Origin of the sequence: Aliidongia dinghuensis, from assembly GCF_014643535.1 — a bacterium.
In the GTDB taxonomy this organism is placed as follows: domain Bacteria; phylum Pseudomonadota; class Alphaproteobacteria; order ATCC43930; family CGMCC-115725; genus Aliidongia; species Aliidongia dinghuensis.
Map to the genome: position 1 here is coordinate 555,176 of NZ_BMJQ01000001.1, position 53,931 is coordinate 609,106.

General features: G+C 67.7%; 62 protein-coding genes (2 of these 62 only partly in view). 28 read left to right on the forward strand and 34 right to left on the reverse strand.

What is annotated here, in order from left to right; all coding sequences use genetic code 11:
• The 4 genes from pal to IEY58_RS02740 all read left to right on the forward strand — a co-directional run.
• A protein-coding gene (pal, locus tag IEY58_RS02725) for a peptidoglycan-associated lipoprotein Pal (RefSeq protein ID WP_229743437.1) crosses the window boundary here: on the forward strand, positions 1–166 show its 3' portion. It extends 332 nt beyond the left edge of the window; 166 of the gene's 498 nt are visible here — the last part of the coding sequence; its start codon lies beyond the left edge, outside the window; its stop codon occupies positions 164–166.
• Between the two features lie 60 nt (positions 167–226).
• Positions 227–1,090, forward strand: coding sequence for a tryptophan 2,3-dioxygenase (gene kynA, locus IEY58_RS02730; RefSeq protein WP_229743438.1), 864 nt, complete (start codon positions 227–229; stop codon positions 1,088–1,090).
• A 194-nt stretch (positions 1,091–1,284) separates the two neighbouring features.
• Positions 1,285–1,782 (forward strand): hypothetical protein, encoded by a 498-nt coding sequence (locus IEY58_RS02735; protein ID WP_189042167.1) that lies wholly within the window; start codon positions 1,285–1,287, stop codon positions 1,780–1,782.
• An 86-nt stretch (positions 1,783–1,868) separates the two neighbouring features.
• Positions 1,869–2,711, forward strand: a complete 843-nt coding sequence (locus IEY58_RS02740) for a DUF3592 domain-containing protein (protein WP_189042169.1) — start codon at positions 1,869–1,871, stop codon at positions 2,709–2,711.
• A gap of 4 nt (positions 2,712–2,715) precedes the next feature.
• On the opposite strand, the gene kynU is transcribed toward IEY58_RS02740, so the two are convergent.
• Genes kynU through IEY58_RS02755 form a run of 3 tightly spaced genes read right to left on the reverse strand, consistent with a single transcriptional unit; the run spans position 2,716 to position 5,843 of the window.
• Positions 2,716–3,969 (reverse strand): kynureninase, encoded by a 1,254-nt coding sequence (gene kynU, locus IEY58_RS02745; protein ID WP_229743439.1) that lies wholly within the window; start codon positions 3,967–3,969, stop codon positions 2,716–2,718.
• Positions 3,966–4,604, reverse strand: coding sequence for an arylformamidase (kynB, locus tag IEY58_RS02750; RefSeq protein ID WP_189042171.1), 639 nt, complete (start codon positions 4,602–4,604; stop codon positions 3,966–3,968). Before kynB ends, kynU begins: the two co-directional genes overlap by 4 nt.
• 30 nt (positions 4,605–4,634) lie before the next feature.
• Complete coding sequence (locus IEY58_RS02755) at positions 4,635–5,843, reverse strand: argininosuccinate synthase (RefSeq protein ID WP_189042173.1); 1,209 nt, start codon at positions 5,841–5,843, stop codon at positions 4,635–4,637.
• A 244-nt stretch (positions 5,844–6,087) separates the two neighbouring features.
• Between IEY58_RS02755 and IEY58_RS02760 the strand changes: the two genes are divergently transcribed.
• The 3 genes from IEY58_RS02760 (at position 6,088) to IEY58_RS02770 (ending at position 8,130) form a co-directional block, all read left to right on the forward strand.
• Positions 6,088–6,948: an FTR1 family iron permease gene (locus IEY58_RS02760; protein ID WP_189042175.1), complete on the forward strand. Its 861-nt coding sequence runs from the start codon at positions 6,088–6,090 to the stop codon at positions 6,946–6,948.
• Positions 6,949–6,954: 6 nt separating this feature from the next.
• Positions 6,955–7,299, forward strand: coding sequence for a cupredoxin domain-containing protein (locus IEY58_RS02765; RefSeq protein ID WP_189042177.1), 345 nt, complete (start codon positions 6,955–6,957; stop codon positions 7,297–7,299).
• 63 nt (positions 7,300–7,362) lie between these two features.
• Positions 7,363–8,130: a hypothetical protein gene (locus tag IEY58_RS02770; RefSeq protein WP_189042179.1), complete on the forward strand. Its 768-nt coding sequence runs from the start codon at positions 7,363–7,365 to the stop codon at positions 8,128–8,130.
• A gap of 4 nt (positions 8,131–8,134) precedes the next feature.
• Here IEY58_RS02770 and IEY58_RS02775 read toward each other — a convergent pair whose 3' ends face one another.
• From IEY58_RS02775 to cuyB, 5 genes are all read right to left on the reverse strand, one after another.
• Entirely contained in the window at positions 8,135–8,482 is a 348-nt protein-coding gene (locus IEY58_RS02775; RefSeq protein ID WP_189042181.1) for an acyl carrier protein, read from the reverse strand.
• 173 nt (positions 8,483–8,655) lie between these two features.
• On the reverse strand, positions 8,656–9,831 hold the full coding sequence (gene rlmN, locus IEY58_RS02780) for a 23S rRNA (adenine(2503)-C(2))-methyltransferase RlmN (protein WP_407648377.1): 1,176 nt from the start codon (positions 9,829–9,831) through the stop codon (positions 8,656–8,658).
• A 230-nt stretch (positions 9,832–10,061) separates the two neighbouring features.
• Complete coding sequence (locus IEY58_RS02785; RefSeq protein WP_189042184.1) at positions 10,062–10,604, reverse strand: invasion associated locus B family protein; 543 nt, start codon at positions 10,602–10,604, stop codon at positions 10,062–10,064.
• A gap of 260 nt (positions 10,605–10,864) precedes the next feature.
• On the reverse strand, positions 10,865–11,776 hold the full coding sequence (locus tag IEY58_RS02790; RefSeq protein WP_189042186.1) for a LysR substrate-binding domain-containing protein: 912 nt from the start codon (positions 11,774–11,776) through the stop codon (positions 10,865–10,867).
• Positions 11,777–11,789: 13 nt separating this feature from the next.
• The gene (gene cuyB / locus IEY58_RS02795; RefSeq protein WP_229743440.1) at positions 11,790–12,518 is read right to left on the reverse strand and encodes a cysteate racemase; all 729 of its coding nucleotides are present in this window, start codon (positions 12,516–12,518) and stop codon (positions 11,790–11,792) included.
• Between the two features lie 228 nt (positions 12,519–12,746).
• Between cuyB and IEY58_RS02800 the strand changes: the two genes are divergently transcribed.
• The 5 genes from IEY58_RS02800 to IEY58_RS02820 all read left to right on the forward strand — a co-directional run bounded on the left by IEY58_RS02800 (position 12,747) and on the right by IEY58_RS02820 (position 17,981).
• Complete coding sequence (locus IEY58_RS02800; protein WP_308422380.1) at positions 12,747–13,781, forward strand: amino acid ABC transporter substrate-binding protein; 1,035 nt, start codon at positions 12,747–12,749, stop codon at positions 13,779–13,781.
• Positions 13,782–13,966: 185 nt separating this feature from the next.
• Positions 13,967–15,001, forward strand: a complete 1,035-nt coding sequence (locus IEY58_RS02805; protein WP_229743441.1) for an asparaginase — start codon at positions 13,967–13,969, stop codon at positions 14,999–15,001.
• A gap of 17 nt (positions 15,002–15,018) precedes the next feature.
• Positions 15,019–15,999 (forward strand): NADPH:quinone oxidoreductase family protein, encoded by a 981-nt coding sequence (locus IEY58_RS02810; protein ID WP_189042190.1) that lies wholly within the window; start codon positions 15,019–15,021, stop codon positions 15,997–15,999.
• 447 nt (positions 16,000–16,446) lie between these two features.
• Positions 16,447–17,211, forward strand: a complete 765-nt coding sequence (locus tag IEY58_RS02815; RefSeq protein WP_189042192.1) for a PhoH family protein — start codon at positions 16,447–16,449, stop codon at positions 17,209–17,211.
• Positions 17,212–17,351: 140 nt separating this feature from the next.
• Positions 17,352–17,981: a LysE family translocator gene (locus tag IEY58_RS02820; protein ID WP_189042194.1), complete on the forward strand. Its 630-nt coding sequence runs from the start codon at positions 17,352–17,354 to the stop codon at positions 17,979–17,981.
• Here the strand turns inward: IEY58_RS02820 and IEY58_RS02825 are convergent.
• From IEY58_RS02825 to IEY58_RS02850, 7 genes are all read right to left on the reverse strand, one after another.
• A complete protein-coding gene (locus IEY58_RS02825; protein WP_189042196.1) occupies positions 17,953–18,288 on the reverse strand; it encodes a hypothetical protein in 336 nt (111 codons plus the stop codon). The genes IEY58_RS02820 and IEY58_RS02825 overlap by 29 nt on opposite strands.
• Positions 18,289–18,313: 25 nt before the next feature.
• Entirely contained in the window at positions 18,314–18,718 is a 405-nt protein-coding gene (locus IEY58_RS02830) for a septal ring lytic transglycosylase RlpA family protein (RefSeq protein WP_229743442.1), read from the reverse strand.
• Positions 18,715–18,870: a hypothetical protein gene (locus tag IEY58_RS34280; protein ID WP_229743443.1), complete on the reverse strand. Its 156-nt coding sequence runs from the start codon at positions 18,868–18,870 to the stop codon at positions 18,715–18,717. The genes IEY58_RS02830 and IEY58_RS34280 overlap by 4 nt, the downstream gene beginning before the upstream one ends.
• Before the next feature lie 52 nt (positions 18,871–18,922).
• Positions 18,923–19,867 (reverse strand): protein translocase subunit SecF, encoded by a 945-nt coding sequence (gene secF / locus IEY58_RS02835; RefSeq protein ID WP_189042198.1) that lies wholly within the window; start codon positions 19,865–19,867, stop codon positions 18,923–18,925.
• Positions 19,868–19,990: 123 nt separating this feature from the next.
• A complete protein-coding gene (locus tag IEY58_RS02840; RefSeq protein WP_189042200.1) occupies positions 19,991–20,563 on the reverse strand; it encodes a DUF2939 domain-containing protein in 573 nt (190 codons plus the stop codon).
• A complete protein-coding gene (mtgA, locus tag IEY58_RS02845) occupies positions 20,560–21,249 on the reverse strand; it encodes a monofunctional biosynthetic peptidoglycan transglycosylase (protein ID WP_189042202.1) in 690 nt (229 codons plus the stop codon). The genes IEY58_RS02840 and mtgA overlap by 4 nt, the downstream gene beginning before the upstream one ends.
• 31 nt (positions 21,250–21,280) lie before the next feature.
• The gene (locus tag IEY58_RS02850) at positions 21,281–21,742 is read right to left on the reverse strand and encodes a GNAT family N-acetyltransferase (RefSeq protein WP_229743444.1); all 462 of its coding nucleotides are present in this window, start codon (positions 21,740–21,742) and stop codon (positions 21,281–21,283) included.
• Positions 21,743–21,908: 166 nt separating this feature from the next.
• On the opposite strand from IEY58_RS02850, the gene proS reads away from it, so the two are divergent.
• Complete coding sequence (gene proS, locus IEY58_RS02855) at positions 21,909–23,396, forward strand: proline--tRNA ligase (RefSeq protein WP_189042204.1); 1,488 nt, start codon at positions 21,909–21,911, stop codon at positions 23,394–23,396.
• Positions 23,397–23,417: 21 nt separating this feature from the next.
• On the opposite strand, the gene IEY58_RS02860 is transcribed toward proS, so the two are convergent.
• The 4 genes from IEY58_RS02860 to IEY58_RS02875 form a co-directional block, all read right to left on the reverse strand.
• Positions 23,418–24,569 carry an FUSC family protein gene (locus IEY58_RS02860; RefSeq protein ID WP_189042206.1) on the reverse strand — a complete coding sequence of 384 codons (1,152 nt, stop codon included), beginning with the start codon at positions 24,567–24,569 and terminating at the stop codon, positions 23,418–23,420.
• A 259-nt stretch (positions 24,570–24,828) separates the two neighbouring features.
• Positions 24,829–25,413 (reverse strand): SRPBCC family protein, encoded by a 585-nt coding sequence (locus tag IEY58_RS02865; protein WP_189042208.1) that lies wholly within the window; start codon positions 25,411–25,413, stop codon positions 24,829–24,831.
• A 1-nt stretch (position 25,414) separates the two neighbouring features.
• Positions 25,415–25,717 (reverse strand): ArsR/SmtB family transcription factor, encoded by a 303-nt coding sequence (locus IEY58_RS02870; protein WP_189042209.1) that lies wholly within the window; start codon positions 25,715–25,717, stop codon positions 25,415–25,417.
• Positions 25,718–25,769: 52 nt separating this feature from the next.
• A complete protein-coding gene (locus IEY58_RS02875) occupies positions 25,770–26,729 on the reverse strand; it encodes a threonine/serine dehydratase (RefSeq protein WP_189042211.1) in 960 nt (319 codons plus the stop codon).
• Positions 26,730–26,782: 53 nt separating this feature from the next.
• On the opposite strand from IEY58_RS02875, the gene IEY58_RS02880 reads away from it, so the two are divergent.
• Entirely contained in the window at positions 26,783–27,085 is a 303-nt protein-coding gene (locus IEY58_RS02880) for an ArsR/SmtB family transcription factor (protein ID WP_189042213.1), read from the forward strand.
• Positions 27,086–27,091: 6 nt separating this feature from the next.
• On the opposite strand, the gene IEY58_RS02885 is transcribed toward IEY58_RS02880, so the two are convergent.
• Positions 27,092–27,829, reverse strand: a complete 738-nt coding sequence (locus IEY58_RS02885) for a class I SAM-dependent methyltransferase (protein ID WP_229743445.1) — start codon at positions 27,827–27,829, stop codon at positions 27,092–27,094.
• Here IEY58_RS02885 and IEY58_RS02890 point away from each other — a divergent pair.
• Positions 27,828–28,250: a GNAT family N-acetyltransferase gene (locus IEY58_RS02890; RefSeq protein ID WP_189042215.1), complete on the forward strand. Its 423-nt coding sequence runs from the start codon at positions 27,828–27,830 to the stop codon at positions 28,248–28,250. The two genes, IEY58_RS02885 and IEY58_RS02890, sit on opposite strands and share 2 nt — an antisense overlap.
• On the opposite strand, the gene IEY58_RS02895 is transcribed toward IEY58_RS02890, so the two are convergent.
• Both IEY58_RS02895 and IEY58_RS02900 read right to left on the reverse strand, forming a co-directional pair.
• Positions 28,247–28,540: a DUF1330 domain-containing protein gene (locus tag IEY58_RS02895; RefSeq protein WP_189042217.1), complete on the reverse strand. Its 294-nt coding sequence runs from the start codon at positions 28,538–28,540 to the stop codon at positions 28,247–28,249. The genes IEY58_RS02890 and IEY58_RS02895 overlap by 4 nt on opposite strands.
• A 473-nt stretch (positions 28,541–29,013) precedes the next feature.
• A complete protein-coding gene (locus IEY58_RS02900) occupies positions 29,014–29,955 on the reverse strand; it encodes a LysR substrate-binding domain-containing protein (protein ID WP_308422381.1) in 942 nt (313 codons plus the stop codon).
• A 14-nt stretch (positions 29,956–29,969) separates the two neighbouring features.
• Here IEY58_RS02900 and IEY58_RS02905 point away from each other — a divergent pair, with 14 nt between their 5' ends.
• On the forward strand, positions 29,970–30,791 hold the full coding sequence (locus IEY58_RS02905; protein WP_229743446.1) for an SDR family NAD(P)-dependent oxidoreductase: 822 nt from the start codon (positions 29,970–29,972) through the stop codon (positions 30,789–30,791).
• Between the two features lie 184 nt (positions 30,792–30,975).
• Positions 30,976–32,238: an MFS transporter gene (locus IEY58_RS02910; protein WP_189042219.1), complete on the forward strand. Its 1,263-nt coding sequence runs from the start codon at positions 30,976–30,978 to the stop codon at positions 32,236–32,238.
• Here the strand turns inward: IEY58_RS02910 and IEY58_RS02915 are convergent.
• Positions 32,235–33,095, reverse strand: a complete 861-nt coding sequence (locus IEY58_RS02915) for a LysR substrate-binding domain-containing protein (protein ID WP_189042221.1) — start codon at positions 33,093–33,095, stop codon at positions 32,235–32,237. The genes IEY58_RS02910 and IEY58_RS02915 overlap by 4 nt on opposite strands.
• Before the next feature lie 98 nt (positions 33,096–33,193).
• On the opposite strand from IEY58_RS02915, the gene IEY58_RS02920 reads away from it, so the two are divergent.
• The gene (locus IEY58_RS02920; RefSeq protein WP_189042223.1) at positions 33,194–34,093 is read left to right on the forward strand and encodes a DMT family transporter; all 900 of its coding nucleotides are present in this window, start codon (positions 33,194–33,196) and stop codon (positions 34,091–34,093) included.
• Positions 34,094–34,105: 12 nt separating this feature from the next.
• On the opposite strand, the gene IEY58_RS02925 is transcribed toward IEY58_RS02920, so the two are convergent.
• Positions 34,106–34,366 (reverse strand): helix-turn-helix domain-containing protein, encoded by a 261-nt coding sequence (locus tag IEY58_RS02925; protein ID WP_189042225.1) that lies wholly within the window; start codon positions 34,364–34,366, stop codon positions 34,106–34,108.
• A 173-nt stretch (positions 34,367–34,539) separates the two neighbouring features.
• On the opposite strand from IEY58_RS02925, the gene IEY58_RS02930 reads away from it, so the two are divergent.
• A complete protein-coding gene (locus IEY58_RS02930; RefSeq protein WP_189042227.1) occupies positions 34,540–35,382 on the forward strand; it encodes an SPFH domain-containing protein in 843 nt (280 codons plus the stop codon).
• 3 nt (positions 35,383–35,385) lie between these two features.
• On the forward strand, positions 35,386–35,937 hold the full coding sequence (locus IEY58_RS02935) for a hypothetical protein (RefSeq protein ID WP_189042229.1): 552 nt from the start codon (positions 35,386–35,388) through the stop codon (positions 35,935–35,937).
• 42 nt (positions 35,938–35,979) lie between these two features.
• Here the strand turns inward: IEY58_RS02935 and IEY58_RS02940 are convergent, their stop codons facing one another.
• From IEY58_RS02940 to IEY58_RS02970, 7 genes are all read right to left on the reverse strand, one after another.
• Positions 35,980–36,606, reverse strand: a complete 627-nt coding sequence (locus IEY58_RS02940) for a glutathione S-transferase family protein (protein ID WP_189042231.1) — start codon at positions 36,604–36,606, stop codon at positions 35,980–35,982.
• 29 nt (positions 36,607–36,635) lie between these two features.
• Complete coding sequence (locus IEY58_RS02945) at positions 36,636–37,103, reverse strand: SRPBCC domain-containing protein (protein ID WP_189042233.1); 468 nt, start codon at positions 37,101–37,103, stop codon at positions 36,636–36,638.
• Between the two features lie 2 nt (positions 37,104–37,105).
• A complete protein-coding gene (locus IEY58_RS02950) occupies positions 37,106–37,411 on the reverse strand; it encodes an ArsR/SmtB family transcription factor (RefSeq protein ID WP_189042236.1) in 306 nt (101 codons plus the stop codon).
• A 117-nt stretch (positions 37,412–37,528) separates the two neighbouring features.
• Complete coding sequence (locus IEY58_RS02955) at positions 37,529–38,047, reverse strand: arsenate reductase ArsC (RefSeq protein WP_229743447.1); 519 nt, start codon at positions 38,045–38,047, stop codon at positions 37,529–37,531.
• A gap of 222 nt (positions 38,048–38,269) precedes the next feature.
• Complete coding sequence (locus tag IEY58_RS02960; protein WP_189042239.1) at positions 38,270–39,391, reverse strand: cysteine desulfurase family protein; 1,122 nt, start codon at positions 39,389–39,391, stop codon at positions 38,270–38,272.
• Positions 39,392–39,406: 15 nt separating this feature from the next.
• A complete protein-coding gene (locus IEY58_RS02965; RefSeq protein ID WP_189042241.1) occupies positions 39,407–40,654 on the reverse strand; it encodes an MFS transporter in 1,248 nt (415 codons plus the stop codon).
• Positions 40,655–40,656: 2 nt separating this feature from the next.
• Entirely contained in the window at positions 40,657–41,403 is a 747-nt protein-coding gene (locus IEY58_RS02970; RefSeq protein ID WP_229743448.1) for an MBL fold metallo-hydrolase, read from the reverse strand.
• A 52-nt stretch (positions 41,404–41,455) separates the two neighbouring features.
• Here IEY58_RS02970 and IEY58_RS02975 point away from each other — a divergent pair, with 52 nt between their 5' ends.
• The 5 genes from IEY58_RS02975 to IEY58_RS02995 all read left to right on the forward strand — a co-directional run bounded on the left by IEY58_RS02975 (position 41,456) and on the right by IEY58_RS02995 (position 46,841).
• Positions 41,456–42,115, forward strand: a complete 660-nt coding sequence (locus IEY58_RS02975; protein WP_189042243.1) for an ArsR/SmtB family transcription factor — start codon at positions 41,456–41,458, stop codon at positions 42,113–42,115.
• A gap of 378 nt (positions 42,116–42,493) precedes the next feature.
• A complete protein-coding gene (locus IEY58_RS02980) occupies positions 42,494–43,249 on the forward strand; it encodes an alpha/beta hydrolase (RefSeq protein WP_189042245.1) in 756 nt (251 codons plus the stop codon).
• Between the two features lie 101 nt (positions 43,250–43,350).
• Positions 43,351–45,117, forward strand: a complete 1,767-nt coding sequence (gene ggt / locus IEY58_RS02985; protein ID WP_189042247.1) for a gamma-glutamyltransferase — start codon at positions 43,351–43,353, stop codon at positions 45,115–45,117.
• A gap of 13 nt (positions 45,118–45,130) precedes the next feature.
• Entirely contained in the window at positions 45,131–45,793 is a 663-nt protein-coding gene (locus IEY58_RS02990) for a flavin reductase family protein (RefSeq protein ID WP_189042250.1), read from the forward strand.
• A 25-nt stretch (positions 45,794–45,818) separates the two neighbouring features.
• On the forward strand, positions 45,819–46,841 hold the full coding sequence (locus IEY58_RS02995; protein WP_189042252.1) for a hypothetical protein: 1,023 nt from the start codon (positions 45,819–45,821) through the stop codon (positions 46,839–46,841).
• A gap of 55 nt (positions 46,842–46,896) precedes the next feature.
• Here the strand turns inward: IEY58_RS02995 and IEY58_RS03000 are convergent, their stop codons facing one another.
• The 3 genes from IEY58_RS03000 to IEY58_RS03010 all read right to left on the reverse strand — a co-directional run bounded on the left by IEY58_RS03000 (position 46,897) and on the right by IEY58_RS03010 (position 49,777).
• A complete protein-coding gene (locus tag IEY58_RS03000) occupies positions 46,897–47,538 on the reverse strand; it encodes an ATP-dependent Clp protease proteolytic subunit (protein ID WP_189042254.1) in 642 nt (213 codons plus the stop codon).
• Between the two features lie 85 nt (positions 47,539–47,623).
• Positions 47,624–49,018 carry an amidase gene (locus IEY58_RS03005; RefSeq protein ID WP_189042256.1) on the reverse strand — a complete coding sequence of 465 codons (1,395 nt, stop codon included), beginning with the start codon at positions 49,016–49,018 and terminating at the stop codon, positions 47,624–47,626.
• An 81-nt stretch (positions 49,019–49,099) separates the two neighbouring features.
• Positions 49,100–49,777 (reverse strand): TetR/AcrR family transcriptional regulator, encoded by a 678-nt coding sequence (locus IEY58_RS03010; protein WP_189042258.1) that lies wholly within the window; start codon positions 49,775–49,777, stop codon positions 49,100–49,102.
• Positions 49,778–49,979: 202 nt separating this feature from the next.
• On the opposite strand from IEY58_RS03010, the gene IEY58_RS03015 reads away from it, so the two are divergent.
• The 3 genes in view from IEY58_RS03015 to IEY58_RS03025 are tightly spaced (each overlapping or abutting the next) and all read left to right on the forward strand, a layout consistent with a single transcriptional unit that may run on beyond the window.
• On the forward strand, positions 49,980–51,074 hold the full coding sequence (locus IEY58_RS03015) for an HlyD family secretion protein (protein WP_189042260.1): 1,095 nt from the start codon (positions 49,980–49,982) through the stop codon (positions 51,072–51,074).
• Positions 51,071–52,675, forward strand: coding sequence for a DHA2 family efflux MFS transporter permease subunit (locus IEY58_RS03020; protein ID WP_189042262.1), 1,605 nt, complete (start codon positions 51,071–51,073; stop codon positions 52,673–52,675). The genes IEY58_RS03015 and IEY58_RS03020 overlap by 4 nt, the downstream gene beginning before the upstream one ends.
• Positions 52,675–53,931 carry the 5' portion of an efflux transporter outer membrane subunit gene (locus IEY58_RS03025; protein WP_189042264.1) on the forward strand. It continues 219 nt past the right edge of the window, so 1,257 of the gene's 1,476 nt are visible here — the first part of the coding sequence; its start codon is at positions 52,675–52,677; the stop codon falls past the right edge of the window. Before IEY58_RS03020 ends, IEY58_RS03025 begins: the two co-directional genes overlap by 1 nt.

The following is a 53,931-nucleotide window of genomic DNA, read 5'->3' on the forward strand; positions in this document are numbered from 1 at the left end:
CGGCCAGCGCCGGGCCATCGCTTACCGGTCGGCGCTTATCGCCGCCGGTGTGTCTGCCGACCGCATCATCGATACGGTTTCCTACGGCAAGGAACGGCCGGTCGCGACTGGGCACGACGAAGCGGCGTGGGCGCAGAACCGGCGTGCGCTCGCCGTAGTGCAATAGCCTGGAAAATCTCCCTCGTCCCGGTGTATCGCTCCGCGCTTGAGGGCGAGGGAGGCAACGGTGAGCGACGAGACCAGGAAGGGCGCGACCAAGAAGGACGCGCGGGAGCTCGCGGCCGAGGCGCATACGGATTTCGCGCGCGCCATGAGCTACGGCGACTATCTGCAGCTCGACACGCTGCTCGCGGCGCAGAAGCCGCTGAGCGACCAGCCCGACGAGCTCCTGTTCATCATCATCCATCAGGCGACGGAGCTGTGGATGAAGCTCGTGCTGCATGAGCTGACCCAGGCGCGGGCCCTCGTCGTCGCCGACGATCTGCAGCCGGCGTTCAAGGCCATGGCGCGGGTCAGCCGCATCCAGGCGCAGCTCATCCAGTCGTGGGACGTGCTCTCGACCATGACGCCGTCGGACTATTCGAGCTTCCGTTCGGCGCTCGGTCAGTCGTCGGGCTTCCAGTCGGCGCAGTACCGGCTGATCGAGTTTTTGCTCGGCAACAAGCAGGCGCAGATGATCGAGCCGCATCGCCATCTGCCCGAGCTCGCGACCCGGCTCGACGCGGCGCTGGCGACACCCAGCCTCTATGACGAGGTGATCCGGCTCCTGGCGCGCCGCGGTTTCGCGATCGATCCCGCGGCGCTTGGCCGTGACGTGCGGGAGCCCTATGCCGCCGATGCCAGCGTGCGTGCCGCCTGGCTCACTGTCTATCGCGACCCCAAGGCCCATTGGGAACTCTATCAGCTGGCCGAGGAACTGGTCGATCTCGAGGACTGGTTCCAGCAATGGCGCTTCCGCCACGTGACGACGGTGCAGCGCGTCATCGGCTTCAAGCGCGGCACCGGCGGGACGGCCGGCGTCGCCTATCTCCGCAAGGCGCTCGACATTGTGTTCTTCCCCGAACTGTGGGACGTCCGCACCGAACTCTGAAATGCCGGGCTCTCAAATGCTGGCGATGCGCGTTATTGAGGCAGATCGCCGCGGAGGCATCACCCGATACCGCAAGGTCGTAAAATTCAGCCGCGTGGAAACGATCGGTTACCAAATTTGCGCGCCAATATGGGGACGGCTGCGCTAGGTTCGGCCGTAATAGCACTGTCTTTATTTGGGAAGAGGGGCGATCGATGAAGCGACTTGTCGCCTTGGGTTGCACGCTGTTTTTGTCGGTTGCGGCGCTCGGCGCCCGACCCGCCCAAGCGGCCGTCGACCGGCTCGCCCCGTTTCTCGGCGCATTCCAAGGCCAGTCGGGCCAGGCGCCGGGCGATCTTTTCGTCCCGCTCTGGTCGAAGGCCAACCCGTTCGATGTCACGGTGACGCGCCAGGACGACGAGCTGACATTCTCCATCGGTGCCAACGAGCCGGTGGTGATGCGCTTCGTCCCGGTCTCCGACCGGCTCTATCTGCTGCGCACGGATCGCCCCGGCGCCAGCGGCTACGCCTGGGTCGATGCAGACAAGCTGACGTTCCAGGCGATGCTCGCCCCCGCCGGCGAGCCGGCCCGCGGCATGCGCTTCATCGTGAGCTTCGAAGACGACCACCGGCGGCTCGCCGCCTACACGCTCAAGGGCAGCGACGCGCCCGTCGAGGTGCTGGATACGGCGCTGAAGAGTCCGGAGGATTAAGGGCGCGCGCGTCTTCTGTCGGTTGTGAAGTTGCCGGGTGCTCATGCTAAACTCGTTCCGTATTTGGCGGACGAGGTCCTTCGCGCGTGGATGAAAAGGCGATCCTGAAGGCGCTTGAGACGCCACGTCCGACCGCGATGACTGGCACCTGCCTAGGCCTTATCGTCATCCCGATCGTCTTATGCATTGTATTCGCCACGCTTGCGGTAATCGTCGGTCTCCCGAAGTACTATAGAGCTCTGGGATTGAAGGAACGAGGTATCGAGATCTCGGGTGAAGTGACCGGTGGTTACATCACAACAGCAAAGCAGAAGGGTGTGCGGGAGCCCGTCAGCACCTGTCATCTCAAGTATTCATTCAGTCCGAGAGAGCTCGCTGGGGCTTATCAATCGTCGATCTCCAGCGAGGCGCTAATGTCGCCTGGGTCCTGCTCCGTGCTGCACCCTGGGACGATCGTGCCGATAATCTATGACCCCCTCAGGCCCGACCGGAGCGTCCTCAATGTCGGTGATCCGGTCGGCCGAATGCAACCGAGCGAGGTTTTGAGGCAGGTCGAGGCGGCGGAAGAGATAATCGTTTCGTTTTTCACCCTTCTCGTCCTGCTGGTCGTTATTGCGTATTACCGCCAGAAGCATCTCATCAAATGGGGCGGGGCTGCGGAGGCCGCGATTGTCAAGGAGCGAGAGTACAGAACGAAAAACGGGCGTTTCGCGACAGTGACCTATCAGTTCCTCGACGAAACCGGTAACCAGGTTCAGGGCGTCCGCCGGCATGTTCCTGCGAAAATTGCGGACGCTACGCAGGACTTTGCCGGGTCTCAGGAATACAGGGCGCGAATCATTGAGAAGCCGCTCGTGCTGTACGATCCGCGCAACAGTCGGCGCAACCGTCTTTATCCGTTCGCTCTCGTCAGGCCGAAAGCGATATAGCAGATCACGTTACCCTTGCCCGGGCGTGATGCTCCGGCCGGTCCCAGGACCGGTCTTCCATGATCTCCTTCAAGACCCAGACCGCGTCCCACAGCTCGGCATAGCCGAGGTAGAGCGGCGTGAAGCCGAAGCGCAGGATGTCGGGCGCGCGGAAGTCGCCGATCACGCCGCGGGCGATCAGTGCCTGCATGATCGGGTAGCCCTGCTCATGGGCGAGCGAGACCTGGCTGCCGCGGGAGGCCTCGTCGCCGGGCGAGACGATGGTGAAGCCGTGGCCGGCCAGCTGCTCCTCGACCAGCTGGGCGAACAGTGCCGACTGGCTGAGCGACTTCTTGCGGATTTCCGCGATCGAGGCGTCGAGCAGGATGTCGACGCCGCATTCGAGGGCTGCCAGGCTCAGAATCGGCGGCGTGCCGACCAGGCCGCGCTGGATGCCGTCGGCCGGGCGGAAATGCGTCTCGAACGCGAACGGGGCGGCGTGGCCGAGCCAGCCGGTCAAGGGCATGGTCATCTGTCCGTGCCAGCGCTCGGCCGCCCAGAGGAACGCGGGCGCGCCCGGCCCGCCGTTCAGGTACTTGTAGCCGCAGCCGACGGCGAAATCGGCGCCGGCCCGGTTGAGGTCGACCGGCACGGCGCCGGCCGAATGGCAGAGGTCCCACAGCATCAAGGCGCCGGCGTCATGCGCCCGGGTCGTGACGCGCGCCATGTCGTGCAGGCGCCCGGTGCGGTAGTTGACGTGGGTCAGCATGACGACCGCGACCTCATCGGTGATCGCGGCGTCGATCGCTTCCGGCTCGACCAGCCTCAGCTCGTGCCCCTCGGCCAGGAGGGCGGCCAGGCCCTCGGCAATATAGAGGTCGGTCGGGAAATTCGCCGGCTCCGACAGGATGACCCTGCGGCCGGGCCGGAGCCGGAGGGCGGCGGCCAGCGTCTTGAACAGGTTCACACTGGTCGAATCGCCGACCATCGTCTCGCCGGGCTTGGCGCCGATCAGCCGGCCGATCTTGTCGCCGACGCGCGCCGGCAGCGCGATCCAGTCATGCTTGTTCCAGCTGGTGATGAGGTCGCGGCCCCATTCGGCCTCGATCACCTGGGCAAGGCGCGCCGCGGTCGCCCGCGGCAGCGCGCCCAGCGAGTTGCCGTCGAGATAGATCACTCCCTGCGGCAAGACGAAACGGTCGCGGAAGGGCTTGAGCGGGTCGGTCTTGTCGAGGGCGGCGAGATCGGGGCGGGCCAAAACGGGGCGTGTGGGCGTCACGATGTTGGGCTCGGCAGCGGTCTCAGCACGGCGCGCAGCGGTGCCGCGTCCATGTTCATGAGCTTCAGGGGAAGGGCGATCAGTTCGTAGTCGCCGGGCGGCACGTGGTCCAGCACCAGGTTCTCGAGGATCAGCATGCCGTGGCGGCGGACCGCCATATGGGCATCGAGCGTCTTGGAGGTCGCGGGATCGACAGAGGCCGCATCGGTGCCGATGAGGTCGACGCCGTGTGCTGCCATGAAATCGATCGCCGCCGGGTCGATCGCGGTGAAGTCCTGGACCCACTGGTCTTGCGGCATGCGCTCGTAGGTGCGGAGCAAGAGCCGGCGGACGGGTCTTGCGAGTGCTGCCGCCAGGTGGTCGGGCCGCACCAGCGGCCCGAGGCCGCGCAGGTCGACGACGCGCGCCGGGCCGATGAAGCGGGCGAGCTCGAACGCGCCGGCCGGAGCGCCGTTCGCGTCGTAATGCAGCGGCGCGTCGGCATGTGAGCCGGCGTGGGTCGAGAGGGTGATGGCGCCGACATTGACCGGGCAATCCGGCCCCAGCACCCAGGTCCGTTCCTCACGGTAGGGCGTGTCGCCGGGGAAGGCGGGCGTGCCCGGCCGCAAGGCCGGGCTGATGTCCCAGAGCTCCATCAAAGCGCCATCCCGGGAGGACGCGCGGGCTTAGCCGCGCGCCGCCTTGGCGAGGCGAAGGCGCAGCGCGTTCAGCTTGATGAAGCCGGCAGCGTCGCGCTGGTCGTAGACCTGGTCTTCCTCGAAGGTGACGTGGGCCAGGCTGTAGAGCGTCTTCGGCGACTTGCGGCCGACGACGGTGACCGAGCCCTTGTAGAGCTTCAGGCGAACCGTGCCCTCCACATGCTCCTGGCTCTTGTCGATCAAGGCCTGCAGCATCTCGCGCTCGGGGGAGAACCAGAAGCCGTTGTAGACGAGCTCGGCATAGCGCGGCATCAGCTCGTCCTTGAGGTGGGCGGCATTGCGGTCGAGCGTGATGCTCTCGATGCCGCGGTGCGCTGCCTGCAGCACAGTGCCGCCCGGCGTCTCGTAGACGCCGCGGCTCTTCATGCCGACGAAGCGATTCTCGACCAGGTCGAGCCGGCCGACGCCGTTGCGGCCGCCGAGCTCGTTGAGCTTGGTCAGGAGGGCCGCCGGCGAGAGCTGCTCGCCGTTCACCGCGACCGCGTCGCCGCGCTTGAACTCGACCTCGATATATTCCGGCTTGTCCGGCGCCTGCTCCGGATTGACCGTGCGGGAATAGACCAGCTCCGGCGCCTCCTGCCACGGATCCTCCAGCACCTTGCCCTCGGCCGAGATGTGCAGGAGGTTCGCGTCGACCGAGAACGGCGCCTCGCCGCGCTTGTCCTTGGCGATCGGAATCTGGTGCTTCTCGGCGTATTCGATGAGCTTGGTGCGCGAGTTCAGGTCCCACTCGCGCCAGGGGGCGATGACCTTGATGTCGGGCTTCAGCGCGTAATAGCCGAGCTCGAAGCGCACCTGGTCGTTGCCCTTGCCGGTGGCGCCGTGGGAGACCGCATCGGCGCCGACCAGCTTCGCGATCTCGATCTGGCGCTTGGCGATGAGCGGCCGGGCAATCGAGGTGCCGAGCAGATACTGGCCCTCGTAGAGCGCGTTGGCGCGGAACATCGGGAAGACGAAGTCGCGGGTGAATTCCTCGCGCAGATCGTCGATGAAGATCTCCTTCACGCCGAACATTTCGGCCTTCTTGCGCGCCGGCTCCAGCTCCTCGCCCTGGCCGAGGTCGGCGGTGAAGGTCACCACCTCGCATCGATAGGTATCCTGCAGCCACCGGAGGATGACCGAGGTGTCGAGGCCGCCGGAATAGGCCAGCACGACCTTCTTGATGCTGCCGCTCATGCTTCTCTCACGCGCTTACAGGGAAAAATCGAGGCCGGCAGTATAGGGGAATGTGCCGGGCCGGCAAGGCGGCCGGCAATGTGTGCGGAACAGGGGTGTGCAGCACAGGGAACCCTGCCGCGACCGGCCAGCGCTTGCGCCTGCGAGTCGTTTGCGTTACGACTGATCTTGCAATTGCGAATGGTTCTGAATATCTGTGCCGTCGCCCGATGCCCTGCCGGTATCGGTGCTTAGGAGTAGCGCCATGCTGGCGAGTTTGCTGATTGTGTTCCGCGAGATCCTTGAGGCCGGCCTCATCGTCGGCATCGTGCTCGCCGCGACCGAGGGCGTGCGCGGGCGTGGCCGCTGGGTTGCGGCCGGCGTCGGGGCGGGCGTGCTGGGCGCCTCGATCCTGGCGCTGTTCGCCGGCGCGGTGTCGAGCGCGTTCCAGGGCTCGGGCCAGGAGCTGTTCACGGTCTCGATCCTCTGCCTCGCCGTCGTGATGCTCGGCTGGCACACGGTCTGGATGTCGAAGCACGGGCGCGAGATGGCGGCCGAGATGTCGGCGGCCGGCCGGGCGGTCAAGACCGGGCAGAAGTCGCTCCTGGCCATGGCCATCGTCGTCGCGGTCGCGGTGCTGCGTGAGGGCTTCGAGGTCGTGCTGTTCCTCTACGGCATCGCCGCCTCCAGCCAGGAAGGGCCGGTGCCGTTGTTCGTGGGCGGGCTCGCCGGCGTCGGGCTCGGCTCGCTCCTGTCGTACCTGCTCTATCGCGGCCTCGTCATCATCCCGATCCGGCATCTGTTCTCGGTTACGAATGGGCTGGTGGCACTGCTCGCCGCCGGCATGGCCGGCCAGGCCGCCGACATCCTGGCCCAGATCGGCCTCGTGCCGACCTTGGGCGACCAGGTCTGGGACAGCTCCGCCATCCTGGCGCAGGACAGCCTCGCCGGCCGGGCGCTCCATGCGCTCGTGGGCTACGCCGACCGGCCGAGCGGCATCCAGATCGTGACCTATCTCGTGACCCTCGTCGTGCTGATCTCGCTCAGCCGGATCATCGGCAAGGCCAAGACCCAGCCGCCGAAGACCGGCACCATGGTACCGCCCGTCGCTCAACCTGGTGAATAAGACAAAATGAACAAGACCCTCGGCGCCGCGCTGGCGCTCGCGGCGCTGGCGCCCGCTGCCCTCACCATGGCCGGCCCGGCCGTTGCGGATGATGCGGTGCACCTGTCGATCAAGGATCACAAATACGTGCCGGACCGGCTCGAGGTGCCCGCCGGCGTCAAGTTCAAGCTCCTGGTCAAGAACGAGGACCCGACGCCGGAAGAGTTCGAGAGCTTCGAGCTGAAGCGCGAGAAGGTCGTGGCACCCGGGCAGGAGATCCAGGTGTTCCTGGGCCCGCTCGATCCCGGCGAATACAAGTTCTTCGGCGATTTCCACCAGGACACCGCCAAGGGCGTGATGGTCGCCAAGTAATCGCGCGCCAAGGAATTCTACGCCAAGTAATCCTGCGCCAGCGCACCGGAGTTCAGACAGCATATGACCATCTTCGCGCGCCGCCTCGGCGGTCTCGCCGTCGCGGCCCTTGCACTCGCGGCGCCCGTCGCGGCCCATGCCGACTTTCACATCCGCTCGCCCAACGAGATCGATGAACACGAACTCGAGATCGAGCACAACGGCGCCTGGAGCTGGGACCGCAACCGCGACAACGACAACGCGCAGTCCTACACGGCCGAGATCGGCTATGGCGTGAATTCCTGGTGGCACCCGGAACTCGAGCTCGGGTTCGAGCGGCCGCCGGGCGTCGGCCAGTCGACCGATGTCAGCGAGGCCGTCTGGGAGAACACATTCAGCCTGACCGAGCCGGGCGAGAACTGGGCCGACGTCGGGTTCTACTGGGAATACGCCCACGGCCTGCAGAACCAGTCCTCGGATTCGATGCTGTTCGGCCCGCTCTTCGAGAAGGACGTCGGCCACACGACCCAGACGCTCAATCTGTTTCTCGGCAAGAACGTCGGGCCGCACCAGGACAACCACGGCTTTGACCTGAGCTATGCCTGGCAGAGCCGCTGGAACATGACGCAGGCCTTCTCGCCGGCGGTCGAGGTCTATGGCGACGCCGGCCAGATCGACCGGATCGGCAAGTTCCAGGACCAGCAGTTCCTGGTCGGCCCGGTCGGGGTCGGCAGCTTCTTCGTCGGGCCGCTGGGCAAATTCAAGTACGAGGCGGGCTATCTGTTCGGCGCCACGCGCGCGTCGGCCAATGGCACGGTCCGCTGGAAGTTCGAACTCGAAATCCCGCTCTAAGGCGTCAGACCTCGGTCGAGGCGCCGGGATTGAGCGCCCGGCATGCTGTCTCGTATTGCAGGCCGATGAAGGGCGGGCGCTTGTAGAAGCCTTTGAGCCACGAGGCGACGAGGCACAGCTCCTCGAGCCGCAGCACCTCGTCGAGCGTGCCGTCCGGGAAACGGATCTCGAAACTGTCGGAGACGAACTCGAGCACTCGCTCGACCTGCTCCAGGCTCAAGCCCAGATCGGTTTCCAGCACCGCGGTGCGGATCAGTTGCTTTTCATCGATGCCGTATTCATCGCGGATCAGCTTCACGATCCAGCGGAACATATGCATCCAGTTCTTGACGTCCGCAGTCGAGGAGGACATCTGAGCGCCGCCGTTTGCCGTGGCAAGAAAGCCGCCCCGGCCCCGTGCCCTTTCAAAGGGCACCTCATTCGGTCGAAACGGTCCGTTCTTCTAGCACGGTCGGCTGCGCAGCGGCCATAGCGCGATGTCCGCAATTCGCGCGATCGGTGGTTGCCGGCAGCGGTTGCGGCGGCTCAGTTGGCCGCCGCCGCTTCCGCCTCGCGCCGCAGGAGCTCGCTCTTGCGGATCTTGATGCTGTCGGACTTGAGCTGGCCGCAGGCCGCCAGGATGTCGCGGCCGCGCGGCGTGCGCACGGGCGAGGAATAGCCCGCCGCATTGACGATGTCGGCGAACACCTTGATCGCAGCATCGGTCGAGCACTCGAACGGCGCGCCGGGCCAGGGGTTGAACGGGATCAGGTTGACCTTGGCCGGGATGCCCGAGAGCAGCCGCACCAGCTCGCGCGCCTCGGCCGGGCTGTCATTGATGCCCTTCAGCATGACGTATTCGAACGTGATGCGCCGGGCGTTGGACGAGCCCGGATAGGTGCGGCAGGCGTCTAGCAGCTCGGCGATCGGGTATTTCTTGTTGATCGGCACGATCACGTCGCGCAATTCGTCGTTCACGGCATGGAGCGAGACGGCGAGATTGACGGCGAGCTCTTCGCCGCACAGGCGGATCATCGGCACGACGCCGGCGGTCGACAGCGTGATGCGGCGCTTGGAGAGCGAGATGCCCTCGTGGTCCATGACGATCTTGAGCGCCTTCGAGACGTTCTCGTAGTTATAGAGCGGCTCGCCCATGCCCATCATGACGATGTTGGTGAGCTTGCGGTCGGTTTCGGCCGCGTTCCATTCCTCGAGCCGGTCCCGTGCGTGCATGACCTGGCCCACGATCTCGGCCGCCGTCAGGTTGCGCACCAGCTTCTGCGTGCCGGTGTGGCAGAACTTGCAGGTGAGCGTGCAGCCGACCTGGCTCGAGACGCACAGCGTGCCGCGGTCCTCTTCCGGGATATGAACCGTCTCGACTTCCTGACCGTCGGGGAACTTCAAGAGCCACTTGCGCGTGCCGTCGATCGAGGCAAGATCGCGCGTCGTCTCGGGCCGGCGCACGACGTAGCGTTCAGCAAGCCCGGCGCGGAAGCTTTTCGACAGCGAGGTCATCGCGTCGAACTCGGTCGCCCCCTTGTTGTAGATCCACTGCCACAGCTGATTGGCGCGGAACTTGGGCGCGCCGATCGACGCCATCTCGGCCACCAGCTCCTCGCGCGACAGGCCGACCAGGTTGATCCGCGTATCGGCGGTGGTCGCCGGCGTGGCTGTCGGCAATAGGGTGGCCGTCGCGTCGGCCGTCGGGGCGTGGGCGTCCATGGTCAAGCTGCTCATCGGAGTTCAAGCGGCTCTTATATGCCGAAACCCCGCGAAATCCCAAGGCCCGTCGCTGCTGGGCTGCAATACGCCGGGTGCGGGGGGCAAATTTCGTCATTCCCGCGGAGGCGGGGATCCAGTCCTTTACGCGCGGTAGCGCGGATAAAGAGTCATGTCGCCGCGGACGCGGCTCATGGCTGGGTTCCCGCCTCCGCGGGAATGACAGTTTTGTTCTACCGCTTGACCTTGCACGCCTTGTCGATGGCGCCCAGTGCTTCGCCGAAACCGGCGAGCGCGTAGACGTCGGAGACGTCGGCGCCCTTGGCGGGCTTGGCCTTGACGGTCAGTTCCTTGCCCTTCGCCATGGCGGTCACGACCGCCTTGTCGGTGTCGCTGTCGCGCGACCAGGCCGTGTCGCTCGCGGTGAAGAAATCGAAGCTCTGCTTGTCGATGGCGACGGTCACGTCGGCGCCCTTGGCGAAGGCGAAATTCTGGCCAGGCTCGACCGAGACCACGTTAAACGCCTTGTCGGCCGGTCGATGGGTGACGAGCAGATGGGCGTCGCGCTTGACCTTGGTCGGCTCCTGGCTCTTGGGCGCGCCGACGACGTAGCAGATCTCACCCTTGCCGTCGGCCATGGTATAGGCGGTCCAGCTATGAAACTCGCCGAGCTGCTTCGGGGCCGTCGTCGTCGCGGCGCCAGCCGCGCCGGCAGGGCCCGCCAGCAGAGGAATTGCGGCCAGGGCCGCGACGGCGGCCCAATGTTTCGTCGACATGAACTTACCTCGATCTCTCGTCCTACTGCCGGGGGTCCGATCCCGGCGCACCGTCCCATCGGTGATGCCGTCATCCTGCCGCAACGTCGAGGCAAAAAAATGGCACGAAATCGCTCGGATGAAAAAATAACGCTGCGCATCGGCGCTGAAACCCTTGTGCCGCAACGACTGATTGTGCCGCCCCTGCGTCCTTGCTAGAGGGCCGCGAGTGCGCTGGCGATAGGCTCCGGAGCGAGTTGGGTATTGGATCGAGTCGGGTCTTATGGATCGCGCGGTGGTGGGGCGCCGGTCGCGAGCGCCTGAGCCCAGAGTGCTGCGGCCGCCGGACGCAGCCGCGCTGCCGAGCGGTAGAGACGGATCTCGAGTGGCAGCTCCCATTCCGGGCCGGCGGCGCGGACGAGCGTGCCGGCGGCCAGTTCCTGGGTGATCGAGCTCATCGGCAGCCAGGCGGCGCCGTGGCCTTCGAGCGCCATCGCCTTCAGCGACTCCGCCATGGAATTCTCATAGCAGACCGCGAAATGATGCGCCGGGTTGCGCTGCCGGATCTGCTCGACGATGCGGCCGAGAAAGCAGTCCGCCGAATAGGCGAGCAGCCGCGCCGGGGCTGCGTCGGTGCCGGGGAAATTGCTGCCGTCGCCGCCCGGCCGTGTGACAGGCATCAGCCGGTCGCGCGCCACGAGGATCGAGGGGAATTGCGCCGGATCGACCATGATCGGCACCGCCTCATGGGCGAAGCACAGGAGGAAGTCGCAATCGCCCTCGCTCAGCGCCTCGACGCAGTCGTGCAGGTTGCCCGGCACCAGCCGGGTCGTGAGCGGGCCCAGCGTCTTCTCCATCTCGCGCAGCCAGCGCGGGAAGAAAGTGAGGCTGATCGTGTGCAGCGCCGAGAAGCGCACGGCGGCATGGGTGCGGCTCCGCTCCATCAGGAAGGCGTCGCGCTGCTGGCCCAGGAGCGTCAGCACCTCCTCGGCGGTCGCGCGGAAGCTGCGCCCGGCGGGGGTCAGGGTCGTTGGATAGGTCGAACGGTCGATGAGCTCGGCGCCGAGCCACATCTCGAGCGCGCGGATGCGCCTGCTGAACGCCGGCTGGGTGACATTGCGCTCCTCGGCCGAGCGCGAGAAGCTGCCGGTGTTGGCGAGGCTGACGAAATCCTCGAGCCACTTCAGTTCCAATGCATGCCCCTCCTCAAGCGGCACGCCCCATGCCGGTGCCGCGCAGCGCCGCGACGCAGGCCTCTGCCAGGGCCGCGGTCGAGTCGACGAGCGGATGATCGGCCGCCTCCGGCCGCAGCACGAGCGGCAGCTCGGTGCAGCCGAGCACCGTCGCCTGGACGCCGCTCTCCCGCAGCCGTGCCACGGCCTGTTCCAAGGCCGCCTGCGCGTCGGTCCAATGGCCGGCCTTGATCGCCCGGATCGAGGCCTCGACCAGCCGGGTCTGCTCGTCGGGCGTCGGTACCAGGATCTCGAAGCCGGTGCCCGTGCGCCGGTCCTGATAGGCGAGCCGGTTCTGGTAGATACCGGCGGCGATCGTGCCGCTGGTCGCGAGCAGACCAACGGGACCCGCGGTGACGCCGAACCGGCGGAGCGCGTCGGCGACGGCATCGACGATGTGCAGCATCGGCATCTCGCGCGCCAGCGGCTCGAACCAGTGATGCGCCGTGTTGCATGGCATGACCGCGAGCGTGCAGCCGGCGGCGCGCAATTGGGCAAGTCCGGCCTTGAGCGCCGGCAGGGGCGAGGGGCCGTCGCAGAGGATGGCGCGCGAGCGGTCGGGGATGGCCGGGATCGAGCGGGCGATCACCGGCAGATGTTCCTGGTCCGACGCGGCCGGCGTCGCCGCGACCAGCTTCGCGAGGAAATCCGCCGTCGCTGCCGGCCCCATGCCGCCCAATACGCCCAAGATCTCTCCGTTCATAATCGTCCGGCCTCCGCTCCTCGATCGACGGATCCGAGGATAGGAAGCGCCCGCGGCGGCCGGCCAATGCCGCTTCGGCCTCGGCGATGCTTCTACGGCATAACCTGATTGGTCCGGCCCACTTCATGCATCAACAGCATAATACATGCCGAAACGGCATTCGCATTCCTGGATGGCCTCGATAGGCTTCGATGCCGTTCGGGCTTTGTCGGCAATGAGGGGGATCGGATGGGTAAGATCGTTAGGGTGGCGCTCTGGGCGGGCCTGGCGGGCGGCTTGATGCTGGGCGGCGCTCTCCCGGCCAGGGCGGGTGTCACGCTCGATGCGGTCAAGCAGCGTGGTCACGTGATCTGCGGCGTCAACACCGGCGTCGCCGGCTTCTCACTGCCGGACAGCAAGGGCGATTGGAAGGGGCTCGACATCGATCTGTGCAAGGCGATCGCTGCTGCTGTCTTCCTCGACCCGAGCAAGGTCCAGTATGTGCCGACGACCGCGGTCCAGCGCTTTCCGGCGGTGCAGTCCGGCGAGGTCGACGTCTTGACCCGCAACGCGACCCAGACGCTGACGCGCGAGGCGTCGCTGGGCTTGCATATGGCGGGCGTCAATTTCTACGACGGCCAGGGCTTCATGGTGTCGAAGAAGTCGGGCGTCAAAAACATCAAGCAGCTGAACGGCGCCACGGTCTGCGTCCAGCCCGGCACCACGACCGAGCTCAACATGGCCGACTATGCGCGCTCCAATCATATCGAGCTGAAGCCGGTGGTGATCGAGCGGGTCGACGAAAATATCTCGGCGCTGTCGTCGGGCCGGTGCGACGCGTTCACAACCGATTCCTCGCAGCTGGCCTCGCTGCGTGTCACGGCCATGCCGCAGCCGGACGATTGGGTGATCCTGCCCGAGCTCATCTCCAAGGAGCCGCTCGGGCCCATGGTCAGGAACGGCGACGATCAATGGCTCGACATCGTCAAATGGACGCTGACCGCCATGATCCAGGCCGAGGAACTGGGCATCACCCAGGCCAACCTCGATGAGAAGGCGAAGAGCGGCAATCCCGAGGTGCAGCGCTTCCTGGGCGTCACCGCCGGCAACGGCCAGGCGCTCGGGCTCGACGAGAAATGGGCCTATGCGATCATCAAGGCGGTCGGCAATTACGGCGAGAGCTTCGAGCGCAACATGGGCAAGGGCAGCCCGATCAAGCTCGACCGCGGTCTGAACGACCTCTGGACCCGCGGCGGCCTGATGTACGCGCTGCCGCTTAGGTAATCTTTGCGTCATTCCCGCGTAGGCGGTAATCCAGCAAGAGCCGCGTCTGCGGCGACAAGACCCTTGTCCGCGCTGCCGCGCGTAACGCTGGGTTCCCGCCTGCGCGGGAGCGACGGCATTTGAATTGCGGGCGAGAGCCGGGCATGGTGCGGGAAAAATTCGCACCAGCTTTCGGGAGACCCGCCGTGCCGCCATCGACTGACCTCCACCAAGACCCGGCGCCGGTGCTGGTCGAAATCGTGCGCGGCGCCATGGTCGAATCGCGCCATCGCGGCGCCTTCGCCGTGGTCGATGCCGCCGGCAAGATCGTCCGTTCCGCCGGTGCTGTCGACCAGCCGGTCTTCCCGCGCTCGGCGATCAAGCCGCTGCAGGCCCTGCCGCTGCTCGAGACAGGGGCGGCCGACAAGTATGGGCTCGGGGCCGAGGAACTGGCGCTTGCCTGCGCCTCGCACCATGGCGAGCCGGTCCACGTCCAGAAGGTCTCGGCCTGGCTCTGCCGCATCGGCATGGGCGAGGGCGATCTCGAATGCGGCGCCCATCTGCCGACCGACGTGCCGTCGGCCCAGGCGCTGATCCGCGGCAGCCAGCCGCCGTCGCAGCTGCACAACAACTGCTCGGGCAAGCACACGGGCTTCCTTTGCACCGCCGCCTGCCTCGGCGAGGACCACAGGGGCTATATCGAGGCCGAGCATCCGGTGATGCGCCGGGTCATCACGGCGGTCGGTGACATGACCGGCACCGACATGGCGCGGGCGCCGGCCGGGCGCGACGGCTGCGGCATCCCGGTCATTGGCCTGACGCTGCAGGCCATGGCGCAGGGCATGGCGCGGATGGCCGACCCCACCGGCCTCCATGACGAGCGCCGGGCGGCCTCGACCCGCATCCTCGACGCGATGGCGGCTCATCCGCTGCTGGTCGATGGCACCGGCGGGCTCGCGGTCGAGGTCATGCTGGTGGCGGGGGACCAGGTGCGGCTCAAGCCCGGGGCCGAGGGTGTGTTCTGCGCAGCGCTGCCCAAGCTCGGCCTCGGCTTGGCACTCAAGATCGAGGACGGCGCCGGGCGCGCCGCCGAGGTCGCGGTCGCAGCATTGCTCGACCGGCTCGGCTGCTTCACGGACGACCAGCGCATGGCGCTCCATCCGTTCCTGCTGCCCAAGATCAAGAATGTCGCCGGCGTCGAGGTGGGCGTGATGCGCCCGGCGGCCGCGTTCGACTTCTGAGCCCGAGGAGACGTCCTATGCGTGCTGTCGTCTGCACCGCGCTCGGCGAGCCCGAGGGCCTGACGCTCGAAAGCCTGCCCAGCGCCCCGGTCGGGCCGGGCCAGGTCCGCATCCATGTCCATGCCGCCGGCGTCAATTTCGCCGATGGCCTGCTGGTCGCCGGCACTTATCAGGAAAAGCCCCCGCTGCCGTTCACCCCGGGCTTCGAGGTCGCGGGTGTCGTGGCGGAACTGGGCCCGGAGGTCGTGGATCTTGCGGTCGGCGACCGCGTGCTGGGCCTGGTCGGCGTCGGCGGCTATGCCGACGAGGTCGTGGCCGATGCCGTCTCGGTCTACAAGATCCCGGACATGATGAGCTTCGAGGCGGCGGCCGGTTTCCCGATCGCCTACGGCACGTCGCATGGCGCGCTCGACTGGCGCGCGGACTTGAAGCCCGGCGAGACGCTGCTCGTGCTGGGGGCGGCGGGTGGCGTGGGCCTCACCGCGGTCGAGATCGGCCATGCCATGGGCGCCACCGTCATCGCGGCGGCGAGCTCGCCCGAGAAGCTGGCGATCGCCCAGAGCCGGGGCGCCGACCATCTGATCGACACCTCAAGCGAGGACGTTCGCACGCGGGTCAAGGAACTGACCCAAGGGCGCGGCGTCAACGTGGTCTATGACCCGGTCGGCGGCGAGCTCTTCGACGCGGCACTGCGCTCGATCGCCTGGGAAGGGCGCCTCGTCGTCATCGGCTTCGCCGGCGGCAAGGTCCCGCAGATCCCGGCCAACCTGCTCCTGGTCAAGAACTGCTCGGCCGTGGGATTCTACTGGGGCTCCTACCGGGCGAAGGACCCGGCGCGCGTGCGCGCCTCGTTCGCGGCGCTCTTGGGCTGGGTCGCCGACGGCACGCTCAAGCCGCACATCTCGGAGACCTTCCCGCTCGAGGCGGCGGCGAAGGCGATCCGCGTGCTGCAGTCGCGCAAGGCAACCGGCAAGGTCGTGCTGACGACGGGGCGGTAAAGCGGGGAGGGCGGAACGGATGGGCGAGGCCCAGCGCCGGCGCCATCCCGGCCGCGGTGAGCGAGGCGCGCGTCGGCGGCGAGGAGTATGACCGCGCGCTCAGCGAGCGGGTGAAGGCGACGCTCTATTGAGTGTGCAGCGGGTGAGTGTGCGGCGGGGCGCCGAGTCGCGGCACCCCAGATGTTGTGTGAATCTTTTTTTGAAGCCGCGATGCGTGGTGGCGTTCTGCGTAAAATCCTCGTATCGTTTGACGGTCTACAGTATTCGGTGAGTAAGGTTTCCCCGCGTTTGACTCACGCACCGATCCATCGAATTCCCATCCGCCCGGCCTTCTCAAAGCCGTGCCGACCCGACGCCTCTCCGCTCCGCGGCGAGGCGTTTTTGTTTTCCGGCCCCGGGTCCTCCGCGGCCGGTTGCGACGCGTCACCTGTTTTCTCAGGAGTGATCATGGCCAAGCGCTCGACCCGTGCCGCACAGTCCGTTCGCAGCTTCGAATCCAAGATCGAGCCCCTGTTCGGGGCGGAGACCGGCCACAGCCGCGGCTGGCATCCGGTCGCGGCGGAGGCGGACGACGATCATCGCGAGCAGAGTTATGTCCGCAAAGTCAGGCCGCAGAGCGACAACCAGCGCACGCTGATGCGCGCCATCGATACCCACAACCTGGCGCTGGCCCTGGGGCCGGCGGGCACCGGCAAGACCTATCTGGCGGTGACCGCCGCGGTCGAGGCGCTCGAGGAGGGCCGGGTCGACCGCATCGTCCTGTCGCGACCGGCGGTCGAGGCGGGCGAATCGCTGGGATACCTGCCGGGCGACATGCACGAGAAGCTGGCGCCCTATCTCCGTCCGCTCTACGACGCGCTCAACGACCGGATCGGCGGCAAGCGGGTCCGGCAATATATCGCCGACGGCACGATCGAGATCGCGCCGATCGCCTATATGCGCGGCCGTACGCTCAATAACGCCTTCGTGGTGATCGACGAGGCGCAGAACTGCACCTACGGCCAGATCAAGATGCTGCTGACCCGGCTCGGCTGGCACTCGACCATGGTGCTGACCGGCGATCCGGACCAGAGCGACCTGCTCGAAGGGCTCTCGGGCCTGACCGATATCGCGCGCCGGCTCGAAAATGTGCCGGGCATCGCGGTCGTGCGGCTGACCGAGCAGGATATCGTGCGCCACCCGCTCGTGGCCGAGATGCTGATGGTGCTGTGAGAACGTCCCTCGCTCCCGCAAGCGGGCGAGGGTGAACTAGACCTGCAGCGGCGGCCGGGCGGACATGTCCGGCCGCCGTTTCTTCGTCGGCACGGCGGCGCGTTACGCTCCTACCATCGCGTGTCTCGCCGGAGGATCCGATGCTCGTGCCGTTGCCAACGCTTCTGCTGTTTGCCGCCGCTGCCCTGGCGCTGGCGATCACGCCCGGGCCGGACATGCTGATGTGCCTGTCGCGCAGCATCGCCCAGGGGCGCCAGACGGCGTTTGCGGCCCTCTTCGGCATCCAGGCCGGCTGCTATGTCTGGGCACTCGCCGCCGCTTACGGCTTGGCCGGGCTGCTGGCGCTGTCGCCGGTCGTCTACGATGCGGTGCGTTTCGCCGGTGCGGGCTATCTCGCCTATCTCGCCTGGACGACGTTCCGCGCCAAGGAGGCGCTGGGCGTGCGCGACGGCCTGCCGTCGGTCGCCTGGGGCCGGGCGTTCCGCCAGGGGCTGACGACGAACCTCCTGAACCCCAAGGTGGCGCTGTTCTTCCTGGCGCTCTTCCCGCAGTTCGTCGATCCGGCGAAAAGCATGGTCGCCCAGTCGCTGGTGCTCGTGAGCGTGCTCTGCATCATCGGCTTCAGCATCAACGGCGGCGTCATCCTGGCGGCGAGCGGCTTCGCCCGCTTCCTTGGGCAGCGCCCTGGCATCGCCCGCGCCCAGCGCTGGTTCCTCAGCACCGTGTTCGGGGGCTTGGCACTCAGGCTGGCGCTCGACGATCGGCGCTAGCTCTGCGACGGCGCATCCAGAGCGCCAAACGCCAGCAGGCGACCGGCAGCAGGATGAAGAGGGCGGCGAGCGTGAAGCCGTTTTCGAACGCGGGGGTCTCTACCCAGCCGTAGCCGGTCTCGCACCAGGCGACGCTGTCGCCGTGCGCAAGCCGGCGCAGGATCGCGTCCATCTGCCGCGAATTCTCGGCGGTCGCGAGCACGTTGGTATAGGCCGGATAGTCTTTCGCGAGCCGCTGGGCCGAGCCCTGCGCATTGAAGCCGGGGTCGGCCGGGCCGTAGTCGCTGCGGTAGAGGCATCGCATCATCGCAAGGCACTCCTCATCAAGGGCGTCAGTCGGCCTCAGCAACCTGCTCGATCGTGACGGCGGCAAGGCCGCAGGCGCGGGTGCCGAGCCGGCGGGCGGCGGCCTCGGACAGATCGATCAGCCGGCCGTAACCCGGACCGCGGTCGTTGATGCGCACCGTGACCGAACGGCCGGTCGCGAGGTTGGTGACCTTGAGGCGAGTGCCGAACGGCAGGCTGTTGTGCGCGGCGGTGAGCGCCTTCGGATCGAACCGCTCGCCGCTCGCCGTGCGCCGGCCGCCCTGCTCGGCGCCGTACCAGGAGGAGAGGCCGGCGCCGGCCGGCAGCGTTCGCTCCCGACCGCAAGCCGCTTCGGCCGAACTGTAAGCCGCCGGGGCAAGGGCCAGGCCGAGGGCCACGGCCGCGAGCGGCCAACCGAACCCGGCCCTCACCCGTGGGCCTCGTTCGTTGTTTCGGCGAAGGTGCGGATGGGCGCCGTCTCGCGCGACACCGGCGTCGGTCCTTCGAGCTGGCGCCGGGAGAGCGAGGCGGGACGGCCGCCGGGGTGGCGCGGCGTCACCGCGCGGGGCAATGGCATTTCCATGATGGGGTGAACCTTGGGGAAGGGAGCGGCCTGAATTCTCAGGCCACGTGGCTCAAGCTGTGGCTGGGCGCTCGGGCGTGCCGGGACCGGCGCCGGCTTGCCGGCGCAGCCGCTTCTCGCCGAGGAACAGGAGGATCGGCGAGGCGATGAAGATCGAGGACGTCGTGCCGATGACGATGCCGAACACCATGGTCCAGGCGAAGTCCTGGACCGAGCCCTTGCCGAGGATGGCCAGGGGCAGGATCGAGAGCAGCACGGTGAGCGAGGTGGCGACGGTGCGCGACAGCGTCTGGTTGATCGAGAGATCGATCACCTCGCGGAGCGGCATCGCCTTGAACTTGCGCAGGTTCTCGCGGATGCGGTCATAGACCACGACCTTGTCGGTGACCGAGAAGCCGATCAGGATCAGGATCGCGGCCAGCGAATTGAGATCGAACGACAGGCGGGTGATGCCGTAGAAGCCGATCGTCTTGGTCACGTCGAGCACGAGCGTCGAGACCAGCCCGACGCCGAACTGCCAGTCGAAGCGGAACCAGATGTAGAGCAGCATGGCGCCCAGGGCCATGGCGGCGGCGGTCATGCCGTCGCGGAACAGGTCGCCCGAGACCTTGGATCCCACGACCTCGGCCCGGCGCAGCTCCGTGCCGGGAAAGCGCGACTGCAGCGCCGCCTGGACCTGGGCGCGGCCGGCCTCGCTCCCCGCCTCGGGCCCGAGCTTGATCAGCACGTCGCTGGGCGAGCCGAACTGCTGCACCGCGCCCTCGCCGAATCCGAGCCCACCGACCGTACTGCGGATAGCGGAGAGATCGGCCGTCCCCGGCAGCCGCGCCTCGATCAGTACGCCGCCGCGGAAATCGATCGAATAATTGAGGCCCGGCCAGAGGAACAGAATGATCGACGCGATCGACAGGATCGCCGAAGTCGCGACGCCGGCATAGCGGCCGCGCATGAACGGGATCTTGGTATCGTCGGGAACGAGGCGCAGCAAGGGGCGCATGGGTAGGAACCTGTCGAGATCGATCGGTATCCTGATCTCACGACAGGGGCTCGTGGAAATGCCATCCGTGCTTCGGCGGCGAACCGTGAAAGCGGCATCAAAACACTGCACACCGGGCGGGCGCTATTGCTCGTTCGACGGCACCGGCAGGAACACGCGCGTCAGGATCCAGCGGCCGCCTTCGAGCTGAAGGCGCAGACGGACCGGCGGGTCGCTATCCGCCTCGCCGCGGCCGCGGACGCGCGCGGTGAAGCTCGTGAGCCCGTCGAAGAAGGCCCAGACTACGTGCGTGTGCCTGGGCTTGCCCTCGTTGTCGGTCGGCGCCGGCGAGGAGAGGCCGCTCGAACTGCCGAGCGCTGCCGCGGCTGCCTTGTCGCGGCGGCCGGCCTGGATGATGCCGGTGAGGCCCTCTGGCGTCACCAGCGCGTCGACGGCGCCACCCACCAGCTTGGCGCCCAAGGCCAGGCCCAAGGCCGCAAAGCCATTGTCGGGCTGGCCAGAAACCCGGGCTGCGAGCGCGCCGTTGAAGTCGTCCTTGAAGCCCTGCCGCACCGAAGGCCAGTCGACCTTCGGCTCGAGCTGGGCCGGATCACCGCTCTCGACCGCGTCGACGAGCTGGGTGAGCGCCAGATAGGGATACGCCACGTAACCTGCGGCGAGCACGCCGATGACGACGAACGGGGCCTTCCAATTCATTCCATTTGCTCTCCGAGCGGTTTTACGCAGCTGGTGTCGGCCTCATGCCGGCCCATCCGTTCCAGGATGGTTTCGGCCCGGCCGCGAATGTATGCGGTCGGGGCTGCCGCCGACCAGCGCCGCGGGTTCGGCAGGATGGCGGCGAGCAGCGCCGCCTCGTGCCGGCTGAGACGTGAGGCCGGATGGTGGAAGGCATATTGGCTCGCCGCCTCGACGCCATAGACGCCGGGCCCCCACTCGACCGTGTTCAGATAGCTCTGCGCGATGCGCCATTTCGGCCAGAGTGCCTCGATCAGCACGGTGAAATAAGCCTCGATGCCCTTGCGGACGAAGGAGCGGACGGGCAGCAGCCAGAGGTCGCGCGCCGCCTGCTGGCTGATCGTGCTGGCGCCGCGCAGGCGGCGGCCGTCCTCCTCGGCTTCGAGCGCCTTGTCGATCTCGATGAAGTCGAAGCCGTGATGCTGGCAGAAGCGCTGGTCCTCCGAGGTCAGCACCGCGGCCACGATGTCGGGCGGGATGTCGTGTGCGGCGAGCCACGGCGCATGGATCGGCTCGCCCTCGACCGCGCGCACGAGCATGAGCGGCGTCACCGGCGGCGGCAGGATGCGATAGGCCACGACACCCAGCAGGCTCAGGGCCAGGAAGCCTGCCAAGAGGCGGATCGACCAGGAAAGGGCGCGGGCCATGGCGATCAAACGGCGGGGTTCGGGAAAGGTTCTAGCCGAGCGTCAGCTTCATGCCCTCGTGCGCCGGCTCGAATCCCAGGCGCTCGTAGAAGCGCTTGGCGTCGGCACGTGCCTTGTTGGTGGTCAGCTGCACGATGCGGCAGCCATGCTCGCGCGCAACGCCGATCGCGTGGCGCAGCATCGCCTCGCCGATGCCCGCGCCGCGCGCGGTGCTTGCAACGCGCACGCCCTCGATCTGGCAGCGCCAGGCACCCATGTGCGAGATGCCGGGGATGAAGGTCAGCTGCAGCATGCCGGCAATCGCACCCGCCCGCTCGACCACGAGCAGCAGTTGGCGCGGGTCCTCGTCGATCGCGGCGAAGCCCGCCCGATAGGCGTCGGGCAGCGGGTCTTCCGGCCGCTCACGCGCCTGGCCCAGCATGTCGTCGGCCAGCATGGCGACGAGCGCCGGCAGGTCGGTCGCCGTCGCCCGGCGATAAGTGAGATCGGACAAGATGACTCCTTTGAAGGGCTCCCTCGCGTAAGGGGGCTTGGGGGCGGCCGGATGCTGCCACGTGCTCCGCCGCGGCCGCAACCTGCGCCGAACCCGCTTGTCTCGGCTCCTGCCAGCTTGTAGGACAGCCGGACCTGCCCTGCTGCCCATTGCCAAGGCCCATCCGATGAAGAATGCGCTTCGCGTCCGCCGCTCCGAGAATTTCGCCGACTGGTACCAGGAAGTCATCCGCGAGGCCGACATGGCCGAGAATTCGGGTGTGCGCGGCTGCATGGTCATCAAGCCGTGGGGCTGGGCGATCTGGGAGGGGTTCCAGGCCAAGCTCGATCGGCTGATCAAGGAGACCGGCCACGACAATTGCTATTTCCCGATCTTCATCCCGGTCGAGCTCTTTGAGAAGGAAGCGAGCCACGTCGAGGGTTTCGCCAAGGAAATGGCCGTCGTGACGCACCATCGGCTCGTCAACAAGAACGGCAAGCTGGTGCCGGACGGCGAGCTCGAATCGCCGCTCGTCGTGCGCCCGACGTCGGAGACGATCATCGGCGAGGCCATGGCGCGCTGGATCAAGAGCTATCGCGACCTGCCGCTCAAGATCAACCAGTGGGCCAACGTGGTGCGCTGGGAGATGCGTACGCGCATCTTCCTGCGCACGAGCGAGTTCCTCTGGCAGGAAGGCCACACGGCGCACGCGACGCGCGAGGAGGCGATCGAGGAGACCCGCCAAATGCTCGACGTCTATCGCCAGGTGGTCGAGGGCTCGATGCGCATTCCGGTCATCGCGGGCGAGAAGTCGCCGGGCGAGCGCTTCCCGGGCGCCGACGAGACGCACACGATCGAGGCGATGATGCAGGACGGCCGGGCGCTGCAGGCCGGCACCTCGCATTTCCTCGGCCAGAATTTCGCGAAGGCCGCAAACATCCAGTACCAGGACAGGGACGGGGGCCTGAGCTACGCCTACACGACCTCGTGGGGGGCTTCGACCCGGCTCATCGGCGCGCTGATCATGACCCATTCGGACGACGACGGGCTGCGCCTGCCGCCTAAGATGGCGCCGGCCCATGTCGTGATCGTGCCGATCCTGCGCGACGAGGCGGGGCGCGACGAGGTGATCCTGGCGGCCGAAGCGCTGGCCAAGCGGCTCCGCGCCCAGCGCTACGACGACGAGCCGGTCCGGGTCAAAGTCGACCTGCGCGACGACAGCGGCGCCAACAAGCGATGGGCCTGGATCAAGAAGGGCGTGCCCTTGGTGGTCGAGATCGGCCCGCGCGACGTCGCCGCCGGCACGGTCGCCTTTGTGCGCCGCGACGCGATCGGCACCAAGCGCTCGGCGTCGCTCGACGAGTTCGTGGCCAAGATCGGCGACGAGCTCAATGAGCTCGACCAGAAGCTGCATGACGACGCGCTGGCCTATCGCAAGGCCAATATGGTCGAGGGCTTGGCCAACTACGCCGACCTGGTCGAGCATTTCGAGAAGAAGGGCGGCACCGGCTTCGTCGTCGGCAAATATTCGGGCGACCCGATGATCGACGCCAAGCTCGGCGAGATCGGCCTCACCATCCGCTGCCTGCCGCACGAGCAGTCGGGCAGCGAGGGCCAGTGCCTGGTGACTGGCGCCCCGGCGACGGTCGACGCGATCTACGCCAAGGCCTATTGAGCGGCGACTGGCCGGCAGCGACTACTGGGCGGCAGGCGCCGCCTCGTCGGCCGGCATTTCCGGTTCGCTCGGCGGCGCCAGCTCCGCAATCCGCTCGGCCAGGTCCTCGGCATCGCGCCGGAGCTGGTCGAGCGCGAAGCCGAGGCCGAACAGCCGTTCGATCGCGGGCCCGGCGAGCGGCCGGGTGAGGCCCTCGCGCCGAAGGGTTGCGACGGCCTCCGCATAGCGGTCGATAGCGTCGGAAAGGGCTTCGGACGATGGCGGCGGCCGCCGCGTGGTGAGCGACCGGCCGCAATCGGTGAGGAACGTGCCGGTTGCCGTCGCGACGTTGGCCACCGGCACGGCGAGGCGCTCGGCCAGGCTCGCGTCCCCCAAGCTAGTGTCCCACGGTTCGTTCGTCGCCCGGCCGATCTGCGCCATGTCGATGCCGAGCCGGCGCAGCGTGCGGGTGAGCGGTTCCGGGTCGGGCGTGTCGGCGAGGCGGTTGCGCCGCTCGCGCTTCGCCTCGTCGGCCAGCGTCTCGGCCTTCTCCTGCGCCTTGCGGCGCCGATCGGCGATGCGCTGCCAGGCGGCGGCATCTGCCCGGCCGGCGAGGCGCGGCGGCAGCTCGCCGATCTGTTCGGCGAGCACGCTGAGCACGGTCGAGCTCTGGTCGGCGAGCAGGCGATGGGCGCGGGCCGGCAGCACGAGCAGCGCCACGGCGAGCCCGACCAGGCTGCCGATGATGATCTCGAGCACCCGGTGCAGTGCCGGCAGAAACGGCCCCGCCTCCTGGCTCGACGAGCCCAGGAGGACGATGATCGCGGTCGCCGGCGCGATCCGGTAGGCCGGCCTGAACGCGACCAGCAGCGAGAGCGGCGCCAGCGTCGCGAGCATGGTGGTTGCGAGCAGCCAGGAGCCGCCGTGCGGCACGATGAAGCCGACGATGACGCCCCAGAGCGCGCCCAGGATCGTGCCGACGATGCGGTCGACCGAGGCCTTGAGCGCGCCGCCGAGGCTCGCCTGCATGATGATGACGGCCGTCAGCACCGCCCAGTAGCTCTGCGGCAGGTTCAGCAGCACGTCGGCGACGAAGAAGGCCGCCATGCCCGCGACCAGCATGCGCAGGCCGAGGCGGAACTCGGTCGGGTGGGCCTTGAGCCAACCCACCAATTGCCCCCAACGGTCGCCCATCGTCCCTCCGCCTCAGAGGCCGCGGTGTCGCTCACGCCTTCCAACATCTCCTCTCCGCCCCATTGGGGCGGAGAGGTCGGGTGAGGTGGGGACGCGCAGAGAGAGCCGCGGCTGAACGTTAGAGATCAGAGGGCGCTACGGCAAATCGAAGATGATTTTCGCATGGGCGACTGCACTGGAATCCCCCACCTCACCCAACCTCTCCGCCCCAGGGGCGGAGAGGCGACCAGCGCAGAGGAAAATCTTTGCAGGCTGGTGCTCACTGCCCATGGCCCGGCGGCGGGTCGAGCAGGACGCCCTCGAGCTTGTATTCGGCGACATAGACCGCCTGCAGCGCGCGCCAGCGTTCCATCGAGTCGGGCTTGGGCGTGCCGGCCAGCAACCCGTCGAGCCGCTCGAGCAAGCTGTGCCAGCCGGGCAGCACCAGGCCGACCCAATGGAACTGCATGCCCAAGTGGCGCAGCACCAGCTTGGTGCCGGCGCCGTCGGGCGAGAGTTCCCAGCGCACGGTGGTGATCGGCGCGTCGCCCGTGTCCCAGCTGTATTCCAGCACGCGCGGCGGCTCCCAGACCGTAATGCGCCCAGTCATCGGCCGCGGGCGCTCCGTGAAGAGCTCGTAGCGGCCGCCCTGGTGCGGCTCGACCGTGGCGGCGCTCAGCCAGTCGGTGAGCCGGGTCGGGTCGGTCAGTGCCGCCCAGACAGTCTCGATCGGCCGCGGATAATGGCGCTCGTAGCGCAAATCGACCACGTCGCCATCTCGTTCATAGGTACCCAGTTGGTCGGTTGCCGGGCGGTCGGTCGCCGGGCGGTCGGGCCCCGGTCGGTTGGTCGCTGGTCGGGCCATGTCAATCGCTCCGTCGGAGATGGTCGCCGAGCGCGTCGAGCTTGTCGGCCCAGAAGTGCCGGTAGGGGGCGAGCCAAGCGTCGAGGGCGGCGAGCGGTTCGGGATCGAGGCTGTAGAGCCGGCGGGGCCCGTCGACGCGGATGCGCACCAGCCCGGCCTCGCGCAGGGTCTTCAGGTGCTTCGAGACGCTCGGTTGCCGGAGCGCCAGCGCCTCGACGAGCGCGCCGGCCGGCTGCTCGCCCTGCCGGAGCAGGTCGAGGATCCGGCGGCGCACGGGATCGGCAAGGGCTTCGAAGGTAGCCATGCCTTCATATTCCGATTATGGAATATTCCCGTCAAGGAATATATGACGCTCGTCAGCCGAACCGAACGGCGGTGGTGTTGGCGCCGCATACGAGGACGGCAACGCGCTCGTCTGATGCCGGGACATAGCGGCCGGCGAGGAGGGCGGCGAAGGCGGCGGCGCCGCCCGGCTCGGCGACGACCCGGACATGGTCCCACAGCGCCTGCTGCGCCCGGCGGATGTCGTCGTCGCTGACCAGGACCGAGCGGTCGATGAAGGCCTGCGCGATCGGGAACATCAGCTCGCCGACTCTTTTCGGCGCCAGGGAATCGGCGGCAATGCCGTTCGTCTCGGCATCGACCGGCCGGCCGGCCGTGAGCGCCTGATGGAGTGTCGGCGAACCTTCTGGCTCGACCGCCACGATCTTGACCCGGCGGCCGAACCAGGCGGCGATGCCGCCGATCAGCCCGCCGCCGCCGACGGCGACCAGCAGCGTGTCGAGGTCCGGCAGATCGGCCTCGATCTCGAGTCCGAGCGTGCCTTGGCCCAAGAGCGTCTCCGGCTGGTCGAAGGCATGGATGGCGAGGCCGCCGCGCTCGGCGAGGAACGCCTCGCTCGCGGCCAGCGCGTCGGCATAGCGCTCGCCGGCGATCACCAACTCGGCGCCATAGCCGCGGATGCGCTCCGCCTTGGCGGGCGAGGTGACGTTTGGCACGAAGATCGTCGCCGGCACCTGGCGCCGCATGGCGGCATAGGCGACGGCCGCACCGTGATTGCCGCCCGAGGCCGCGACGACGCCCGCGGGCGGTACCGGCCGCGTCAGCAGGTTGGCAAAGGCGCCGCGCACCTTGAACGAGCCCGAGTGCTGCATGAGCTCGAGCTTGAGGTCGACCGGCAGCTTGAGATCGTCAGACCCGGCCGCGAGACCGAAATCCGCCAGGTCGACGCGCACGACCGGCGTGTGGCGGACATAGGGGCGGACGAGCCGCTCGGTCTCGGCGATGCGCTCCCGCGTGATCGAAATCTCGGCCATGTTGGCAGCTCCCTGGCGATTGACATCTCTTAGTTACTTAGCAAAATGACGAAATGCAAGTTGCCGACATCCTCAAAGCGCTCGCGAACGAGCGCCGCCTGCTGATCCTCGACTGGCTGAAGGATCCGCGCCGCCATTTCCCGCCCCAGGTCGACGGCGACCTGGTCGAAGACGGCGTCTGCGCGCTCCTGATCGCGGAAAAGCTCGGCATCACCCAGGCGACTTTGAGCGAGCACATGCGCGTGCTGACCCAGGCTGGTCTCGTCCAGGCGAAGCGCATCAAGCAATGGACGTTCTACCGGCGCGACGAAGCCCGCATCGCCGCCCTCAAGGCGGGGCCGCTCGCGGCGCTCTGATCGCTGCTACGCCTTCGGACCGGCGGCGCTGAACAGGGCCACGACGCCGACCTGCTCGATCCGCACCGTCGCGAAGCGGTGGCTGAGTTCCCGGTCGAGTGCCTGCAGCGTATCCTCGGCGTTCCCGAAGATGCCCTTGGCGTTGTAGACCGCCATCAGCTTGCGGCCGAGCGGATTGTGGCCGGCGCCGTCACCGAGGATGGTCGAGCCGAACAGCGTGCCGCCGGGTGCGAGCAGCGGCCGCAAATTGTCGAAGATCGCGGCCTTGCGCGCCATTGGCCCCGGCAGGCAATGCAGCAGATAGGAGAGGCCGATCGAGCCGAACGGCGGCTCCGGCACGACGAGCGGGTCGAGCGCGTCTTGGCGATAAACCGTCGCCGGCACTTGGCCGAGCCGCGCCCGTGCCGTCGCGAGGCAATCCGGGTTGGGGTCGAGCAGCGCCACCTGGCGGGCGCCGAACTCGCCGGCCCATTGCAGGTAGAAGCCGGTGCCGACGCCGACATCGAGATGGCGGTCGGCGAGATGGGCGCGGTAATGCGCGATCTGCCGGGCGGCCGGGCAACGCCAGGCGAAGCGGTTGGAAAAGCGGGTGACCCAGAGATCGTAGAGCCTGAGGACGAGCGGATTATAGATGGCGGCGCTGTCGGGTAGATCGGTATGGGCGGGCAGATCGTCGCTGTGGGGCAGGTCGTTCGGCATGAAGGGCTCGCAGGCGTCGGGGCGCATCGTTATCGTTGAAGCCATGAGGCCTGTCCAACTGATCGTGACCGATGATCCGGCACCGGGCGACCGCGAGGCGATCGCCCGCGGGCTCGTCTGCTACAACACCGAGGCCGCCGGGCCGAGCGGCTCGCGGCTGCTCGCGGTGCTGATCCAGGACGAGACGGGGGCGACGATCGGCGGCCTCTGGGGCCGGACCGGCTACGACTGGCTCTATGTCGAGCTGCTGCACCTGCCGCGCCAGCTGCGCGGCACCGGCGTCGGGCGGGAGCTCATGGGTTATGCCGAGGCGGAGGCGCGGGCGCGCGGCTGCCGCGGCATCTGGCTCGACACCTTCAGCTTCCAGGCGCGCGGCTTTTACGAGAAATTGGGGTTCACGCTCTTCGGCCAGATCGACGACCATCCGCCGGGCCACCAGCGCTTCTTCCTGCAGAAGCGGCTTTAGGATAGGCCCTCGACAATGCGCATGTCTCGGACGGCGGCGTCGCCCAGGGCGACAAGCGCCGCCTGATAGGCGGTACCATCATGTGCGGCTCGTGCCGTTTCCACGTCGGGAAACTCGATCAAGACGACGCGCTCCGTCAAACCATGCTCATAGGCGGCGGCGGCTGGGCCGCGAGCCAGGATCGTGCCACCCCCTTTGGTGATCGCCGGGCCTGCCAACTTGCCATACTCGGCCAGTCTGCCCGCGTCCTTGATCTCCCGATAGCAGACAACCCAATAGGCCTTGGCCATCAATCTCTCCTTGGCTCACTCAGGACGAGCGCCGACGTTCTTTGGCCAACGTCCAACGGGAAGCTTCCGCGGGCGACGCCTGATCCCGGCTCCATATGTGCTCTCGGGATCGCACATGGAAGCCGTCACCCTGCTTATTTCCGTTGGCTTTGTGCGCTCCGACAGCGTTCCACGCCTCTGAGCGCGGTCGCTTCGCGCCCTTTCTCGCCGTTCGAAGGGCTGATGCCGCCTAGCCACGCTTCTTTTTCAGCCGCGCGCTTAAGATGCCGGGGCTGCCCCTTGGGCCGCATCCGAAGTCGAGGACCGTCTTCCCAAAATATTCGGCCTTGGGAATACCGAAGTAGGCAGAGGGTGCCGAGCGTTAGTTCGATCCAACAGCGGACCGTCTCGCAACGACCCGCAGCGGTCGTAAAGCGGCCTCGCACCGTTCCCTCAAGCCGGACATCGCCGTGCATGCTTTTATGGGCATGCCTTTATGGGTATGCATCCTTGCACACAGCCATGATGGTGTCGCGGAGCCAGCGGTGGGCGGGGTCGGCATCCAGGCGAGGATGCCAAATGGCGGATATGTTGAATTCGGGCGTTCGAACCGGCAGTTCGAAGCTCTCGAGCCCCAGAATGGCGGCATGATCGGTCACCAGGGCATTGCCGAGGCATGAACGCGGTACGAGTGCCACCAGGTCCGAGCAGCGCGCGATCCGCATCGCGTCGGGATATTCTGGAACGACGAGGAGTACCGTCCGCTTCAGGCCCAATCCTTCCAGGGCATCGTCGACCGGTTCAAGGAATTCTCCCTGGCGTGACGCCACGACATGGCTGCAGGCCGCATAGCGTTCCGGCGTCACATCCTTGGTTGCCAGAAGCGGATGCCCAATCCGGGCGACGCCGACGAACCTGTCCCGGAAAAGCAGCTGGGTCCGCACTTCCGGCGCCGAGGTTCCGAGCACGCCGATCTCGAGATCGATCAGCCCTTCCCGAAGGGGCTGGGCATCCTTGTCGGGCTTCGGCACAAACCGGAGGCGGACATGTGGGGCGGCTTCGGCGATCGCCGCCACGAGCGGAGCGGAAAGGAGCTCCACGAAACCCTCGCCGGCGCGAATGGTGAAGGTCCGCTGGAGTGAAGCAAGGTCCAGCCGGCTGGTGGCCGGCCGAAGCACCGCCTGGACGTCATGGGCGAGCGCGTGAACACGCCCGCTCAACTCTTCGGCATAGGGCGTGGGGACGAGGGTACGGCCGGCCTGTACAAGCAACGGATCGCCCGTCACAAGGCGAAGCCGCGCAAGCGTCCGGCTCATGGCGGAGGGACTGAGGCCGAGCCGGCGAGCCGCTCCCGTCACGCTGCGCTCCGAGAGCAGCGCGTCCAGCGAGATGAGGAGATTCAGATCCACGCTCTGCATGGCTTCGGGATCGTCCATAAGCTCGTCTAAGCATGGCGTTGCACGCAATCATTTATTGCATTCTGTGCGTCTGGTGCAAGCTGGCGCGGTTCGCCACATCAGCGGCTGACGTCATCGGCGAAAGCACCGAACCCATGCCCCTCTCCCATGCAAATCAGCCTCGCCCTACCATTTTACTCATTGGCGCTTCACGCGGCCTCGGCCATGCCATGGCGGCGGAGTTCCTGAAAAAGGGATGGAACGTCGTCGGCACGGTGCGCGGCGGGAGATCCCGGACCTTGCTGCACGACCTGGCAGACGAGCACAGCGGTCGGGTCGAGATCGAGATCCTGGACATCTGCGAGCCCGATCAACTCGCGGCGCTGCGCGACCGCCTCGCCGGCAGAATGTTCGACATGCTGTTCGTCAATGCCGGGACGACCAATCGGGATCCGACGCAGACGATCGGTGAGGTTTCGACCGAGGATTTCGTCCAGCTCATGATTACCAATGCACTGAGCCCGATGCGTGTCATCGAAAGCCTGGCGGGCAACGTTTCCGCGACGGGCCTGATCGGGGCGATGTCGTCCGGGCAGGGAAGCATCGCCAACAACGAGGCCGGCCAGCGAGAGCTCTATCGCGGCACCAAAGCGGCCCTGAACATGTTCATGCGGAGCTTTGCGGCCCGCCAAGCCGGAACGGCGCGCGCCATGGTGGTGATGGCGCCGGGTTGGGTCCGCACCGACCTGGGCGGCCCGGACGGAAAGCTCTCCATCGAAGAAAGTATTCCCAATCTGGTGAATGTCCTGCTCGCGAAGCGGGAGACCCCGGGGCTGGAATATCTCGACTATCTGGGCCGGACCGTCCCCTGGTGACTCATCCCTGAGGCAGAACCGCTTTCCACCCATCCGCGATCCCAACCACTTTGCCAGCATGCCCTCATTGCTTCGTACCCTTACGATTTGGCAGCCCTGCCGTCGCAAGGACGCGTAGATCGGCCGGCGGCAGGCTGGGGTAGTGTTGTCGCATCGACGGACCAGAACGCGACGGCGAACGATCGTGCAGGCAGCCAGCCCCGGGACACTCCCTAGACCCTCGCTCCTCGGCCCGCTCGCCAACCCGACCTATCGTGGCATCTGGGTTGCGACCCTATTCTCGAATTTCGGCGTCTGGATCCAGTCGGTTGCCGCCGCCTGGGCCATGACCTCGATCGCGCCGACGGTCGATTTCGTCGCCTGGGTCCAGGCCGCAACCTCGCTGCCGCCGCTGTTCTTCACGCTCCTGGGCGGCGTGCTGGCCGACCGGATCGACCAGCGGCTCATCTTCCTCGTGGCACAATTGATCGTGCTGACGGTGGCGCTAGCGCTCTCGGCGCTCCAGTCCCTGGGGTGGATGACGCCCTGGCTGCTGCTGGCGCTGACCTTTGCGCTCGACAGCGGTTCGGCGCTGCGCTACCCGGCTTATCAGACCACGATCGGCGAGATCCTGCCGCGCGAGCAGATCCCGAGCGCGCTCGTTCTCTCCAGCATCGGCTGGAACATCGCGCGCGCGACCGGCCCAGCGCTGGGCGGGCTCATCATCGCGCTCTGGGGCGTGCCGGCCGCCTTCGCCGTCAATGCGCTGTGCAACGTCCAGATCATCTTCGTGCTCATGCGCTGGCGCCGGCGGGCGAAGATCGTCAAGCCCAAGGCGACGACGAGCATCGCGTCCGAGATCCGCGGCGGCTTCACCTATGTCGTGAACGCGCCGGCGATCCGGTCGGCCATGCTGCGCTGCTTCGTCTTCACGCTGTTCGCGAGCGCGCTCTGGTCGCTCCTGCCGCTCGTCGCCAAGAACCTGGTTGGCGGCGGACCGTCGACCTATGGCGTGATGCTGGGGGCACTCGGCGGCGGCGCGCTCATCGGCGCCGCGGTCATCGGCTGGATGCGCTATCGCCTGGGGCTGCGGCGCCTGTTCGCGGTCGCGAGCCTGTGTTTCGCGATCGCGACGGCGGTCCTGGCCTTCGTCCCCTCGCTCTGGCTGCTCGTGCCGATGCTGGCGTTGGGCGGCATGGGCTGGATGGTGGCGCTCTCGACCTTCAACGTCGTCGTCCAGATGGCGGCGGCGCCGGCGTTCAAGGGCCGCGCGATCTCGGTCTATTACGTCGGCCTGTTCGGCGGCCTGGCGCTGGGCTCCTGGGTCTGGGGTCATGTTGCCCAGCAGCTGGACGTGCGCACCGGCCTCGCGGCCGCCGCGGTCGGCCTCGTCATGAGCCTGGCGCTCTACCGCCGGCCCTCGCGCATGGACCTGCATTTCGCGGCCCCGGCCGAAGCGGCGGACTAGCGCTCGGCTGCGGCCGTCCGTCGGAGCCAGTCCGCGACCCGTTCGACGGCGGGCGTGAGCGGGGCAGGCGGTAGAATCAGGTGATAGGCGCGGGGATTGGTCACGGCCTCGGGCCGGAGGCGCACGAGCCGGCCGGCGGCCAGGTCCGGCTCGACCAGACGAGATCGGCCGAGGGCGATGCCATGGCCGCTCGCCGCCGCTTCCAGCACCATGTGGTAGTCGTTGAACGTCTCGTGGCGTTTGGGTTCGGGCCAGCCGACGGCCGCGAGCCAGAGCTGCCAGTCGGCCCGATCGCTGTCGTGCAGCAGGGTCGCGGACGCGAGGGCCTCCGGCCCCTCGAGCGTCCCGCCGGGTGAGGCGACTGGAAACAGCGTTTCCTCGAACAGGAGCTCTGCCCGCGCGCCGCGCCACGGGCCGGTGCCATAGCGGATGGCAAGATCAGCCTGGCCACGCCCGACCTGCACCAGCGCATAGTCGGCCATCAGTTGCACGTCGATGTCCGGTGCCAGGCCGCGAAATTGGCCGAGCCGCGGCAGGAGCCAGCGGCTCGCGAACGAGGGCAGCACGCTTACCCGGACCGGTGGTCTGTCGGTCGAGAGGCTGTCGAGCCCCGTGTGCAGGCGCTCCAGCGCGTCGGCGACCACCGCATGCAGCTTGAGGCCGGCTGCGGTTGCCCGCACGCCGCGTGCTTGCCGGTCGAACAACGCCACCCCGAGATCCTCCTCGAGGGCCGCGATGCGGCGGCTGACGGCGCCGTGGGTCAGGTGCACCACGTCGGCGGCCCGGCTGAAGCTGCCGAGCCGGACTGCGGCGTCGAACGCGCGCAAGGTCTCGGTCGAGGGAAGGCGGCGGCTCATTCACCTGTGATGCCACATCACAGGATGCGTGACAAACCATGCTTTGTCAGGACGTTGGGCCGGCGCCTAGCTTCGGGGACGAGATCCGGAGCCGTTTCATGACCGACCTTGCCGCCGCCAGCACCCTTCATCCATCCCGCTCCCTCGCCGGCTGGGCGCTCGCCACCACCATCCTGCTGTGGGCGTCCGCCTATCCGGCGATCCGGGCGGGGCTCGACGGCTTCGCCCCAGGCCCGCTCGCGGCCCTGCGCTACGGGGTGGCGGCACTGGCGTTCCTGGTGCCAGTAGCGGCCGGCCGGGTCGGACGCCCGCGCCGCGCCGATCTTGCTCGTATCGCCGCCTCGGGCGGCCTCGGCATCGCGCTCTACAACCTGGCACTCAACAGCGGCGAGCGGACCGTCAGCGCCGGGGCCGCGAGCTTCCTCATCAACTGCTCGCCGATCTTCACGGCACTGCTTGGCCGGCTGCTGCTCGGCGAGCGGTTTCGCGCCTGGGGCTGGGTTGGCAGCGTCGTCAGCCTCGCGGGCGTCGGGCTGATCGCGTCGGCTGAGGCCGGGGCGGCCGGCATTGGCGCCGGCGCCTCGCTGGTGCTGCTCGCCGCCGGCTGTCAGGCCGTGCAGTTCGTGCTGCAGAAGCCGCTCCTCGCCCGGTACGGTGCCCTTGCCACGACCGCCTACCTGGTGTTCACCGGCGCCTTTTGCCTGCTGCCGTTCCTGCCGGCGGCGCTGCGGGCGATCCCGGACGCCTCGAACACGGCGCTCGCGGCGGCGCTTTATCTGGGCGTGTTTCCGGCGGCAATCGCGTACGCCACCTGGTCGGTCGTGCTGGCGCAGTTCCCGGTCGCTCGCGCCTCGAGCTTCATCTACCTGGTGGCGCCGCTCGCGACCGGCCTCGCGGTGCTCTGGCTCGGCGAATGGCCGACCACGCGCGCGCTCCTGGGCGGCGGCACGGTCCTCATCGGCGTGGCGCTCGTCAATATGCTCGGCCGCGGGCGCTGATGCTGCGCGCGGTCACCCGACAGGCGATCGGCGCCGCATGCCGACATCGCCGGCCAGCGACGCGCCGCCGTCCAGATGGAATTCGATGCCGGCGGTTTCCAGCGCGCGGATGATGCGCGCCATGGCGTCGGCATTCATGCTCGGGATCAGGTGGCGCGCCGCTTCCGCGCGCTCCACCGTCGGCCGGCTCACCCCGGCCAAGGCCGCCAGCTCCGCCTGCGAGCGGATACCGGCCAGCCGGCGCGCGGCGGCGATTTGATCGCCCGTCAGCATGACGGCCTGCCAATCCTCAAAACCGTTCTCACTGCTCACTCACAAGGTGCATTTACAATCATATTTGATTGACATTCTATCTCTCTTGGCGGACCCTGTATAGGTCCAACATTCGGTACGACCGCATTCCGGTCGGTCCGGCAGGATTATTGCTCCGCTCGAGGGAGAGCAGCATGGCCATTACCCGCCAAGTGATATCGACGCTCGGTCGCGACGGCCTCAGCCTGATGACGCCCGAGGTGATCGCCTACAAGATTCCCGACGAAAGCATCGTCAGCGGCTCGCTGCTGACGGTCGAAACCAACGAGTTCGCCGTGCTGAAGTCGCGCGGTGCCGTGCTCGCCGTCTATGAGACCGGGCAATACCCGATCCAGACGCCCGACGTGCCGATTCTCGGCAGCGTCGTGCAGGGCTTCTTCGGCGGCGCCTCGCCGTGGCTCTATGAGCCGATCTACGTCTCGCGCGCCAAGCTGCTCGCCAAGACGGCCGGCATCGCGACGTCGCGCGAGATGGCGGAGCTGACCTATCAGGTCGATTTCTACATCCACGTCGATTCCAAGGAAGACGCGCTGGCGCTGGTGACGCACATGCCGTTCAGCGGCCACGCGATCACGGTGGCCGAGATGGTGCAATATGCCGGCCCCGTGGTGGAGCAGGCGGTCAACCAGGTAATACAGGTGACGCCGCTCGAGGCGGTGAACGAGCATATCCATGAGATCTCCGAACTGGTGAAGGAGCATCTGGGCTCGTTCCTCAAGATCTACGGCCTGCACCTGAACGACCTGAAGCTGCTGGTGCATCCGAGGGACGAGCGCATGCGCGAGATCGTGAGCCTGAAGGCGCTCGGCCTCTCGGCCCTCGATGCGGTCCGCATGTATGCAGCACTCAAGATGACGGAGCAGGGGCTGGTCTCGGCGCCCAACATGGCGGTCGGCGCGCCGTTCGGCATCGGCGGCAACGTCATGACCAACCTGCCGAACCTGCCGCTCGACGGGCTCGTCAACCAGGGGCGCTGACCGATGGACCCGATCGCGGGCACGGGGCCGATCCGGCAGGCCGCGAGCCTGCTGTTCTATGGCTGGGGCTATAATTTCTACCGGGTCGAGAACCAGCTCCGGGCCGACGATCTGCTGATCCGCAACAAGGTGTGCGGCATCCTGGCGGCGGCGCGGGCGCATCTCGCGGCCCTGGAGGCGGAGTATCGGCGCGTCAACCTGCCGCCGCCGACGCGCGAGGCGCCGTTGCCCGATCGGCAGAAGACCGAGCAGGCCCGTCGGCTCGTGCGCTCGGGGGCGGCGATCGAGCAGGTCTCGACCTTGATCCAGTCCGCACCGGTGCCGACCAGCGACTTCGTCTGGCTGCGCCACCGCGGCGAACGGGGCCTGCTCGAAATCCTCGAAAGCATCGACGTGCGGCTGGTCGACGACGCGGTCGGCTTCCACGACCGCGTCGTCGAGCTCGATCTCGCGGCGATCTCCGATAGCGCGATCGAAACGACGATCGACGGCCGGCTCGACCGGCTGCGCGTCATCGTCCGCGAGCGCGCGGAGCGGCTGACGCTGATGGCTTGAGCGCCGGAGCGGCTTTGCCGCCTCCGGCACCGCCATTGACAGTTAGTGCTGCAGGATCGCCTTCACGCTGTCGCGCCGGCTCATCTCGCCGAACCAGCGGGCGAGCTTGCTCTTGCCGGCGAGGATCGTCCCGGCTTCCGGCGTCTGGCGGAAATAGTCGTAGTGCGGCGCCAGGTGGAGGTCGGCGAGGGTGAGCGTCTCGCCGGTGAGATAGGGGGCGGCCGCCAAGCTCTCGAGCGCTTCGGCGCAGCGCTGCGCCTCGGGCAGGGCGGCTTCGACCTTGGCTTCGTTGGTCGGCCGGCCGAAGAAGCGGGGCGCGATCAAGCGCTCGAAGCTGATGCCCGAACTCCAGGCGTGGAACAGATACCAGTCGACGATGCCGATGATCTGGTTCATGCGTGCCGTCTCGTGCGGCGTTGCCGGCTCGAGCTGCGGCCCGGGAAAGGCCTGGTCGGCATAGCGCAGGATTGCCTGGGTCTCATAGAGCATGAAGCCGTCGTGATCGAGCACCGGCATCCGGCCGAACGGATGGCGCGCCAAGTGCTCGGGCGCCTTGAGGTCCGGAGGCGGCACTGTGACGAGCTCGTAGTCGATGCCTTTCTCGGTGAGGCCGAGCATCGCCGCGCGGACGCAGGGGCTCCCGGGCACACCATAGAGTTTCATGCTCATCGCCATCTCCCTCGTGACGTGGGGCGGGGTCACTCGGCCGCGTCGGCATAGGCCTTGAAGTGATGCTCGAACACCGCGACCCAGCCGCGGTCGTACTCCTCGCGCCGATCGGCGGCGCCGGTCTTGAGCTTGTCCCAGCCGGCATGGACGAGGCGCACCTCGGTGCCGCCAGCGACAGGGCGGAACGTGACGTCGATCCGCTGCGCCTCCTCCGGCGCGCATTGCACCTGCCAGGAGAAAGCGACGAGGCTCGGTGGCTCCCACGCCAGCACATAGCCCCACAGCAGCTCCGTCCCGTCGCCGGCGACCTGATAGAGCCGGCCCCCGACCAGGGGCTCGAAACGGCAGTCGACGGCGCTACCGACGCGGTACGTGGCGAGTGGCCACCATCGGCCGATGTCGGCTGTGAACACCCGGAAGGCGGTCGCCGGCGCGCAGCGCACGGTAATCGTCTTGATCACTGGCGGAACCGGGAAGGAACTGACCGTGGCGCTCATGTTCAGCTCTCCTCCCGCTCAGCCGCCGCGGCGAAACGGCCGAGCGACGCTTGCCACATGCCGTCGATGTAGGCCCTGAGCTCGCCGAGGGCTGCACCATCGGCATAATAAATCCGGCGCGTGCCGGCGCGTTCCTCACGCACCAGGTCGGCCTCTTTCAGCACTTTGAGATGCTGCGAGACGGCGGGGCGGCTGATCGGCAGGCCCAGCGCGATCTCGCCGACCGATCGCGGTGCCTCGACGATCCGCTCGAGGATCGTCCGGCGCATCGGGTCGGACAGGGCGACCAGGGCAGATGCGTAAGCCATAGATTACGTTAGTGAATGCTTACGCATGAGTCAAGTGGCGGCTGCGCGCGTGGGTGCTGATGCAAATGGCGGTAATTGCGGAAACGTCGGCGAGAGTGGCTGGCCGGGCCTTGAGCGTCACGGCGCGAGCCCTCCTTCTGCGTTGCCGCGCAGCCGACCAATCGCATCGAGTTGGCTCTTGATCGCCATACGATCGAGCGATGCGATTGGCAACTCGGCGAACAGCCGGATGTGGGTTGCGAGCCTCCAATACGCCTCTCGGAATGCCTGCATCTGTTCGGCGGAGCTGCGCTCGACGGCGGCTGGGTCTGGCACGCCCCAGTGGGCGGTGATCGGGTGGCCCGGCCAGGTCGGGCATATCTCCCCAGCCGCTCGGTCGCAGACCGTAAAGATGAAGTCCATGGTCGGCGCGCCCGGTGCCGCGAACTCGTTCCAGGATTTCGATCGGAACCGGCCGGGGTCGATCGCTTCCTCCCGGAGCAGGGCGATCGCCATCGGATGGACTTCACCGCGCGGCGACGAGCCTGCGCTGTAGCTCTTGAAGCGGCCTTCGCCGATCTGGTCGATCAGCGCTTCGGCCAGAATACTCCGGGCGGAATTGCCGGTGCAGAGGAACAGGACGTTGTACGGTTTCATGGATCTCTTCAGCCTCAAGCGCCGCAGCATGATGATGAGGCCGCTTTGGAGCTAGTACCGGCGCTTTCGCCGGACCGCAACACGATGTCGAATTCGGCCTCGCCCAAGTCATGGTACCGGCTTTGCCGCGCTCGATAAGGTGTAGTGAAGGCAATGGCCGCCATAGAGGCGGCTATTCGGTGGCGTCACGAATTCCGTTTCGGGGTTGCTCCGGCAGCTGGCCTAGGCTTGGAGAACCTGCTCCAGCATCTCCAGCACCTGGTCAATCTCGCCCGCTGTGGTGCTGCGGCCGAGACTGAAGCGAATGGCGCCCATGCCAACCTCCGGCGGCACGCCCATTGCTTTCAACACCGGTGAAAGCTCGATCCGGCCCGCATGGCACGCCGATCCTGTCGACGCGGCGACGCCGTCAAGCTGCCGGAGGATCTCGGCGCCGACGCGCCCCGGGAAGGCGACGTTCAGCGTGTTGGGCAGGCAGTGAACAGGGTCGCCATTGCGGATCACCCGGCCGGGGAACCGGGCCTCCAGCCCGGCCCAGAAGCGGTCCCTGAGCCGTGCCACGCGCGCCATGGGCGCCAGATCCCGCACAAGCTCAGAAGCTGCCCCCAACCCCGTCGTGAGCAAGACGCTTTCGGTGCCGGCCCGCCGGCCATGTTCATGGCCGGCGCCGCTCAGCAGAGGTTCCAGCGCCGTGCCCCGTCGCATATACAGCGCCCCAACGCCCTTCGGCGCGTAGAGCTTGTGACCAGCGATCGTAAGCAGGTCGACGCCGAGGTCATCGACGGCAGTGCCGATCTTCCCGACCGATTGTGCGGCGTCCGTGTGGAAGCGCACGCCATGGTCCCGCGCGATGGCGGCGATCTCTTCGATCGGCTGGATCGTGCCGGTCTCATTATTGGCGTGCATGATCGTGATCAGCACCGTGCGCGGCGTGATCGCGGATCGCACCTGGTCCGGATCGACCCGCCCGCCGGCGTCGACCGGCAGATACGTCACCTGGCCGCCCAGCTTCTCGATGAAGCGGCATGGGTTCAGGACCGCGGGATGCTCGATGGCACTGGTGACGACATGGGCACGCGCGTTGCCGGCGGCAAAATAGGTGCCCTTGATCGCTAGGTTGTTCGCCTCGGTGCCGCCGCTCGTGAAGACGATTTCGTCCGGGGCACAGCCGAGCGATCCGGCAACCTGCTCACGGGCGCGATCGAGTGCCGCTTTCGCGGGTTTGCCTGCCCAGTGCTCGCTCGACGGATTGCCGAAGGCTGCGTCCAGGAACGGCTTCATCGCCTCGGTGACGATCGGGCTCAGCGGCGTGCTGGCGTTGAAATCGAGATAGATCGTCGCCATCGGCAGGGTTCCTTCTCAACGCGCGCGCATGATGACAGCTACCACCGCGCCTGACAGGAACGTCAAGCCGCCGATCGCGAAGATCGCCGCGGTGAAGCCGAACTGGTCGGCGATGATGCCGGCGGACAGCGCGCCCAACGCATAGCCGAGGTCGCGCCAAAAGCGGTAGACGCTGAGCGAGCGGGCGCGCCAGCTCGGATGGGACGCGTCGGACACGGCGGCGATGAGGCTGGGGTAGACCATCGCGGTTCCGATGCCGAGCAAGGCACTGCCAACGAGCCAGCTCGCGAAGTGGGTTGTCGCGGCGGTGACGAACAGGCCCCCGGCCTGCACCCACATGCCCGCGACGATCAACCCTTTGCGACCCCACCGATCGCTGAGCGGCCCGGTCACGATCTGCAGGACGCCCCAGATCACCGGATAGACGGCCTTGAGCACGCCGATGCGCTCGACCCCGAGCCCGAGCGACGCGAAGAACAGCGGGAAGATGCCCCAGCTCATGCCGTCATTGAGGTTGTTCACGAGCCCGGCTTGCGAGGCGGCGAACAGGTTGCGGTCCCGGAACGAGGTCAGCGCGAACACCTGCCTGAAGCTCAGCGCCGACGCGGCTTGAGCCGTGCTGCCGGCCTCGATCCGGACATGGCCGCGGGTGTCGCGGGTGGCGAGGACCGACAGCACCGTGCCGGCGACGGCATAGCAGACGCCGAGGTAGATCGGCACGGGTCTCAGTCCGTAGCGGCTCGCGAGATAGCCGGTCAGAAAGGCGGTCGCTCCCACCGCGAAATAGCCCGCGAACTCATTGAGCCCGACGGCCAGGCCGCGGTCCTTGGGACCCACCAGATCGACCTTCATGATCACGGTCATCGACCAGGCAAAACCCTGGCTCAAGCCCAGCAGGACGTTGGCCGCGACGATGACCTCGTAGCTTGGCGCCCAGATGATCATGAACGGCACGGGCAGGCCGGCGAGCCAGCCGATGATCAGGACGCGTTTGCGTCCCCAGGCATCGGCGAGCTGACCGGACACCAGGTTTGCGAACGCCTTGACGACGCCGAAGCTGACGATGAACGAGGTCACGAGCGTCGTCGAGGCGATGTGAAACTCTTCCGATCCGATCAGCGGCACGACCGTTCGCTCGATCCCGACCATGCCACCGACGAAGGCGTTGATGAGCACAAGCAAGGCGAACTGGCGCCAGTTCTCTTTGAGCCCGAGGCGAACCGTTGGGGGAGCCGGGTGAGGGGCAGTCGCCGCCTTGCTCATCGTCAAGCCGTACCGCTGGCGTTGGCGTTCCGGATGCGCGCCGCGTCGGGCGGCGGTGGCGGAACATCGGCCAGCATGAAGTCGATGAACGCGCGCTCGCTCTCGATGCGCAGCGCTTCGTTATGGCGCTTTTCAAAGCCGATGGTCGACCATGGCTTGCCGCTCAGCCGCCGGCCGCAGACGGAGCCGGCATAGGCGCCCGGCAGGACCTCGACATAGTCGGGCAGGGCCGCGAGCCTGCGGGCGCTGCGGTAGAGATCGCGCGCGCCCGCTTCGGCGCTGACCGCGAGCTCCGTTCGCCCGAGGTCGCCGATCATCATCGTGTGGCCGGTCAGCACGAACCATGGCTCATCCGTGCGTGTGCGGTCGCTGACCACCAGGCAGATGTGTTCCGGCGTATGGCCGGGGGTGTGCAGGACCTTGGCGACGACATTGCCGAGCGGCAGAAGCTCGCCGTCCTGAACCGGCCTGAACGGGATGTCGACGCTCGCCGCGGCCGACAGCACGTAGTCGGCGCCGCTGGCATCGGCGAGCGCGCGGCCGGCCGAAATATGGTCGGCATGAACATGGGTGTCGACGACGAACGCAATGCGCATCCCGGTCGCTTCGGCGGCGTGTAGATAGGGCGCCACGTCGCCGACCGGGTCGACGACGGCGCACACCGCCTGTCCGCCGCAGCCAAACAGATAGGAGATGCCGATCGGGTCGGCGTGCAGAAACTGGCGAAGGATCGTGGCAGATCTCCCCAATCTATCATTCAATTGTTTGATTGAATGATTCCGGAATGCTAGAGTGCTGTCAATGGTGAGCGCAAAGATCAGGATCTATGAGCAGTTCGCGGAGCTGGCGCGGGTATTGGGCCATGCGCACCGCCTCGAACTGATCGAGCACGTGGCCCAGGGCGAGCGGTCGGTGGAGCGCTTGGCGCAGCTGACGGGCCTGTCGTTCGCCAATGCCTCTCAACACCTGCAGCAGCTGCGGCGCGGCGGCTTCGTCGAGGCCCGGCGCGACGGCAAGCGGGTGCTCTACCGGCTCGCCGATGGCCCCATTCTGTCGCTGATCGCGGCGCTCAGGTGCTATGCGGAGCGCAATCGCGCGGAGGTCGGCAAGATCGTCGAGGATTATTTCGATCGGCTCGATCAGCTCGAGCCCGTTTCGCGCGAGGAATTGGTCGATCGCCTGCAGGACGGCACGGCCGTCGTGCTGGATGTGAGGCCCGAGGACGAGTTCGCGCTCGGCCACGTACCAGGCGCGTTGAACATCCCGCTCGACGAGCTGGAGCGCCGGCTGACGGAACTCCCGACCGACCAGGAAATCGTCGCCTACTGCCGTGGCGCCTACTGCGTCCTGTCGTTCGAGGCCGTGGCGGCCCTGCGACTGAAGGGCTTCCGGGTTCGCCGCCTGGAGGAAGGTTTCCCCGAATGGAAGGCGGCCGGGCTCCTGGTCGAAGCGAGGGGCTGACCCGCGGACCGAAGTCTGGAGCGGACAATTCCCCGTGCCCATCTGGAATCGGCACAACCAGGCCGTCGTTTGTCGATGTAGGCACACGCTGACGATGAAAAAATCCGGCGGCGCTGGTCGAGCTCGCCAAGCGCTTCCCGCGCATCAAGGCTAAGACGCGCATCTTCGTCGAACACTGTGAGGCGCTCGATCCGGCCTTCAAGCCGTACTTCGAGCGAACGGGACTGGCGGCGATCACTTCAGAGTGATTCGCCGCCTTGTCGCGGAAGCTGGTTGAGTGAATGGCGCATTCTGCCGGAACGGGCTCTGTCAGAACGGCCCTTGGGCGCACCGTCCGGCCCGGCTAGGATCGGGTAGCCACGATCGAAAGGCGGCATCATGCGGGTCGCGTTGCTTTGTCTGGTCCTGTCGTTCCTGGGGGTAGCCGGCTCAGCGCGGGCCGAGGCGATCAAGCTGAAAGCGGCCGACGGGGTCGCAGTGTACGCCGAGGTCTGGCACGCGCCCGACCGGCCGGACGGCAAGAAGCCGCCGGTCATCATCGCCTTCCACCAGGCCGGCTCGAACCATGCCGAATATGCACCGATCGCGCCGCGCCTGGTTGCGGCCGGCTTCACCGTGCTCGCCATCGACCAGCGCGCGGGCGGCGAAATGTTCGGCACGCCCAACCGGACGGCGGCAGCACTCGCCCGGCCGGCGCAGTATCGCGAGGTGATGCCGGACCTGGAGGCAGCACTCCTGTGGGGCCACCAGGCCGCGATGGGCGCGCCGGTCATCGCCATGGGGTCGAGCTATTCGGCCTCGCTCATCTTCCTGCTGGCGGCGCGCCACCCAGGCGCGCTTGCTGCGCTGGTCGCTTTCTCGCCGGGCGAATATCTCGACGGGCCGGACGTGGTGCGCCGGGCGGCAGCCAATGTGCAGATCCCGGTGCTCATCGATTCGGCGAAGGATCCGGAGGAGATCGCGGCCGGCAAGGCGATCTTCAATGCCGTGCCGGCCGATCACAAGGTGCAGATCGTGCCCAAGACCGGCGGCGTGCACGGCGCCTCGACGCTCAGGGCCGACCGGAACGCGGCTGGGGCGGACGAGAATTGGCACGGTCTCCTGGCGTTTCTCGCCTCGTTTGCAGCATCTTGAGCCGGCAGGTCTGAATCTGGTGGGGCTGAATCTGGTGGGGCTGACGGGCCGCCGGTTTCGCGCTTTACTGCCCGCCCGGCGGAACGGCAGGGAGTGCGCGAATGGTGGGCCGAGTGACGGCGCGTAGGATTGTCGGCGGTCTGGCACTGATTCTGGCGGCGGGCGGTGCTGAGGCCGCCTCGCCGCGGGCGGTCGAGGCGGCGCACGGCATGGTCGTCTCGTCTCAGCGCCTGGCCTCCGAAGTCGGCGTCGAGATCCTGAAGGCCGGCGGCAATGCGGTCGACGCGGCCGTCGCGGTCGGCTACGCCGAGGCGGTGGTCAATCCCTGCTGCGGCAACATCGGCGGCGGCGGCTTCATGGTGCTGCGCCTGGCCAACGGCCGCGAGATCTTCATCAATTTCCGCGAGACGGCGCCGGCGGCGGCGACCCGGACCATGTATCTCGACGCCGCGGGCAACCCGGTAAAGGGGGCGAGCCTCATCGGCTATCGGGCGGCCGGCGTGCCCGGCACGGTCATGGGGCTCGACACGGCGCTCGCGAAATACGGCAGGCTGCCGCGCGCCCGCGTGATGGCGCCGGCGATCCGGCTCGCGCGCGACGGCTTCGTGCTGACGCGGGGCGACACGGACATCCTGGAGCTCGGCACCGACCTGTTCCGCGCCGACCCGACGCTCGCCGCGATCTTCCTGCACAAGGACGGCACGGCGTTGCAGCCGGGCGACCGGCTGGTGCAGAAGGATCTGGCCGCGACGCTGGACGCCATCGCCAAGGCGGGGCCCGACGCTTTCTACAAGGGCCGCATCCCGCGCGCGATCGAGGCGGCATCGAAAGCCGGCGGCGGTATCCTGACCGCGGCCGACTTCGCCGCCTACAAAGCGACCGAGGCGGCACCGCTCAGCTGCAGCTACCGCGGCTATCGCTTCGTCTCGGCACCGCCGCCGTCGTCGGGCGGCGTCACGATGTGCGAGACGCTCAACATCCTCGAAGGCTACGACCTGAAGGCGATGGGCTACCATTCGGCCGCGGCCGTCCATGTCGTGACCGAGGCGCTCCGGCACGCCTATCTCGACCGCAATACCTATCTGGGCGACCCGGCCTTCGTCGCCAATCCGCTCGACCGGCTGCTGTCCAAGGACTATGCGGCGACGATCCGCAGCGAGATCCCGGCCGACCGGGCCGTCGCGTCCGCGAGCCTCGCGTCGGGGGCGCCGCCCGAGAAGGCGGAGACCACGCACTATTCCGTGATCGACCGGGCGGGCAATGCGGCGTCGGTGACATATACGGTGAACGGGCTGTTCGGCGCGGTCGTGATGGCGCCCCATACCGGCTTCTTCCTCAATGACGAGATGGATGACTTCACGACCGCGCCGGGCCGGCCGAACCTGTCGGGGTTGGTCCAGGGAGCGGCGAACGCGATTGAGCCGGGCAAGCGGCCGCTCTCGTCCATGGCGCCGACGATCGTCACCAAGGACGGCAAGCTGTTCCTGGTGCTGGGCTCGCCGGGCGCCTCCCGCATCATCACGATCACGCTGGAGGCGGCGCTCAATGTCATCGACTACGGCATGGCACCGCAGGAGGCGGTCGACGCGCCGCGCTTCCATCATCAATGGCTGCCGGACGAGATCGAGCTCGAGCCCCGGGCACTGTCGCCCGATACGGAGCGATTGCTGACCGGCATGGGCTATCGTCTCGTCACCCAGACGCCGTGGGGCGCGGTCGAGATGATTGCGATCGGGCCCGACCAGCCCGCAGATGCCGGGCTGGCCTCGTCCGGCCACGATGCCGCGGTCGGCGGCCAGATGCGGCCGGGCCTGCGCTATGGTGCCCACGACGACCGCCGGCCGGCCGGCGCTGCGGTGGGTTATTAGAGAAGGAAATTTCATGCTGTTCGATTTCGCGGAGCTGTCGGCGCCGGCGCGCTACAAGCTGCTGACCTCGACCGTGACGCCGCGGCCGATCGCCTGGGTGGTGACCCGCAGCGCCGCGGGCGAGGTCAACGCGGCGCCGTTCTCGTTCTTCAACGTGGTCGCCGCCGATCCGCCGACGGTCGCCATCAGCATCGGCAACCGCGGCCGTGACCTGCCCAAGGACACGCTCGCGAACATCCGGGCGACCGGCGAATTCGTGGTCAATCTCGTCTCGCGCGCCAATGCGGAGGCGATGAACGTGACCGCGACCGAATTCCCGGCCGGGGTCGACGAGCTGGCGGCGGCGAAGCTCACGTCCGAGCCGTCGGTCAAGGTCACGCCGCCGCGCATCGGCGAGAGCCCGGTCGCGTTCGAATGCCAGCTCCATCAGGCTATTCCACTAGGTCCGGCCAACACGCTCGTGCTAGGCCACGTAGTCGCGATGCATGTGCGCGACGACGCGGTACTGGATCCGCTCAAATTCTATATCGACAACCCGAAGCTCGACTTGGTCGGCCGCATGCACGGGCTCGGCGGCTATACGACCACGCGCGACCAGTTCGAGATCCGGCGCATTTCGATCGAGGAATGGCCGATCGAGGAACGGGACAAGGCGGCGGGCCAGCGGACGTTGTAGCGGGCACGTTTTAGAGAAGGACAGCATGTACAGCGACGAGGATCTGGACGCGGCAGTCGCCGCCGGCGTGCTGCGGTCGGCCGACGTGGCGGGCTTTCGCGCCTTCACGGCTGAGCGCCGGTCGGAAGGCGCGGTCGACGAGGAGCAGTTCCGGCTGCTGACCGGCTTCAACGACATCTTCGTATCGGTGGCGATCCTGCTGCTTCTGGGGGCTGCCGGTTGGCTCGGCAGCGGGATCAGCCCGGCCGTCGGCGGCGGGATCGTCGCGGGCTTGAGCTGGGCGCTTGCCGAATATTTCACCCGTCGGCGCCGGATGGCGCTGCCCAGCATCGTGCTGCTGCTCGGCTTCGCGGTCGGCTTGTTCGGGCTCGGTGCCGGGTCGTTCCACGGTTTTGCTGCCGGCGGTCTGCCGGGGCCGACCGTCGAGCTGCCGTTCGCCGCCGGCGCGGCGCTGGCCGCGGTCGGCACCTATCTCCACTGGCGGCGCTTCATGGTGCCGATCACGGTCGCGGCGGGCGTGGCCGCCGCCATCGGCACGCTGCTGCTGACGGTGATGGCGCTCGTGCCCGCTGTCAGCGGTCATTGGCCGCTTCTGCTGCTCGCGGGCGGCCTCGCCGTGTTCGCGTTCGCCATGGCGTGGGACGCGAGCGACCGCACCCGCTCGACAAGGCGCGCCGACGTCGCCTTCTGGCTGCATCTTTCGGCGGCGCCGATGATCGTGCACCCGATCTTCTCGATGCTGGGCCTGCTCGGCCAGGGCGACACGGACCTCGTGCGGGCCGGTGCGGCGATCGCGATCTACCTGCTCCTGGCGCTGGTGGCGCTCGCGGTCGATCGCCGGGCACTGCTCGTCTCGGCGCTCTTCTACGTACTCTACGCCATGAGCGCGCTGTTCCGCGCCGCCGGCTCCTTGAGCGCCAGTTTCGCGCTCACCGCGCTCGTCATCGGCTCGGCCCTGCTGCTGCTTTCCGCCCTCTGGCATCGGGCACGCGCCGGCGTGCTCGCCGCGCTGCCGCCGGGCTTGCGCGCGCGGCTGCCGGTGGTGTGAAAGAAAAAGGGGCGTCCCCGGCGGGACGCCCCTCTTTTCGTCCGGTCGGGTCGAGCTATTCCAGCTCGGCCGCCGTCTTGATGATGCGGGCGACCATGCCGTAGGCGATGGCTTCTTCGGCGCCCATCCAGTAGTTCCGGTCGCTGTCCTTGCGCACCCGCTCGATCGGCTGGCCGGTCTCGGCGGCGATCAGCTGGTTCAAGCGCTCGCGCATCTTGATGATCTCGCGCGCCTCGATGTCGATGTCGGTCGCAGGGCCGCGCACGCCGCCCATCGGCTGATGCAAGAGGAAGCGGGTATTGGGCAGGCAGAAGCGCTTGTCCTTGTGGCCGCCCAGATAGATGAGCGCACCGGCAGACGCGACCCAGCCGGTGCCGATCACCCGCACCGGCACATGGTCGCGCACGAAGCGGATGATGTCGTGGATCGTATCGCCGGACTCGACATGGCCGCCGGGCGAGTTGACGAACACGTCGATCGGCTTCGTCGATTCCTCGGCGAGCGTCAGGATGCGCGCAACGACGTCGCGGGCCAGCTTGTCGGTGATCTGGCCGAAGATCATGACCTTGCGGCCCTTGAGCAGGCGCGATTCCAGCTCGTTGACCGGGGCGGCCGCGTCGGTCTTGGGCGTATCCGTCTCCGGAGCCTCGGGCTCGTCCTCGTCGTCGAAACGGAAATGGGGCAGGCGGTCGCTCACGGGGGCATCCTCTTATTTGCGCCCGGCTTGGGCGCCTTCATGCAATCGAGCGCGTTCATCTAAATCGAAAACGCGTCGACAGTCTCTACCTAAGGCGCGGCAAGGCGATCGGCAAGACTGCTTCGAGCGCGCGCGACGCCTGCAGCACCTTGTCCTCGCGATAGGCCGGACCAACGAGCTGCAATCCGACCGGCAGGCCTTGGGCAAATCCCACCGGCAGCGAGGCGGCTGGATGGCGCGTCAGGTTGAACGGATAGGAGAACGGCGTCCAGCCGGTCCAGCCGGCGTAGGGGCCGCTGTCCGGCGCGTTCATGCCGGCCCGGAAGGCGACGATCGGCAAGGTCGGCGTCACCAGCAGGTCGAACCGCTCGAACAGCTGGTGGATCTGGACCGTCAAGGCTTCGCGTGCCTTCAAGGCGTTGAGGAAATCGACGGCGCTGTAGCGCGCGCCGATCTCGGCATAGTTCTGCAGGCCGGGGTCGATCTGGCTGCGCTCCTCGGGCGTGAACTGGGCGAGGAGGGCGGCGGCACCCGCGAGCCAATGCTTGGCGAACACGTCGCCGACATTGGGCATGGCGAGCGTCACGGGCTCGACCTCGGCGCCGAGCGCCTCGAGGTGCCGGACCGCCTCGGCCACGCGCGCCGCGACCTCCGGCTCGACCGGCTCGCCGTTGATTGTCTCGGCATAGGCGATGCGCCAGCGGGCGACGCCGCCGTCGAGGCCCAGGCGCCAGTCACGCCCGGCCGGCGGCAGCGCATTCGCGTCGCGCGCGTCAGGCTCGGCCAGCACGTTCAGCATCAGGGCGGCATCGGCCACCGTCCGGGTCATCGGGCCGACATGGGCGACGGGATTGAAGGGCGAGGGCGGATAGGCCGGCACGCGGCCGTAGCTCGCCTTCAAGCCGTAGATGCCGGTAAAGCCGGCCGGGATGCGGATCGAGCCGCCGCCGTCGGTGCCGAGGTGAAGGGCACCCATGCCGAGTGCCGCCGCGACGGCGGCGCCGCCGCTCGAGCCGCCGGGCGTCCGCTCCGGGTCCCAGGGGTTGCGCGTGATGCCGGTCAGCGCCGAATCGGTGACGCCCTTCCAGCCGAATTCCGGCGTCGTGGTCTTGCCGAGGAGGACGGCGCCGTGCTCCTTCAAGCGCGCGACCACCGGCGCGTCCTCGGTCCAGGGCTGGTCGCGATCGATGAGCTTCGAGCCGCGCAAGGTCGGCCAGCCGGTGACCAGCAGAATGTCCTTGACCGAGGTCGGCACGCCATCGACCAGCCCCTGCGGCCGGCCGATCTGCCAGCGGGCCTCCGACGCCCGGGCCGCGGCAAGCGCGCCCTCCTCGTCGAGGAAGCAAAAGGCATTGACCTTGGCGTCGAGCGCCCGGATGCGGTCGAAGGCGGCCCGCGTCGCCTCGACCGGCGACAGGTGGCGGGCGCGATAGGCCGCGACCAGCTCGGTCGCCGACATCAAGGCAATCTCGTCACTCATCGCGCGCATGGCTCCGTCTCAGGGATGGGAGCACGGAGTGTGCGCTGGCCGCGGATGCCGGGCAAGCCGGCTTCGGCGGGCTCAGGCGCTGGGGCGAGCGGCGTCGGGACGGGGGTCGCGCGGACCGTAATGGCTCATGAACACGGCGACGCCGGCCTCGACATTGCGCCGGATGTCGGCCTCCTCGGCCTGATAGAAGGACACGAGCAGGCAGCGCAGGTGCAGGTCGCTCTTGATGAGCGCCACGAAATGGGCCGCCGCCGCGCGCGGATTTTCGACCGTGAGCTCGCCTCGTGCCGCCGCGTCGCCAATGATCGTGGCGATCAGCTCCAAAAGGTCTCTGCTGCCCGTCTGGAAGATCGTCTGGCCCAGCTGGGGAAAGCGCCGGGTCTCGCCGATCACCGTGCGAAACAGGGTCAGGGAATCGTGGTTGGTGACGAAGCGCATGAACTGCAGGCCGATGAGCCGCAAGGTTTCGACCGGGTCGCTGTGCGCTTCGCTCGCGATCGCCACGATCGCATCGCGGAGCCGCGCGCGCGCCTGGTTGATCACCTCGGCAAACAGGCGCTCCTTGCTCTCGAAATGGACATAGAGCGTCGCCTTCGATACGCCGGCGCGCTTGGCGACCGCGTCCATGCTCGTGTCGCCGTAGCCTTGCTCCAGGAACAGGTGCCGAGCCGCGGCGAGGATCTGCCGGACCTTGCCGGCCGGCTCGTCGGCCGCAGCGGCATCGGCGGGCAATAATTCCTTTTTCGCCATGGGCGTCACTCTGCCAAAAAAACTGAACCGTTCAGTTTTCTTCTAGACAAGACAGGGGCGAGCGTCTACCTGAATCGCGTTGAACTGAACGGTTCAGTTTCGACTGCGGCCGGCTGCCCATCTTTCGGGTGGCGCCCCGCGTCGGCGGACCGATGTCCCGCCCCCGTCCGGGGCTTGGCGGGAGCGCGCAAAGGATGGGGTTATGACGGTGACGAACGAGGCGGCCGGCAGCAAGGCGGGGTCTGCGGCAGGCGACAAGCGCCGTTCCAGTTTGGCGCCCAGGCTGGTGTTCGGCGGGGTGGTGCTGGCCCTGGTTCTGGGCGGCACCTACTACTGGCTCTCGACGCGCGGCCTCGAATCGACGGACGACGCCTATACCGACGGCACGGCCATCACGATCGCGCCGAAGGTTGCGGGCTACGTCGTCAAGCTCGCAGTCAGCGACAATACGCGGGTCAAGGCAGGCGACACGATCCTGGAGATCGATCCGCGCGACTATCTGGTGGCGCGCGACAAGGCGCTCGCGACGGAGCAGCTGGCCGAAGCCCAGCTCATGAGCGCCCGGACCAACCTCGAGATCGCCAGGGTGAGATACCCGGCCGACCTCGCCTCGGCCGAGGCGACGGTCGCCTCCGCCAAGGCGAGCTACGCCAAGGCCCATGCGGACCTGCTGCGCCAGCAGAAGGTCGACCCGCGCGCCACGACCCAGCAGCAGGTCGACGCCGCCCGCCAAGCCGACGAAAGTGCGGCGGCGGCGCTCAAGGACGCCGAGGCCAAGCTCAAGACCGCCCAGCTCGTCGAGCAGAACATCGCCACGGCTGAGGCGCAGGTGAAGCAGCTTGAGGCGCAGGTGGCATCCGCCAAGGCGGACTACGACCAGGCGGTGCTCAACCTCGGCTACACGCATGTGACGGCACCGGCCGACGGCTGGGTGACGAAGCGCAATGTCGAACTCGGCAACTATCTGCAGCCGGGCCAGTCGCTGTTCTCGCTCGTCTCGCCGCAAGTCTGGGTCACGGCGAACTTCAAGGAATCGCAGCTGACCGACATGCGACCGGGCCAGCACGTCAAGATCGACATCGACGCCTATCCGGACCTCGATGTCGAAGGCCACGTCGACAGCATCCAGATGGGCTCGGGCTCGCGCTTCACTGCCTTTCCGGCGGAGAACGCGACCGGCAATTTCGTGAAGATCGTGCAGCGCGTGCCGGTCAAGATCGTGATCGACAAGGGGCTCGATGCCGACCACCCGTTGCCGCTGGGCCTCTCGGTCGAGCCGGAGGTCGAGGTCAAATGAGCGAAGGGCCGGTCGATACCGGCGCGCCCAGCCGCTCTGACTGGCGGCCGCGCCATAATCCCTGGGCGATCGCGGTCACGGTCACGTCGGCCGCCTTCATGGAGATCCTCGACACCACGATCGTCAACGTGGCGCTGCCGCATATCGCGGGCAGCCTGTCGGTCGGTCCCGACGAGGCGACCTGGGCGCTGACCTCCTATCTGGTCGCGAACGGCATCGTGCTGCCGGTCTCGGGCTGGTTCGGCAGCGTGCTCGGGCGCAAGCGCTATTTCATGATCTGCATCGCCATGTTCACGGTCTGCTCGCTGTTGTGCGGACTGGCGACGAGCCTGCCGCAGCTCATCCTGTTCCGTGTGGCGCAAGGCTTCTTCGGTGGCGGCCTGCAGCCGAACCAGCAGTCGATCATCCTCGATACCTTCCCGCCGGCCAAGCGCGGCGCCGCCTTCTCGGTGACGGCGATCGCGACGATCGTGGCGCCCGTGCTGGGGCCGACCTTGGGCGGCATCATCACCGACAACATCAGCTGGCGCTGGATCTTCTTCATCAACGTGCCGGTCGGCATCATTGCCTGGCTCGCGGTCATGGCGCTGGTCGAGGACCCGCCCTGGGCCAAGGCGGCCGCGCGCAACGGCCGGCTCGACATCGACTATATCGGCCTCTCGCTCATAGCCCTTGGGCTCGGCAGTCTCGAGATCGTGCTCGATCGCGGCGAGCAGGACGACTGGCTGGGCTCGCCCTTCATCCGCACCTTCGCAGTCATGGCCATTCTCGGCATCGTCGGTGCGGTGTGCTGGCTGCTGGTTGCGAAAAAGCCGGTGGTCAACATCCGGGTGCTTGCGAACCGCAATTTCGCGCTCGGCGCCACCATGATCTTCTCCATGGCGGTCGTGCTCTATTCGAGCGCCGTGCTGATCCCGCAGCTGGCCCAGCAGCAGCTGGGCTATACCGCGACCTGGGCCGGCATGGTGCTCTCGCCGGGCGCGCTGCTCACGATCTTCACGATCCCCGTGGTGGGGCGGTTGCTGCCGCTCATCCAGACCCGCCACCTGATTGCGGTGGGCTTCGTCATCCTGGGCTTCGCGCTGTTCTACGCCGCCTCGATCACGCCCCAGGTCAATTTCGGCACGCTCGCCTTCATGCGTATGTTCCAGACCTTCGGGCTTGCCTTCCTGTTCGTGCCGATCAGCACGATCGCGTTCTCGACCATCAAGCCGGAACTCAACCGTGACGCGGCCTCGCTCTACACGATGTTCCGCAACATTGCGGGCTCCGTCGGCATCTCGGTCGCAACCTCGCTCGTGACCGAGCACAGCCAGACGCACATGGCCTACATGGCGCAGCACCTGTCGCCGTTCGACCAACCCTACCTCGACACGCTCGCCCGCAACACGGCGGCGCTCGAGGCCAGGGGTGTCGCCGCCACCAGCCTCGCCCGGACGGCCGACGGCCTCGTCTACAAGGGGTTGCTCCTGCAGTCGTCGGTCCAGGCCTATCTCGACGTCTTCGTGATCTGCGCGGTGCTCGCCTTCTTGATCGTGCCGCTCACCTTCCTGTTCGCCCCATCCAAGGCGGGCGGCCGCAGGCCCGCCGGAGCCGATTGATGCATAGCCGATTGATGCACACCCGCCGTTCCTACCTTCCGTTTCTGGCGCTCGTTCTGGCTGGCTGCACCGTTGGTCCCGACTATGTGCCGCCCAAGACCGAGGCGCCGGCCCAGTGGACCGAGGCCAAGACGCCCGGCCTGATCGGCACCGGCCCCGAGGCGGCGCAGCAGCTCGAGCGTTGGTGGACCTCGTTCAACGATCCGACGCTGTCGAGCCTGGTCGGCCAGGCGATCGCCGACAATCTCGATCTCAAGATTGCCGAGCAGCGGCTTGTCGAAGCCCGCGCCGAGCGGGAGCAGGCCGCGGCCGGCTATTACCCGACGCTCGGCGCCTCGGCCTCGGCCGAGCGGCAGCGCTATTCGACCGCGCTCAAGTTCCCGCCGTTCGGCGGCATCGCCAACACGTTCGAGGCCGGCTTCGACGCGTCGTGGGAGATCGACGTCTTCGGCAAGACGCGGCGCGCGGTCGAGGCGGCCGATGCGACGGTCGAGGCGACGAACGAGAGCCGGCGCGACGTGCTGGTGAGCTTGCTGGCCGAACTTGGCCAGGATTACGCGACGCTGCGCTCGGCCCAGGCGCGTCTCGCCATCGCCTACCGCAACATCAAGGCCGACCAGGATTCGCTCGACCTGACGCGCGACAAGTACAAGGGCGGGCTCGGCAACGAACTCGACGTAGCGCAAGCGCAGTCACAGCTCGAGACGCTGAACGCCGCGGTGCCGCAGCTCGAGACCGTGGTGGCCCAGCAGTCGCACGCCATCGCCGTGCTTCTGGGCAAGGAGCCGGGCGCGCTCGAGGCCGAGCTTGCAGCACCCCAGCCGCTGCCGCCGGCGCCGCCCGTGCTGCCGGCCGCAGTGCCGTCCGACGTGGTGCGCAACCGACCGGACATCCGCGCGGCCGAGCGGCAAATCGCCGGAGCCAATGCCGAGATCGGCGTCGCCATCGCCCAGATGTTCCCGAGCTTCTCGATCACGCCCTCGTTCGGGCTCGCCGGCGGCTCGCTGCATCACCTCCTGAACGACGGCGCCCTGCAATGGGGCGTGCCGGCCTCGGTCTCGGTACCGATCTTCGAGGGCGGCCGGCTCGAGGCGAACGTGATCGAGGCTAAAGCGATCGCCGAGGAGGACCGGCTCTCCTACCGCAAGACGGTGCTGACCGCGTTCCAGGAGGTCGAGGACGCGCTGGTCGCCTACAACGCCGAGCGGCGCCGGCACGAGCGGCTGGTGGCCGCGGTCGCGGCCGACCGGACCGCG

Bases quoted from the DNA above. Each gene is read 5' to 3' on its own strand.
- IEY58_RS02875 (WP_189042211.1), bottom strand. From the start codon at position 26,729: ATGGCCGAGATTTCGATCACGCGGGAGCGCATCGCCGAGACCGAGCGG.
- ggt (WP_189042247.1), top strand. From the start codon at position 43,351: ATGGTGGGCCGAGTGACGGCGCGTAGGATTGTCGGCGGTCTGGCACTG.
- IEY58_RS02990 (WP_189042250.1), top strand. From the start codon at position 45,131: ATGCTGTTCGATTTCGCGGAGCTGTCGGCGCCGGCGCGCTACAAGCTG.
- IEY58_RS02995 (WP_189042252.1), top strand. From the start codon at position 45,819: ATGTACAGCGACGAGGATCTGGACGCGGCAGTCGCCGCCGGCGTGCTG.
- IEY58_RS02815 (WP_189042192.1), top strand. From the start codon at position 16,447: ATGGCCAAGCGCTCGACCCGTGCCGCACAGTCCGTTCGCAGCTTCGAA.
- kynB (WP_189042171.1), bottom strand. From the start codon at position 4,604: ATGGAGCTCTGGGACATCAGCCCGGCCTTGCGGCCGGGCACGCCCGCC.
- IEY58_RS02890 (WP_189042215.1), top strand. From the start codon at position 27,828: ATGAGGCCTGTCCAACTGATCGTGACCGATGATCCGGCACCGGGCGAC.
- IEY58_RS02965 (WP_189042241.1), bottom strand. From the start codon at position 40,654: ATGAGCAAGGCGGCGACTGCCCCTCACCCGGCTCCCCCAACGGTTCGC.
- IEY58_RS02785 (WP_189042184.1), bottom strand. From the start codon at position 10,604: ATGTCGACGAAACATTGGGCCGCCGTCGCGGCCCTGGCCGCAATTCCT.
- secF (WP_189042198.1), bottom strand. From the start codon at position 19,867: ATGCGCCCCTTGCTGCGCCTCGTTCCCGACGATACCAAGATCCCGTTC.
- IEY58_RS02760 (WP_189042175.1), top strand. From the start codon at position 6,088: ATGCTGGCGAGTTTGCTGATTGTGTTCCGCGAGATCCTTGAGGCCGGC.
- IEY58_RS02755 (WP_189042173.1), bottom strand. From the start codon at position 5,843: ATGAGCGGCAGCATCAAGAAGGTCGTGCTGGCCTATTCCGGCGGCCTC.
- IEY58_RS02810 (WP_189042190.1), top strand. From the start codon at position 15,019: ATGCGTGCTGTCGTCTGCACCGCGCTCGGCGAGCCCGAGGGCCTGACG.
- IEY58_RS02915 (WP_189042221.1), bottom strand. From the start codon at position 33,095: ATGAGCCGCCGCCTTCCCTCGACCGAGACCTTGCGCGCGTTCGACGCC.
- IEY58_RS02975 (WP_189042243.1), top strand. From the start codon at position 41,456: ATGGTGAGCGCAAAGATCAGGATCTATGAGCAGTTCGCGGAGCTGGCG.
- IEY58_RS02860 (WP_189042206.1), bottom strand. From the start codon at position 24,569: ATGGGCGACCGTTGGGGGCAATTGGTGGGTTGGCTCAAGGCCCACCCG.
- cuyB (WP_229743440.1), bottom strand. From the start codon at position 12,518: ATGAACGGAGAGATCTTGGGCGTATTGGGCGGCATGGGGCCGGCAGCG.
- IEY58_RS02950 (WP_189042236.1), bottom strand. From the start codon at position 37,411: ATGGCTTACGCATCTGCCCTGGTCGCCCTGTCCGACCCGATGCGCCGG.
- IEY58_RS02905 (WP_229743446.1), top strand. From the start codon at position 29,970: ATGGCGTTGCACGCAATCATTTATTGCATTCTGTGCGTCTGGTGCAAG.
- IEY58_RS02775 (WP_189042181.1), bottom strand. From the start codon at position 8,482: ATGTCCTCCTCGACTGCGGACGTCAAGAACTGGATGCATATGTTCCGC.
- IEY58_RS02980 (WP_189042245.1), top strand. From the start codon at position 42,494: ATGCGGGTCGCGTTGCTTTGTCTGGTCCTGTCGTTCCTGGGGGTAGCC.
- IEY58_RS02895 (WP_189042217.1), bottom strand. From the start codon at position 28,540: ATGGCCAAGGCCTATTGGGTTGTCTGCTATCGGGAGATCAAGGACGCG.
- IEY58_RS02925 (WP_189042225.1), bottom strand. From the start codon at position 34,366: ATGCTGACGGGCGATCAAATCGCCGCCGCGCGCCGGCTGGCCGGTATC.
- IEY58_RS03010 (WP_189042258.1), bottom strand. From the start codon at position 49,777: ATGGCGAAAAAGGAATTATTGCCCGCCGATGCCGCTGCGGCCGACGAG.
- IEY58_RS02935 (WP_189042229.1), top strand. From the start codon at position 35,386: ATGGACCCGATCGCGGGCACGGGGCCGATCCGGCAGGCCGCGAGCCTG.
- IEY58_RS02885 (WP_229743445.1), bottom strand. From the start codon at position 27,829: ATGGCTTCAACGATAACGATGCGCCCCGACGCCTGCGAGCCCTTCATG.
- IEY58_RS02765 (WP_189042177.1), top strand. From the start codon at position 6,955: ATGAACAAGACCCTCGGCGCCGCGCTGGCGCTCGCGGCGCTGGCGCCC.
- IEY58_RS02955 (WP_229743447.1), bottom strand. From the start codon at position 38,047: ATGAAACCGTACAACGTCCTGTTCCTCTGCACCGGCAATTCCGCCCGG.
- IEY58_RS02825 (WP_189042196.1), bottom strand. From the start codon at position 18,288: ATGATGCGATGCCTCTACCGCAGCGACTACGGCCCGGCCGACCCCGGC.
- IEY58_RS02930 (WP_189042227.1), top strand. From the start codon at position 34,540: ATGGCCATTACCCGCCAAGTGATATCGACGCTCGGTCGCGACGGCCTC.
- IEY58_RS02865 (WP_189042208.1), bottom strand. From the start codon at position 25,413: ATGGCCCGACCAGCGACCAACCGACCGGGGCCCGACCGCCCGGCGACC.
- IEY58_RS02770 (WP_189042179.1), top strand. From the start codon at position 7,363: ATGACCATCTTCGCGCGCCGCCTCGGCGGTCTCGCCGTCGCGGCCCTT.
- mtgA (WP_189042202.1), bottom strand. From the start codon at position 21,249: ATGGCCCGCGCCCTTTCCTGGTCGATCCGCCTCTTGGCAGGCTTCCTG.
- IEY58_RS02820 (WP_189042194.1), top strand. From the start codon at position 17,352: ATGCTCGTGCCGTTGCCAACGCTTCTGCTGTTTGCCGCCGCTGCCCTG.
- IEY58_RS02870 (WP_189042209.1), bottom strand. From the start codon at position 25,717: ATGGCTACCTTCGAAGCCCTTGCCGATCCCGTGCGCCGCCGGATCCTC.
- proS (WP_189042204.1), top strand. From the start codon at position 21,909: ATGAAGAATGCGCTTCGCGTCCGCCGCTCCGAGAATTTCGCCGACTGG.
- IEY58_RS02945 (WP_189042233.1), bottom strand. From the start codon at position 37,103: ATGAGCGCCACGGTCAGTTCCTTCCCGGTTCCGCCAGTGATCAAGACG.
- IEY58_RS02940 (WP_189042231.1), bottom strand. From the start codon at position 36,606: ATGAGCATGAAACTCTATGGTGTGCCCGGGAGCCCCTGCGTCCGCGCG.
- IEY58_RS02880 (WP_189042213.1), top strand. From the start codon at position 26,783: ATGCAAGTTGCCGACATCCTCAAAGCGCTCGCGAACGAGCGCCGCCTG.
- IEY58_RS03005 (WP_189042256.1), bottom strand. From the start codon at position 49,018: ATGAGTGACGAGATTGCCTTGATGTCGGCGACCGAGCTGGTCGCGGCC.
- IEY58_RS03020 (WP_189042262.1), top strand. From the start codon at position 51,071: ATGAGCGAAGGGCCGGTCGATACCGGCGCGCCCAGCCGCTCTGACTGG.
- IEY58_RS34280 (WP_229743443.1), bottom strand. From the start codon at position 18,870: ATGGAAATGCCATTGCCCCGCGCGGTGACGCCGCGCCACCCCGGCGGC.
- IEY58_RS02800 (WP_308422380.1), top strand. From the start codon at position 12,747: ATGGGTAAGATCGTTAGGGTGGCGCTCTGGGCGGGCCTGGCGGGCGGC.
- IEY58_RS02960 (WP_189042239.1), bottom strand. From the start codon at position 39,391: ATGGCGACGATCTATCTCGATTTCAACGCCAGCACGCCGCTGAGCCCG.
- IEY58_RS02920 (WP_189042223.1), top strand. From the start codon at position 33,194: ATGACCGACCTTGCCGCCGCCAGCACCCTTCATCCATCCCGCTCCCTC.
- IEY58_RS02900 (WP_308422381.1), bottom strand. From the start codon at position 29,955: ATGGACGATCCCGAAGCCATGCAGAGCGTGGATCTGAATCTCCTCATC.
- IEY58_RS02840 (WP_189042200.1), bottom strand. From the start codon at position 20,563: ATGAATTGGAAGGCCCCGTTCGTCGTCATCGGCGTGCTCGCCGCAGGT.
- IEY58_RS02735 (WP_189042167.1), top strand. From the start codon at position 1,285: ATGAAGCGACTTGTCGCCTTGGGTTGCACGCTGTTTTTGTCGGTTGCG.
- IEY58_RS03015 (WP_189042260.1), top strand. From the start codon at position 49,980: ATGACGGTGACGAACGAGGCGGCCGGCAGCAAGGCGGGGTCTGCGGCA.
- rlmN (WP_407648377.1), bottom strand. From the start codon at position 9,831: ATGGACGCCCACGCCCCGACGGCCGACGCGACGGCCACCCTATTGCCG.